The organism is Rhizobium sp. YS-1r, from assembly GCF_000757525.1.
Taxonomy (GTDB): Bacteria; Pseudomonadota; Alphaproteobacteria; order Rhizobiales; family Rhizobiaceae; genus Neorhizobium; species Neorhizobium petrolearium.
Window position 1 is genome coordinate 1 of record NZ_JPYQ01000019.1, and the last position, 52,881, is coordinate 52,881.

A 52,881-nucleotide genomic window follows, 5' to 3' on the forward strand; every position below is an offset into this window, starting at 1 on the left:
CGGGGCGATCCGCATCGCACGGGAGACCGCCCTTGCCGGCAAGCTCGTCACTTTTGGCATCACACCGACGGAACCGGCCACGGGCTACGGCTATATCGAGATCGGTGAAGCGCTGGAAACCGGCGCCTGCAAGGTGAGGCGCTTCGTCGAGAAGCCGGCCCTGGCGGAGGCGGAGCACATGCTCGCGGCCGGCGGGTTCGCCTGGAACTCCGGCATCTTCATGTTTACCGCCGGACAGGTACTGAAGGAGATGGCCGCCTTTGCCCCCGAGGTGGACAGGGCGGCCCGCGTCGCCGTGGCCAAGGCCTCCGGCGACCTCGACTTCACCCGCCTGGACGCGGAGGCGTTTTCGGCCAGCCCGGACATCTCGGTCGACTACGCGATCATGGAGAAGACCGCCAACGCCGCAGTCGTGCCATCCTCCTTCACCTGGTCGGACCTCGGCAGCTGGGATGCGGTCTGGAAGCTCGGCACCCGCGACGCGGCCGGCAATGTCGCCACCGGCAAGGCGACGCTGGTCAATACGAAGAATTCGCTCGTCATGTCGCGCACCAGCCATCTCGCCGTCCAGGGGCTCGATGGGGTCGCCGTCATCGCCAGCGAGGATGCCGTCTATGTCGGCCGGCTGGACGAAAGCCAGAATGTCGGCGCACTCGTCAAGCAGCTCGCCGCCGCACGGGCGACCGCCGCACTTACGGAGACCCATCCCACCTCCTATCGTCCCTGGGGCGGCTATACCTCGGTGCTCAACGGCGACCGTTTCCAGGTCAAGCGGCTGTTCGTCTCCCCCGGCAAGAAGCTTTCGCTGCAGAAGCATCACCACCGGTCCGAACACTGGATCTGCGTCAAGGGCACCGCGGAAGTGACGATCGGCGACGAGGTCAGGATCGTGCGTGAGAACGAATCCGTCTACATCCCCCAGGGCGAAGTCCACCGCCTCGCCAACCCCGGCAAGATCACCCTCGAAATGATCGAGGTCCAGACCGGCTCCTATCTCGGAGAAGACGACATCATACGCATAACCGACGAATTCGGCAGGGGCTGAGACGATCGCGTCCTCGGGCGGTTCCGGATCATCGGCACCGATCAGTCGATCTCGTGCCGATGATCCAGATACCACCGAACGAAAGCTCTGACGCCCTCTTCCAAGTTCGTTTCGGGTTTCCTGCCGGTGAGCGCAACAAGCAGATCCGGGCTTGCGAAGGTCCGCGGCACATCACCTTTCTGCATCGGCAGCATCTTGCGATTTGCCGGCTTTCCCATGATCCGTTCGATCGTCTCGACGAAGTCGAGGAGGCCAGCCGGCTGGCCACCGCCGATATTGACGACACGGAACGGCCCCTGACTTGACAGCGTGTCGACCTCGGGGACGCGGTTATCCTCGCCGGGAAGGATGCGCGACAAATCGACGATCGAATCCACCAGATCATCGATATAGGTGAAATCCCGGCTCATCCTGCCTTCGCCGTAGACCTCGATCTCGCGATCCTCGATCATCGCCTTGACGAACTTGAAGAGCGCCATGTCCGGCCGGCCCCACGGGCCGTATACGGTGAAGAAGCGGAATGCGGTGGTCGGCACCTTATAGAGGTGGGCGTAGCTGTGGGCCATAACCTCCATGGCCTTCTTGCTTGCCGCATAGAAAGTAAGGGGCTCATCGGCCTTGTCGGTCTCCCGGAACGGAACCTCGGGATTGGCACCGTAAACCGAAGACGTCGAGGCGAGCATCAGGTGTCCCACGCCATAGGTGCGGGCGATTTCCAGGATGTTCCAGGACCCGACAAGATTGGAATCGAGATAGGCCTTGGGATTTTCGAGACTGTAACGCACGCCTGCCTGCGCGGCGAGGTGGACCAGGGTATCCGGCTTGAAATCGGCCAAGGATCTTTCCAGCAGCATCTTGTCTTCCAGCATGCCCATGACGGGACGGAATGATGGAAACTGCGCCAATCCCGCGTTGCGTGCCTCCTTGAGGCGCAGGCTGTAATAGGGAGTCATGCCATCGAAGCCGAGCACCTCATGCCCTTGTTCAAGCAGGCGCCGCGCCAGATGGAAACCGATGAAGCCTGCCGTTCCGGTGATGAAATAACGCATTGTGAGCCCGCTGCTGCCTGGATGTATCCCAATCCGTTGACTGCCATAGCCTGTCATCAACGGATTGAACAACCTGTTTTGGTCGGGCAGGCAGAATTTAATGGAAAAGCCGCAATCTTGCCGGCGGGGTTCCCGGCCGGCCGTTCTTTCGATCGACCGCGAACTGGATCAGGTCCATGGAGGCCTGGTCGGAGAGTGGCTTCGCCATGACGCCGACCGCACCCGAGACCCCGGACGCGACCAGGCCGGGATTGCCCGTAATCATGATCACGACGATGTCGTATTCGGCAAGCGCCCTTGCGATCTCGGGACCGGTTTCACCATCGGCAAGGTGTACATCCACGAAGGCGATATCCGTCTCACGCGTATAGTTCAGCGCCCCCGTCATGTCGGGCGCGATGCCGACGACCTCATGCCCACTTCGCTGAATCGCATCCTCGATGTCCATGGCCACCAGCGGGCTGTCCTCGACAATCAGGAAACGGTATTCCATGGCCAGATCCTCCCCGGCTTCAAGGAGGCAAATAGATTCCGATCGACCATTGGCAATGGGGCCGGCGGACCGGACGTGTTTTTTTGATCGCAGCTCTCAAGATGAAGAGGCGGCACGCGGTGTCTGCCGGGTACGTCTCACGAGCACGGTATCGACGAAGCGCTCCAGGATCGCGTTGAAAGGCTCCGGCCTCTCCCGAAACAAGGCATGTCCGGCGCCTTCGATCACTTCAACATGATGACCGCGAGCGCGATCCTCGAAGCCGGCGACATAGCTTTGGCGGATGAACGGATCGTCCTCGCCATTGACGAGGAACACCGGCACATCGGCATCCAGCACGGCACGGCGCTGATTGTGGCCGTCGCCACGCAGCATGCTTCGCGAGAAGACCGCCCGCAACCGGCCATCCGTGCGGATGAGCCCATTGCGGATGTCGGGTGTCGCGCTCCGGCCGAAACAGATGCTTTCGAAGCGATCGATATCCCGTTCGGACCAGTTCGGCTTCGAGGCCAGCATGAGGTCGAATGACGGGTGGAACCCTCGCAGCATCCCGATCAGGCCCGGCGCGACCGGCGGAGTGCCGGCGATGAGTATCCCCTCCACCGCATGGTTGCGGGCCAGCAATTCGATCGCGAGGTGACCGCCGAGCGACCAGCCGAATACCGCGAGCCGATGAATGCCAAGCTTGCCGAGAACGTCCTCTACCGTCTCGACAAGGCCGGTCATCGTATAGGCGATGTCAGGGTCAGCCGCATCATCGGATTCGCCGTGTCCGGGCAGGTCGAGGGCCAGGATGCGCGTCTTCTCCAGGAGCCTCGGATCATATTGCCGCTCGAAAACCTTCCGTGAGGAGGAAGAGCCATGCAGGAAGAGCAACGGAAGGCCAGCGCCCTGCGTATCGCTTATTCGGATGCGCCCATGCCGGGTCGTGATCGTTCGTTCCGCGGCCTTCACGCCGTCATTCCTGACTTCAGATATAACATCGATAAAGTCTGGGGCTTTTTCACAAAGAAAGCTTTAAACTTTGAAAGCGAGCACCAAACTGCCTTGTAACAGGATGAACGGATCGTTAGTTTCTGCATCGCTCGCGGGGGACAGAGTTATGCAAGGCGTTTTGGATACCCTCATTACCATCACCAGTCTTACGGTCATCGGCTTTTATACGTGGTCGCTGAAGAATCACTTCACGTCGGCTGCCATGACCTGGAGAGCGCGCCTCATATCCGCGGCGGTGATACTGACGACTTTGCTTTTCCTTTACCTGCAATGGACGGGGACGCAGTTGCTCTGGGTGCAGGCCGTTGGCCTGATCATCGAGATCGCCGCCGCCGCCCTCTTCTGGTGGGCGATCTGGGCCTCGCGCCAGGCCCGCCTGCGGTTCGCTTTCGATCCCGCCCTGCCCCACGGCATCGTTTCCGATGGCCCCTACCGCTATCTCCGCCATCCCTTCTACAGTTCCTACCTGATGTTCTGGTCCGGATGGGCGCTGGCTTCCTGGTCGTCGATCTGGTCGCCGGTTCCCGTGATCTTCTTCGCGATCGTCTACATCGCCGCGGCGAAGATGGAGGAGCGCAATTTCGAGACCTCGCAGCTTGCCGACGAATACCGGGAATACAAGCGCAGGACGGGATTTTTCATCCCGCGCATCGGCCGGGACTGATTTTCTCCCGACCTGTTTGGTTTTGACGAATCCTCAAACCAGGACGGCCTGGTCGTGCCGGCCCTCCTGGCCGAAGAACTTCAGGTAGCGTTCCACCTCGGCCGGATCGCCGGTCGCCTTGCGGGGGTTGTCCGAAAGCTTAACCGCCGGGCGGCCGTTCGCCTCGCTGACCTTGCATACCACGGAGATCGGCATCAGACCGGCGATCTCGCGAGGAGCACAGCCGGCGAAGTCGTTCGTGAGATTGGTGCCCCAGCCGAAGCTCATGCGGGCCCGACCCTCGAAATGCTTGTAGGTGTCGATGATCGCATCGACATCGAGTCCGTCGGAAAAGATCAGCAGCTTGTTTTTCGGATCGCGGCCCATCTTCTTCCACCAGGCGATGATCATCTCGCCGCCTTCGATCGGTGGAGCACTGTCCGGCCGGAAGCCGGTCCAATCGGCCACCCAATCCGGTGCATCGCGCAGGAAGGCGGCCGTACCAAAAGCATCCGGCAGGACGATGAGCAGGTTACCGTGATAAAGCCGGTTCCAGTCCTTCAAAACCTGATAGGGCGCATTGCGCAATTCCTCATCGCTCCTGGCGAGTGCCGCGGCGACCATCGGCAGTTCGTGGGCGTTGGTGCCGACCGCTTCGAGGTCGGAATCCATGGCGAGCAGCACATTGCTCGTACCGGTAAAAGCCGGGCCGATACCCTCCTTCAATGCCTCGACACACCAGCGCTGCCAGAGGAAGCTGTGGCGCCGGCGGGTGCCGAAATCGGAGATGCGCAAGCCAGGAAGTTTCCTTAGCCGCTCGACCTTCTCCCACATCTTGGCCTTCGCCCGTGCGTAGAGCACGTCGAGTGTGAAATAGCCGAACGAGCGCATGGCGGCACGTGAACGCAGTTCGTTGATGATGGCCAGCGCGGGAATTTCCCAAAGCGTCGTCTCCATCCATTTCCCGTAAAAATTCAGCTCATACTGACCGTCCCGCTTGGAGAGTTCGTATTCGGGCAGCTTATAGGTGGAGAGCCAGTTCAGGAATTCCGGTTCGAAAATCTGCTTGCGGCCATAGAAGGTGTTACCTGCGAGCCAGATCATCTCCTTCTTGGAAAGGCTCACCGTGCGGGCGTGATCGAGCTGTTCGCGCAGTGCTCCTTCGTCGATCTCCTCGGCCAGTTTGACGCTGGTCGTGCGGTTGATTACGGAAAAGGTCGCGTCGATCTGCGGATAGAGCTTCCAGATCATCTGCAGCATCAGGAGTTTGTAGAAATCCGTATCGATCAAGCTGCGGATGATCGGGTCGAGCTTCCAGGTGTGGTTGTAAACCCTGGTCGCGATATCGGTCTTGGTTGTCATGCCTGCCCTTGCCCCGATCTGTGAGAAGACCGGCTCCACCGCCTGAGATGCATTCGGAGGCAACGGCTGATCAACCTCCGGCAGTTTTATCGAAAAAAATGCCGAGGAAGTCCAGAACACAATTCGGCCGCGAAGATCGCGGCCGAGAGACCCTATCCTGGCTGTCAGTTGTTGGCCGGCGCGTTGCCTGCGGGCGGCGTGGGTGCCGGCGGATTGGCCGGATCGGCAGAGGGTGCTGCGTCCGGATTCTGCGGCGCCGTGCTTCCCGCAGGTGGCGTTGCCGTCTGTTCTGGCGGAGGCGCAGTGGTTTCCCCCCACCATTCGGCACCGCCCCAGGCGAGCATTGCCAGGATGAGACCCGCAATCAGCACCATCAGGACGGGAAAACCCCTTCGCCCCTGGCGGGCTTCGGTCGGGCTCATCGGTTCCTCTACCGGCGAGCCGATGGGGTTCGGATGACGCTTCTCGGGGCCTTTTGGATCGGGACGGGTATCCATGAATTCGCTCCTTGTCCGAGCCGGACTACCCCGGCCCATGGACAAGAAACGGCTGGCGGATGCGAATGTTCCGGCGCGCCTAGTAGCCGGTCCTGCGGTCCACCACGTGCTGAAGAGGTTGAGCCGCTTCATGCCGCTCCATCTGGGCCTCGGCATTGCGGAACAGGGCCCTGACATCGGAAGCCGAAGCTGCATGCGGCGTGACGATGACATTTTCCATCGCCCAATAGGGGCTGTCGGTCGGTAAAGGCTCCTGCTCGAAAACGTCAAGCGAAGCGCCGCCGAGGATGCCTTTCCCGAGCGCTGCAGCAAGATCGGCATCCACCTGGCTGCCACCGCGGCCGGCATTGATGAAGACGGGCCTGCCAAGCGCGCCGCCTTGCCGAAGCTTTGCGAAAAGCGACGCATCGAAGATGCCGCGGGTATCCGGCGTCAACGGCAGGAGGCCGACGAGGATGTCCGTCCTCGCCAGAAAGGCGTCCAGCTCGCCGCTGTCGAATGTTTCGACACCTTCGATCGTCTTCCTGCTGCGCGACCAGCCGATCACGTCGAAGCCCATGACCTTCAGCTTTTTCACGGAATCCTTGCCAAGCACCCCGAGCCCCATGACCCCCACGGTGAGATCCTTCGCCTCCGGCTGCGAAAGCTCGCGCCAGTGGTGTTCGCGCTGCTGTTTCAGATAGGCCGGCGCCTGCCGCAGATGGCTCAGGCATTGCAGCACGACCCACTCGCTCATCCGGGTGGTCAGGCTCTCGTCGACGAAACGAACGATCGGGATGTCCGGCAGGTTCGGCATGGACAGGATGTGATCGACACCCGCACCGCCCGAAAAGAGAACTTCCAGCTTCGGCGCGCGCTCAAAGAGGTTCGGTTCCGGTTTCCAGATGACTGCGTAACGTGCTTCCGAAAGATCGAGATCTGGATCCGAGGCATGCAGCACCGTCCGGCCGGGAAAGGCACTGGCGAGTGCGGCATCCACCTCGCGGCGTTCGAACTTGAGATCGATGACGACCGGTTTTTTCGCAGACATGAGCTTACCCTTGACGATTATTGGCTGACGGCGCCGGTCTCGACGGCTTCGAGATTGAAGGCGGCCGCCATCAGCGCACGGGTATAATCCTCCTTCGGCGCACGGAAAATCCGCTCCGACGGCCCTGCCTCCACCACCTTGCCGAGTCGCATGACGATGACATGGTTGGCGAGCGCCTTCACGACCTTGAGGTCGTGACTGATGAAGAGATAGGCGAGATCGTGTTTCTTCTGCAGGTCGCGAAGCAGGTCGACCACCTGCGCCTGCACGGTCATATCCAGCGCCGAAGTGGGTTCATCGAGCATCACGAAACGCGGCTTCAGAACCATGGCGCGGGCAATCGCTATGCGCTGCCGCTGGCCGCCGGAAAACTCGTGCGGATACCGCCAGCGCGTGGCGGGGTCGAGACCCACTTCCGTCAGCGCCCAGGCGACACGCTCGTCGCGTTCGTCGGCAGAAAGAGCTCGCTCGTGCACCTTCAACCCCTCCGCGACGATATCGCCCACCGACATGCGGGGGCTGAGCGATCCATAGGGGTCCTGGAAGACCACCTGCAGCCGGTCGCGGAACGGCCGCATTTCCTTGAACGAGAACTGATCGATCTGGTTGCCGATGAAGACAATGCGCCCTTGCGAGGAGATAAGGCGGGCAAGCGCCAATCCAAGCGTCGTCTTGCCGGAGCCGGATTCGCCTACGACACCCAGCGTTTCGCCGGCGCGCAGTGTCAGATCGACACCATCCACAGCCTTCACGTGATCGACGACCTTGCGCAACAGCCCTGCCTTGATGGGGAACCAGACACGGATGTCCTTGCCTTCCATGACCACCGGTTTCGAAGGATCCGCCTGCGGCGGCTCGCCCCTCGGCTCGGAAGCGAGCAGATGGCGCGTATAGGTATGCTGCGGATTAGTGAAAACGTCTTCGACCGCCCCGGCTTCGACGATCTTGCCCTTGGTCATGACGCAGACACGGTCCGCGAACTTGCGAACGATGCCGAGGTCATGGGTGATGAACAGCATGGACATGCCATGCTCACCCTTGAGACCCCGCAGAAGATCGAGGATCTGCGCCTGTACCGTGACGTCGAGCGCCGTCGTCGGTTCATCCGCGATCAGGAGCTTCGGACGGTTGGCGAGCGCCATGGCGATCATCATGCGCTGGCGCTGTCCGCCGGAAAGCTCGTGCGGATAAGCCCTCAGCCGCTTTTCCGGCTCACGGATACCGACCTGGTTCAGAAGTTCCAGAATGCGGATGCGGGCCGCTTGCCCGGTGATGCCCTGATGCAGTTCGAGGATTTCGCCGATCTGCTTCTCGATCGCGTGGAGCGGATTGAGCGAGGTCATCGGCTCCTGGAAGATCATGGTAACATCGTTGCCGCGCACGCGGCGCAATTCAGGCTCGGGAGCCTTGAGCAGATCCCTGCCCTCGAACAGGATTTCCCCCGAAGGATGGCTGGCGGACGGATAGGGCAGCAGTTTCAGGATGGAGTTTGCCGTCACCGACTTGCCGGAACCGGATTCGCCGACCAGTGCCAGGACTTCCCCCGGCCGGATATCGAAGGAAACCCCGTCGACGGCAAGGGTGGTGTCTGTGCCCTGATGAAAGGCGACGGAGAGATTGCGGACGGAGAGCAAAGGATCAGTCATCGGCTCACCCGAACGTCTTTCTGGGATCGAAGGCATCGCGCACCGCTTCCCCGATGAAGATCAGCAGCGACAGCATGATCGACATGGTGAAGAAGGCCGTGAAACCCAGCCATGGCGCCTGGAGATTGTTCTTGCCCTGCGAGATCATTTCCCCAAGCGAGGGCGAACCGGGCGGCAGGCCAAACCCGAGGAAATCCAGCGAGGTCAGCGTCGCGATCGAACCGGACAGGATAAACGGCAGGAAGGTCAGGGTCGCCACCATGGCATTCGGCAAGAGATGCCGGTACATAATCGTCCAGTTGCCGACGCCGAGCGCCCGCGCAGCCCTGACATATTCGAAATTGCGCGCCCTGAGGAATTCGGCACGCACCACGCCGACGAGGCTGACCCACGAGAAGAGCAGCAGGATGCCAAGCAGGATGAAGAAGCCGGGCGGCAGGATCGAAGCGATGATCAGCAGGATGTAGAGAACCGGCATGGCGGACCATATTTCGATGAAACGCTGCATCAAAAGGTCGGTCCAGCCGCCGAAATAGCCCTGCACCGCGCCAGCGGCGACCCCGACGATCGCCGAACAGATGGTGAGCGCCAGCCCGAATAGAACAGAGATGCGGAAGCCGTAGATCATGCGGGCGGTGACATCGCGCGCCTGATCGTCGGTACCGAGCCAGTTGAGGTTGCCGAGAGTGCAATTCGGGTCCTGATCGCCCTGCGGATAGGCCTTGCAGCGATCACCCTTCTCCATCAGCCAGAAGGGCTTGGTCGGAGCCGAATGCGGGATGTTGGAATTGACCGTCTGGTAGGAATAGCGGATGGGGGGCCAGATCATCCAGCCGTTCGCCTCGATTTCCTGCTGGATATAGTCGGAGCGGTAGTCGGTCGTCGCCAGGAAACCGCCGAACTTTTCCTCCGGATAATCGACAAAGACCGGATAGAGGATTTCGCCCTTGTAGGAGGCGATGATCGGCCGGTCGTTCGCAATGAATTCGGCCAGCAAGCTGAGCACGAAAAGGACCATGAATAGCCAGAAGGACCAGAAGCCGCGCTTGTTGGCACGGAAGTTGGCAAGCCGGCGCTTGTTGGTCGGCGACAGGAACGGCCGCTTGCGCGGAGGTGCCAGAGGTGTCGTCGTAACGGCGGACGCTTCCATCACACGTCCCTCCGTTCGAAATCGATACGTGGATCTATCCAGGTATAGATGAGATCGGAAATGAGGTTCACCACCAGACCGATCAGCGAGAAGATGTAGAGCGTGCCGAAGACAATCGGATAGTCGCGATTGATGATCGAGAGGTAGCCGAGCCGCCCGAGTCCATCCAGCGAGAAGATGTTCTCGATCAGCAGCGAACCGGTGAAGAAAGCGGAGATGAAAGCCCCGGGAAAGCCGGCAATGACGATCAGCATGGCGTTGCGGAATACGTGACCATAAAGCACCTGCCGTTCGTTGAGGCCCTTGGCGCGCGCAGTCGTCACATATTGTTTCTTGATCTCGTCGATGAAGGAATTCTTGGTCAGAAGCGTCGTGGTGGCGAAGGCCGAGAGCGACAGCGCGATCAGCGGCAGGGTCAGGTGCCAGAAATAGTCGACGATCTTCTGCCACCAGGAAAGCTCGGCAAAGTTATCGGACACAAGGCCGCGTAGCGGGAACCAATCCAGGAACGAGCCGCCGGCAAAAAGCACGATCAGCAGGATGCCGAACAGAAAGCTCGGAATAGCGTAGCCGATGATGATGATACCGGAAGTCCAGACGTCGAAGGTCGACCCGTCCTTCACCGCCTTGCGGATGCCGAGCGGAATCGAGATCGCGTAGGAAATGATCAGAATCCAGAAACCGAGCGAGATCGACACCGGCAACTTGTCGATGATGAGGTCGAGAACGGACGTGTTTCGGAAGAAGCTCTCGCCGAAATCGAAGCGGATATAATTCCACAACATGTCGACGAAGCGCGTCAGCGGCGGCTTGTCGAAACCGAATTGTTGCTCCAGCTTCTTGATGAATTCCGGATCGAGGCCCTGGGCGCCGCGATAGCGGCTTTCTTCACCACCGCCCTGGACCGCGAGATCGTTGCTGCTGCCGGAAAGCCGGTCGCCGGTATCCTGGCCCTGGATCTGGGCAATGATCTGCTCGACAGGGCCGCCGGGCGCGAACTGCACGACGAGGAAGGAAATCGCCATGATGCCGACAATGGTCGGGATCATCAGCAGGAGACGGCGGAGGATATAGGCGCCCATCAGAATTCCCTGCCAGACGCTACGAGCTTTGCCTCACCGCGTATCTCAGCGCAAATCAAATGGCTTTTCCCTCGTTCTCTCTTGCGAATCATCGGGCTCATTTGGAACAGGTGCCGGTGGCCGGCGCAAGCCCGCGCTCCATACCTTCACTTCGCGGCGGCTTTGGACGACCAAATATCGGGAAAGCCGATGCCGTATTCCGGCAGCTTTTCCGGATGCGTTATGCGGTTCCAATAGGCAATTTTCGCCTCGCCGGAATAGAAGAGCGGAATGACATAGTGGTTGGCCAGGAGTACGCGGTCCATCGCCCTGACGGCAGCAACCTGTTCTTCCCGGTCGGTCGTGAAGACGATCTTGCGGATCAACGTGTCGACCGCCGGATCGGCAATGCCCGCATAGTTGCGCGAGCCCTGACGATCCACTGATTCAGATCCCCAATATTCCGACTGTTCATTGCCGGGGTTCATGGTCTGCGCCCAAATGCCCCATATCATGTCGTAGTCGAAACTCCTGGCGCGATTGATATATTGCGAGGCATCGACCGTGCGGATGCGGGCCTCGACACCGATCTTCTTCAGGCTGGCTACGTACGGGTTGACGGATCGCTCGAACGACGGGCTGTTGAGCAATATCTCGAAGCTCATCGGTCGGCCTGTCTTCACATTGACCATGCGATTGCCCTTCAGCTCCCAGCCGGCCTCCTTGAACAGGTTGACGGCGGTGCGGAGGTTGTCGCGCACCTTGTTCGGATCGCCACCGACGGGATTGGTATAGGGCGTGGTGAAGACTTCCGGCGGAACCTTGTCTTTCAGCTCCTGCAGGATCGCCAGCTCGCGGCCTTGCGGCAGACCCGAGGAGGCGAGTTCGGTGCCCCAGAAGAAGCTATCGACGCGCTTCAAGCCACCATAAGCGAGGTTTTTGTTCATATCCTCGAAGTCGAAGGCGTAATTCAGCGCTTCGCGCACCCGCGCGTCCTTGAAGATTTCGCGGCGCATGTTCGGCACCATCGCCTGCATGACGCCGGTGGCCTTGAAGGGATTGGTCAGCGCTTCCTTCGTGATCCGGCCGTCCTTCACCGCGTCGAAATCATAACGGGTCGCCCAGCGGCTCGAACTGTTCTCCTGGCGGTAATCGATCGTGCCGGCGCGGAAGGCTTCGAATTCCACGTCGGAGTCGGCGAAATAGGTGTAGCTGACCGTCCGGAAATTGTACTGGCCGATATTGATCGGCAGGTTCTTGCCCCAGTAATCATCCCGCAACTCATAGCGGATGGTCGAACCGGGCTGGATGGATGCAATCTTGTAAGGCCCCGACCCCATCGGCGGTTCGAGCGTGGTGCGGGAAATATCGCGCTGTTTGCCCTGCGCATCCTTGCCCTCCCACCAGTGCTTCGGCAGAACCGGAAAATCGCCGACGATGGACGGCAGTTCGCGGTTGTTCTTTTCGTCGAAACGGAAGGTCACCTCGCGCTCGCCGGTCTTTTCCACGCCGGTGACGTGGCGGTAATAGCCGGAATAAAAGGCGCTATGCTCCTTCAGCTTCTCCATGCTGAAGATCACGTCTTCCGGCGTGACCGGCTGGCCATCCGCCCATTTTGCCTCCTGCCTCAGCCGGAAGGTGACCGAAGACATGTCGTCCGGATAGGACACAGCCTCGGCCAGAAGACCATAGGTACCGAAAACCTCGTCCTCCGACCGCTTCATGAGCGTGTCATAAATTATGCCGGCGCCCGCAGCCACTGCGCCACGGTCGATCACGGGATTGAGGTTGTCGAAAGTGCCTTCGTCGCCAAGGCGCAATTCGCCGGCCTTCGGCGCATTCGCATCGACATAAGGGAGTTGCTTGAAGTCTTCCGGCAGTTCCAGGTCGCCGATGACAGCCATGCCGTGGCGCCATTTCGGTTCCTGGGCCGTCGTTGCCGATGCCGCAAGAACAGTCGTCGCGAGAACGACTGCAAACCCCATCTTCAGCCGGGCGAAGATCATCCATAACCCCTTATTGGTTTGTTTGTTGCGGTGAAGCATAGGGCAAAAGCAGGTAAAAAACAGGAGTTGACCACTCACATCCATTTTATCCGCTTCGGAAATCGCGTGAAATTGCCGCTTCCGGCCTGATCTCCATTTCACCAAAATCTTGTTTCACGGTAGATTCGAAGCCATCGGGTGATTTGCGGCGGACGGGCATGACTTTGATTTCGGGTACAATTCTGCGGCTGACCATGGCCGCTTTCCTTTGCGGTACATTCACCGGGCCCACGACGGCTCAGGAAGCGACACCGGCAAAGCAGCTTTTCGGCGCCGCGAAACTTCCAAGCGCCGCCGACGCCGAGCCGCTCGGTTTCTACGCCAAGGGCTGCATGTCCGGCGCGGTTGCGCTGCCCACCGACGGGCCGACCTGGCAGGCCATGCGCCTTTCGCGCAACCGCCGCTGGGGCAATCCCGAAATGATCGCGCTTCTGGAGCAATTCTCCCGCGACGCCGCTAAGCTCGGCTGGGGATCGGGCATCCTCGTGGGCGACATTTCGCAACCTCGCGGCGGCCCGATGCTTTCCGGCCATTCCTCGCACCAGATCGGCCTCGATGCGGATGTCTGGTTCACCCCGAAGCCGGCGCAGCCGCTTTCGCCGCAGGAGCGCGAAAGCATGCCCTTCACCTCCATGCTCGACAAGAGCAAGTTCCTCACCGTCGATCCGAAGAAATGGACGAACACCCATGCGCGGGTGGTCATGCAGGCGGCAAGCTATCCGCAGGTGGAACGCGTCTTCGTCAATCCGGCGATCAAGAAGAAGCTCTGCGAGACCTGGACCGGCGATCGCAGCCTGCTCGGCAAGGTGCGGCCGATCTACGGCCATGACGAACATTTCCACATCCGCATTTCCTGTCCGCCGGGTTCCGCGAGCTGCCGGAAGCAGGCTGCGGTACCGAAGGACGACGACTGCAGCAGCAAGGCGTTTGCCTGGTGGTTCACCAAGGAGCCATGGGCGCCGCCGAAGCCCGATCCGAACAAGAAGCCGGTCAAACCGCGCCCGGTCACCCTGTCCGACCTTCCGAAAGCCTGTGCGGCCGTGCTTGCCTCCTCCTCGCGTTCCGAAGACGAAGCGACCTTCGGCGGCAGCGCCATGGCCTACACCGATCAGCCGGCCGCACCCTCGCCCGTGAAAAACATCGAGGCGATCATCAACGATCCGCCCGTCGCCGCCGCCAATGTGCCGATTCCTGTGCCGCGCCCGCTACAATAATCATCGAACTGGCCGGCGGTTGAAAGCGCCGGCCCCTCCTCCACCTTCCCAAGGATGAGTTGGCGCGCTAGAACGCGTTGCAAATCGATTGAAAGTCGCTTTCGGGAAGGATCCCTCTCATGTCGGCCACAGCCTGCATCGCACTGATCGCGCACGATCAGAAGAAGGACGACATGGCCGATTTTGCCCGCCATCATCAGGACGCGCTCGCCCGTTTCCGCATCGTCGCGACCGGCACGACGGGCGGGCGGGTCCAGGACGCCTGCCCCGAGCTTGAGGTCACCAGGCTGAAGAGCGGCCCGCTCGGCGGCGATCAGCAGATCGGCGCGATGATCGCCACCGGCGAGGTCGATATGCTGATCTTCTTCATCGACCCCTTGAGCGCGCTGCCCCATGACGTCGACGTGAAAGCGCTGACGCGACTTGCGACCGTCTACGATATACCCATGGCACTCAACCGTGCTACAGCCGAAAAACTCATCGACTTTCAGAAGGACTGAGCTCCCCGATGGCCGATAGCATGAAGACCGACAAACTGCCCTTTCCGATCCTGATCGGCGATATCGGAGGGACGAACGCCCGCTTTTCGATCCTGATCGACGCCTATGCCGAGCCGAAGCCCTTCCCGCATGTCCGCACCGCCGATTATGCCACGATCGATGACGCGATCCAGACGGTCGTGCTGGACAAGACTTCGGTGCAGCCGCGTTCGGCAATCCTTGCCGTTGCCGGGCCGATCGACGGTGACGAGATCGACCTGACCAATTGCGACTGGATCGTCCGCCCGAAGATGATGATCGCCAATCTCGGCTTCGAGGACGTGCTGGTCGTCAACGACTTCGAGGCGCAGGCGCTCGCGATCGCCGCGCTGCCGGAGGAATATCGCGAAGCGCTAGGCCCCAATGACGAGCCGCATCTCGCCTCCCGCGTCGTGCTAGGCCCCGGAACAGGACTCGGCGTCGCAGGCCTCGTCTACGCCCGGCACATGTGGTTTCCGGTTCCCGGCGAAGGAGGGCATGTGGATGTCGGGCCCCGTTCGGAGCGTGATTTCGAGATCTTTCCGCATCTCAGGAGGATCGAAGGCCGCGTTTCCGCCGAAGAGATATTGAGCGGCCGCGGCGTCGTGAACATCTATCAAGCTGTCTGTGCGGCCGATGGGCTGGAGCCGGCGTTTTCCGATCCCGCCGATATCACGGCGCATGGCCTCAACGGCGCGAACCCGCAGGCGGTCGAAACGCTTGCGCTTTTTGCCACCTATCTCGGCCGCGTGGCGGGCGACATGGCGCTCATCTTCATGGCCCGCGGCGGCGTCTATCTCGCCGGCGGCATCTCGCAGAAGATCATCCCGGCGCTGAAAGGCCCGGAATTCCGCACAGCGTTCGAGGACAAGGCACCGCATACCGAGCTGATGCGCACGATCCCCACCTTCGTGGTCACCCATCCGCAGGCGGCTCTCGCCGGGCTTGCAAGCTTTGCCCGCACGCCCTCCGCCTATGGGATCTCCATGGATGGCCGTCGCTGGCTTAAATGACCTCTTGCCTTCCCTCCGATTTTGATGGAGACGGTATCCACTATTTGGGGGCATTATCTTCATGTTTTCTAATATTTTTCGTAATTTGGGCGTTGTCGTCATTTGCATAGGTCTCGCGAGTTGCACGACCGAAAAGGAGTTCAAGGAGCTTGCGGCAGCGCTGAAATCGAATCCGGGATTGCGGGCGAAAGCTGTCGAAAAATGCGTCGGCAAACCGATCGATTGGAATGCCGAAATGCGTGAAGCACTCGGATGGTTCGCCAATAGTGCCGATGCGAAGACCCCTCGGATCGTCTGCCAGCGGTACGTCAATGCCATCGCTTCCGGTCGGCTAAGCTACAAAGACGTGCGGAGCTTCAGCCAAGGCGAACTCACTCCCACCATGGCCCGGGTTCTTCGCGGTTCGTAAGGAACAACGCGGAACCAAACCCGGCGCTGGCCTGCAAGGATCATAATTACACAAGCCGCCGATTTTGGTCTCGGCCCATGCCGGAATGCAACAGCACACTCGAATCTGGGACCTGCCGCTTTCAAAAGCGTTCCTGAGCGTTTAATACGCCCCGCACGGATATCGCATCTTTAAAGCCGGTACGGGAAAACCTTTGAAAGCTGCCAAGGACAAAAGACACCATATCGATTCGGGCACAGCCGCCAGCGTTCTAAAACGCGTCATCGCTGAGAATGGCAAGGATCACGTTCGTGGCTACATCTTTGCGATTCTGTGTCTCGTGGCTATGTCGCTTTCCACCGCTTTCACCGCCTGGATCATGGAGTCGGTCGTCAACGAGGCCTTCGCCAACAAGCGAGCCGATATCGTATGGTGGATCTGCGGCTCGATTTTCCTGGCGTTTCTGCTTCGCGGCTTTGCGACTTATGGTCAGGCCGTTACTCTCTCGAAAATCGGCAACAACATCGTCGCCAGATATCAGCAGCGCATTTATAGACACCTCATGGCGCTCTCGGTCGGCTTTTTCGCCGAAAAGCGCTCGGCCCAGCTTGCAGCTCAGCTCAACCAGAATATCTCCGGCATCCGCGACGTGCTGAACCTGACGGTTACGTCTACGGCGCGCGACCTGCTAACGCTCATTGCCTTGATCGCTGTCATGGTTTCCAAGGATTGGGTTCTGTCGCTGATCGTGTTCGCCGTTGCTCCGCCGCTTCTTTATGCCCTGCGCTATGTTTCACGACGTCTTCGCGCAGCAACGCGGGAGTCGGTGGAAGTCAACAGCCAAGTGCTCGGCGCCATGCAGGAGACAATCCAGGGAATTACCGTCGTCAAGGCGTTTACCATGGAGGATGAGCTCAACCGCAAGGTCAATCGCATCATCGATACGGCGGAACGTCGCAGCAACCGCATAGCCCGGCTTTCGGAGCGCACGTCGCCATTGACCGAGACTTTTGCAGGTCTCGCTATTTCCAGCGTAGTCGCCTATGCGGCCTTCCGCTCGATCTATGACAATATCCCGCCCGGAGCTTTCTTCGCCTTTGTGGCGGCGCTCCTGATGGCCTACGACCCGGCCCGGCGACTTGCCAAAATGCAAGTCCAGATCGAGCGCGCGGTTGTAAACGCCCGGATGATCTATGATTTGCTCGACATGCAACCGCACCAGCGGGAAAAGCCGGGCGCCAGGGATCTCGTCGTTAAGGATGCCCGCGTCGAACTGCAAGGCGTCACCTTCTCCTATGCCAATGGCGGCCCGATTCTTCAGGGTGTCGATATCGTCGCCGAGGGCGGAAAGACGACCGCGCTGGTCGGTCAATCGGGAGCCGGCAAATCGACGATCATCAATCTCATCCCGCGCTTCTACGACCCGACGGAAGGCCGCATCCTGATCGACGGACAGGACATCGCCGACGTCACCAGGCAATCGCTACGCCGCCAGCTCGCCTATGTCTCGCAGCAGCCCTATCTCTTCGAGGGCTCGATCCGCGACAACATCCGCTACGGTCGGCCGGATGCGACCGATCAGGAAGTCGAGGAAGCCGCGCGGCTTGCCTATGCGCATGACTTCATCCTCACGCAGCCCATGGGCTATGAAACGCCGGTCGGCGAAAACGGCATGACGCTTTCCGGCGGCCAGCGGCAGCGCCTTTCGATCGCCCGGGCACTGGTGCGCAACGCGCCGATCCTGCTTCTCGACGAGGCCACGTCCGCGCTCGACAACGAATCCGAAGCGGCCGTCCAGAAAGCGCTCGACACGGCCATGCGCGGCCGCACCGTGATCGTCATCGCCCATCGTCTTTCGACCGTTGTCAAGGCCGACAAGATCATCGTCATGCATGAAGGCCGCGTCGTGGAGGAAGGTACCCACGATGTGCTTGCACAGCGCAAGGACGGTCTTTACGCTCGGCTCAACAATCTGCAATCGCCTGAAAAGCGCATCTGACGAAACTAGGGACTACGTCGCACATGGCCGCAAATGACATGAGACTGGTGGTGGTCGGCGCGGCGGGCCGGATGGGCCAAGCCCTGATTCGGGTTATCCATGAAACCGAGGGCGTGATGCTGCATGCGGCGGTGGGACGCGAGGGGTCGGCATTCATCGGCAAGGACGCGGGCGAGATCGCGGGTGTCGGCCCGCTCGGCGTGCCCGTCAGCACCGATCCGCTGCAGGCCTTTCTCGATGCCGAAGGCGTGCTCGATTTCACCACCCCGGCAACAAGCGCCACATTCGCCGGCCTCGCCGCCCAGGCCCGTATCGTCCATATCATCGGCACGACCGGCTGCTCGGTAGAGGACGAGGAGAAATTCAAGGCCGCCGCCCGTCATGCGCGCGTCGTCAAGTCCGGCAATATGAGCCTCGGGGTCAACCTGCTTGGCGTGCTTACCGAACAGGCGGCGAGAGCCCTTCCCGCAACGGGATGGGATATCGAGGTTATGGAAATGCATCACAAGCACAAGGTCGATGCACCGTCCGGGACGGCGCTGCTGCTCGGCGAAGCGGCGGCCAAGGGGCGCGGGATCGATCTGGCAAGCCAGTCTGTCAGGGTCCGCGATGGCCATACGGGCCCACGCCCTGTCGGCACGATCGGCTTTGCGACGCTTCGCGGTGGTTCGGTCGTCGGCGACCATTCCATCATCCTTGCCGGCGAAGGCGAACTCGTCACGCTGTCGCACAGCGCGCGCGACCGCTCCATCTTCGCGCGCGGCGCGGTTGCGGCGGCGCTCTGGGCGCGCGACAAGAAGCCCGGCTTTTATTCCATGCTCGACGTGCTCGGGCTTTCCCGCTGAACTTTCCGGAGGATTTCTTTTCATGAGCGGCACCCTCGTCCTTGTCCGTCACGGCCAGAGCGACTGGAATCTCAAAAACCTGTTCACCGGCTGGCGTGACGTCGATCTCACCCCGCTCGGCATCCAGGAAGCCGAGACGGGCGGGCAGGCGCTCGCCGACACTGGCATCAAGTTCGATATCGCCTTCACGTCAGCGCTGAAGCGCGCCCAGGAAACCTGCCGCATCGTGCTTGAAAAGGTCGGCCAGCCTGACCTCGAAACGATCCGCGACCAGGCGCTCAACGAACGCGACTACGGCGATCTTTCCGGCCTCAACAAGGATGACGCCCGCGCCAAATGGGGCGAGGAACAGGTGCATGTCTGGCGCCGTTCCTATGACGTGCCGCCGCCGGGCGGCGAGAGCCTGCGGGACACCGGCGCCCGCGTCTGGCCCTACTACATGACGGAGATCCTGCCGCGCGTACTGCGAGGAGAGACGGTTCTCGTCGCCGCACACGGCAATTCCCTGCGTGCGCTGGTAATGGTGCTCGATCGGCTCAGCAAGGAAGAGATCCTGAAGCTCAACCTCGCGACCGGCGTACCGATGGTCTACAAGCTCAACGCGGATTCGACAGTCGCCTCCAAAGAGGTTCTCGGCGACATGTCCGGCGCGCACTGACATCGAGCGCCGCTTCTTCTATTCTGGATGCCGGCCTTTGTTTCGTACAGGGGCCGGCGTTTTCAATTCGCGATCGTGAACTGGACCATATCCGCCGGAAAACGGCTGACGGCATACTGCACGGGCACCCCGTCCGGATCGACGTTCAACGCCCGGGCGACGAGGATGATGGCTCCCGGCGACAGCTGCAGGTCGGCAAGGTCTGCCCCATCCGCATGGGTTGCGGTGATCTCGGTCGAAAAGCGCCAGTAATCGGAAAGGCCGAGTGCCTGAAAGGCCGCAGTGATCGAACCACTGGCCTCATAAGCCTCCTTCATTCCGGCGAAACGGCCGGCCGGGAACCAGTTGGTCGAGCGCGAGACCGGTCGCCGGTCGGCCTTTCTCAGCGTTTCCAGCCGGATGACCGGAGCACCTTCGGCAATGCGCAGGCTTGCGGCAAGAGCGGCCGATGCCGGCTCCTCCGCCGAACTCAGCAGCAAGCCTTCTTTTTTCCGCGCCTGATCGCCGATCCCCTCCGTGAAACGGGTACGCTGGGAGATCGGGAAATTCAAACGCTCCTTGCGCTCGATCAGCGTGCCGCGTCCCTGCATGGCACGGACGATGCCCTCCTGGGCCAGCGCCGCAAGCGCGCTCCTCACCGTATGGCGGTTCACGCCGAACTGGGCGGCCAGCACCATCTCGGGCGGCACCATGCCGGTCGCGTCGTATTCACCGTTGGCGATCGAAGCCCGGATGCGATCGGCGATCTGCCGCCAGAGCGCCACGCCATTCTGCCGTTGGACGTTTATCTGTCCCACATCCATGTCACACGCTTGTTATATCCGAGAGTTATGAATAATATGATTTGTATGGTTGTCTATATTAATAGACATTTGAGGGCTTGGCAATGGACCTAGCAAAACAAATCGAGGCGAGTGAAGAAATGGCCGGACGCCGCCGCGCGGCCAACCTCCTCGCGCGCGCAAAGACGGTCGAACTGAACACCGCCTGGGAGGAGCTTCCGACAAAACCGGATGTGAAGCCCGTGCGAGGGCCGGAGACCGGGCTCGTCATGGTGCGCGGGCGCATCGGCGGCGGCGGCGCCCCCTTCAACCTCGGCGAGGCGACGGTGACCCGCGCAACGGTGCTGCTCGCATCCGGCACGGCGGGCCACGCGCAAGCGCTCGGGACCGATAAGGAAAAGGCGCGGCTTGCCGCCGTGTTCGACGCGCTCTGGCAGGAAGCGGAGACGCGCGCTTTCGTGGAGGCCGCTTTGCTTGCCCCCATAGAGACACGCATTGCCGCGGAGGACCGGCAAAAGGCGGAGGAGACCGCAGCAACCCGGGTCGATTTCTTCACAATGGTACGGGGGGAGGATTGATGAGCATCAAGCCGCAAGCGTTTTCCGGCGGGTTCGGTGAACCGGTATTCGAATCCCAGAGCATGTTCCGCCTGCTGATGGACGGCATGGCGCGGCCGGGGATGATCCGCACCGTGAGCTCCGATGTCGGCCAGCCTGAACCTCTGGGAGGAGCGGCAGGCGCAATCGCGCTGACCCTCTGCGACCACGAGACGCCGGTCTGGCTGAGCGCCGGCCTAGCAAGATCCTCCGTCGGCGAATGGATGGTGTTCCACACTGGCGCGCCGGTTACCCGCGAGAAAGCGGAGGCCCGGTTCGCGTTCGTCGAGGCTGGCGCAACGCTCGCCTCCTTCGGCCTGTTTGCCGCCGGCACTCAGGAATATCCGGACCGTTCCACGACGCTGATGATCGAGGTCGCAGCTCTCGACGAGGGCCAGCAGCTTACACTGACCGGCCCCGGCATCCAGGACGCCACGACCGCCAGGGTCAGAGGACTTCCCGACGTTTTTCCGAGACTGTGGGCCGAGAACCGGGCGCTCTTCCCGCGCGGCATCGACGTCATCCTGACGGCCGGCAAGACCCTGTTGTGCCTGCCGCGAACGACCAAGATCGCAGTCCAGTGAACGGGTGTCTGATTTTTCAGCCCCTGAGGCAGAGTGACCAACCCTTTCCGGCATCTAGCGGGGATGCCGGACGATGGGCAGGAGAGTGAAACCATGTATGTTGCCGTCAAGGGTGGCGAGGCCGCCATCAATAACGCTCACGAGTTGCTGGCCGACCGGCGCCGGGGCGACCGCTCCCTTCCTTCCGTCACCATCGGTCAGATCATCGAGCAACTCGGGCTTGCCGTCGACCGGGTGATGGCAGAAGCTTCGCTCTATGATCGGGCGCTCGCAGCCCTTGCCGTCCGGCAGTCACGCGGTGACCTGATCGAGGCGATCTTCCTCCTGCGTGCCTATCGCACGACACTGCCTCGTTTCGGCGCTTCTGTTCCTCTCGATACCGCAACCATGAAAGTCGAGCGACGCATCTCGGCGACCTACAAGGATCTGCCGGGCGGCCAGGTTCTCGGGCCTACCTTCGATTACACGCACCGCCTGCTCGACCCCTCGCTGCTCGCCGACGAGCCGGTCGATGAGCCGAAGCGGAAGGATGCTTCGGATGAACGCATCATGCGGGTTTCCGACATCCTTGCCCATGAAGGCCTGATCGAGCCGGACGGTGAGTTTCCCGCGGATCATCAGGCCGGTGACCTGACGCGGGAACCGATGGAATTTCCGATGAGCCGGGACCTGCGCCTGCAGGCGCTTGCCCGCGGCGACGAGGGTTTTCTGCTCGCCCTCGGCTATTCCACCCAGCGCGGCTACGGCCGGAACCACCCGTTCGTCGGCGAAATCCGCATCGGCGAAGTGGAGGTGGAAATGGAGGTCGCGGAACTCGGCTTTGCCGTCTCGCTCGGGCGCATCCGCGTCACCGAATGCCAGATGGTCAACCAGTTCAAGGGCTCCTCCAAGGCGCCGCCGCAGTTCACCCGCGGCTACGGCCTGGTCTTCGGCCAGAGCGAACGCAAGGCGATGTCGATGTCGCTGGTCGACCGCGCGTTGCGTGCCGAGGAGCTTGGCGAAGACATAACCGCGCCGGCCCAGGACGAGGAATTCGTCATCTCCCATTCGGACAACGTGCAGGCCACCGGCTTTGTCGAACACCTGAAGCTTCCGCACTACGTCGACTTCCAGGCGGAACTCGCTCTGGTGCGCAAGATGCGCGCCGATATCGAAGCCGCCCGCAACAGCGGCAAGGACCTGCAGGAGGCTGCCGAGTGACCGACCTCGCCACCTATAACTTCGCCTATCTCGACGAGCAGACGAAGCGGATGATCCGCCGCGCGATCCTGAAGGCGATCGCCATCCCCGGGTATCAGGTGCCCTTCGCCTCCCGCGAAATGCCGATGCCGTATGGCTGGGGTACCGGCGGCGTGCAGGTGACCGCCTCGATCATCGGCCCCGACGACGTCTTGAAGGTGATCGACCAGGGCGCCGACGACACGACCAACGCGGTTTCGATCCGCGCCTTCTTCCAGAAGGTCGCGAACGTCGCCGTCACCACGCATACCAAGGATGCGACGATCATCCAGACGCGCCACCGCATTCCCGAGCAGAAGCTCGCCGAAGGCCAGATCCTCGTCTATCAGGTGCCGATCCCGGAGCCGCTGCGCTTCCTCGAACCGCGCGAGACCGAGACGCGCAAGATGCACGCGCTGGAAGAATACGGGCTCATGCATGTGAAGCTCTACGAGGACATCGCGCATAACGGCCGCATCTCGAAGACCTATGCCTATCCGGTGAAGGTCGCCGGGCGCTACGTCATGGACCCGTCGCCAACGCCGAAATTCGACAATCCGAAAATGCATCTGTCGGAAGCGTTGCAGCTTTTCGGCGCCGGCCGCGAGAAGCGCATTTATGCCGTGCCGCCCTATACCGACGTAGTGAGCCTTGATTTCGAAGACTATCCGTTCGAGATCCAGAAATTCGAACAGCCCTGTGCGCTCTGCGGCGCCGAGGGCGTCTATCTCGACGAGGTGGTGCTCGACGACAAGGGCGGCCGCATGTTCGTCTGCTCCGACACCGACCATTGCGAGGAACGCCGCGAACACGGCCATGCCGGCGCGATGCTGGCGCCCAACAAAGAGGCAGCAGAATGACCGGATGGGTGATTTACCCCCCTCTGTCCTGCCGGACATCTCCCCCTCAAGGGGGGAGATCGGATAGGCGCACTCGCTCGACAGCTCTCGAAAACATCGTTTGCCAGAAAGCCCGACCTCATTTGAGACTAAGGCTTCCCCGCTTGTCGATCTCCCCCCCTGAGGGGGAGATGTCCGGCAGGACAGAGGGGGGTGAATTTTGCGCATCGGCATTCAAGGACAATACGCCATGACCGATACCCCCCTCCTCAAAGTCAGCGGCGTTTCGAAATTCTATGGCAGCCGCATCGGCTGCAAGGATGTTTCCTTCGAGCTCTGGCCGGGCGAAGTGCTCGCCATCGTCGGAGAATCCGGCTCGGGCAAGACGACGCTCCTGAATTGCCTTTCGACCCGGCTGATCCCGACGACCGGCAGCGTCGAATACCGCATGCGCGACGGCAATTTCCGCGACCTCTACCACATGGGCGAGGCGGAGCGCCGCTTCCTGATGCGCACGGATTGGGGCTTCGTGCACCAGAACCCGGCCGACGGGCTGCGCATGACGGTCTCCGCCGGTGCCAATGTCGGCGAGCGGCTGATGGCGGTCGGCGACCGGCATTACGGCAAGATCCGCGAGACGGCGAGCGACTGGCTCGCCCGCGTCGAAATTTCGACCGACCGCATCGACGACCAGCCGCGCGCTTTTTCCGGCGGCATGCGCCAGCGCCTGAAGACCGCCCGCAATCTCGTCACCCATCCCCGCCTCGTCTTCATGGACGAGCCGACCGGAGGGCTTGATGTTTCCGTGCAGGCCCGCCTGCTCGACCTGGTGCGCGGCCTCGTGAACGACCTTGGCCTGTCGGCGATCGTTGTCACCCATGACCTTGCGGTCGCGCGCCTGCTGTCGCACCGGATGATGGTGATGAAGGACGGCCACGTGATCGAGCATGGGCTGACCGACCGGGTGCTCGACGACCCGCGCGAGCCCTATACGCAGCTGCTCGTCTCTTCCATTCTTCAGGTCTGAGGAGAAGACCAATGGCAACTCCCCTCGTCGTTTCGGAAGTCTTCAAGAGCTTCACCATGCACCTGCGCGACGGCATCAAGCTGCCGGTCGTCAACGACGTGAGCTTTTCCGTCGCAAGCGGAGAATGCGTCGTGCTCGGAGGTCCCTCGGGCATCGGCAAGAGCTCGATCCTGAAGATGCTCTACGGCAACTATGCCGTCGATTCCGGACAGATCCTCGTGGACCACAAGGACCGGCTCATCGATATCGCCCGTGCCGATCCACGCACAGTTCTCGATGTCCGCCGGCATACGATGGGCTATGTCAGCCAGTTCCTGCGCACCGTGCCGCGCGTGGCGGCGATCGATGTCGTCGCCGAACCGCTCGTCGCGCGCGGCGTTGCGGCAGCCGAAGCCCGGGGGAAAGCCGCGGAACTGCTCGCCAAGCTCAACCTGCCGCAGGAGCTCTGGTCGCTGCCGCCCGCCACGTTCTCCGGTGGCGAACAGCAGCGCGTCAACATCGCGCGCGGTTTCATCACCAGCCACCGCATCCTGCTCCTCGACGAGCCGACCGCCTCGCTCGATGCCGTCAACCGGCAGGTCGTGGTCGAGATGATCGCCGGGAAGAAGCGGGAAGGCGTGGCCCTTCTCGGCATCTTCCACGACGAGGAAGTGCGCGAGGCGGTGGCAGACCGCATTCTCGACGTCACGCAATTCTCTCCCCGAAAGGCAGTCGCAGCATGAGCAAGAAGCTTGGTCTTGAGCCGGCTATCCATCAAAGCGCCCGCATCAGCAATTCCACGCTAGGCCGCTATACGGAGGTCTCCGAGCGCTGCCGCATCGACGAGGCCGAGATCGGCGACTATTCCTACATCATGCAGGACGGGTCGATCTGGTGCGCGACGATCGGCAAATTCGTCAACATGGCCGCTTCCGTGCGCATCAACGCCACCAATCACCCCACCTGGCGGGCGACGCTGCATCACTTCACCTACCGCGCTGCAAATTACTGGGACGACGCGGAAAACGAACAAAGCTTCTTTGAATGGCGGCGCGACCATCGCGTCGTGATCGGGCATGACGTCTGGATCGGCCATGGCGCAACCGTCCTGCCCGGCGTCACCGTCGGCAACGGCGCGGTGATCGGCGCCGGTGCGGTCGTCTCGAAGGATGTCGCGCCCTACACGATCGTCGGCGGCGTGCCGGCTAAACTCATTCGCGAGCGCTTTACAAAAGCGGTCGGCGAGGCAATGGACAGGCTCGCCTGGTGGGATTGGGACCACCTGAAATTGAGAGCCGCCCTTGAGGATTTCCGTGCACTTTCAGCGGAAGAATTCCTGTCCCGCCATGCAGCGTAACACAACCGTTACAAACAGCGGGAGATTGTAACAATACCGACATAAAACCGACATTCAGGCTTCATGAACCGCCGCTAATCGAAACTGTATAACAGGGTTGGACGGGCAAGAGAGCATGAAGTTCGAACTGAGGAAGGTCACCCGCCGTTTTGGCGATCGTATCGCGGTCAATGCCGTGAGCGTGGAAATTCCCCAGGGCCAGATGGTCGGCATCATCGGCCGCTCCGGTGCCGGCAAATCCACCCTCCTGCGCATGATCAACCGCCTTCAGGACCCAAGCTCCGGCTCCATCCATTTTGGCGGGATCGAGGTGTCCTCGCTCAAGGGTGCGGCGCTCCGCAACTGGCAGCGTGACTGCGCGATGATCTTCCAGCAGTTCAATCTGGTGCCGCGCCTGGATGTGCTCACCAATGTGCTGCTCGGCCGGCTGAATCACCGTTCGACGGTGACGAGCCTTCTTAACATCTTCAGCCGGGAAGAGCGGCTCATGGCGATCGCCGCCCTGGAACGTCTCGGCATCGAACAGACGGCGCTGCAACGGGCCGGAACTCTGTCGGGCGGGCAGCAGCAGCGGGTCGCGATCGCCCGTGCACTCATGCAGGATCCCAAAATGGTGCTCGCCGACGAGCCGATCGCATCGCTCGATCCGCTCAACGCCAAGATCGTGATGGATGCGCTTCGCGACATCAACGAGCGCGAAGGCATTACCGTCATCACCAACCTGCATACGCTCGATACGGCGCGAAACTATTGCGAACGCATCATCGGCATGGCAGCGGGCCATGTCGTTTTCGACGGTCCGCCGCAGGAGCTGACGGCGGCGGCAGTGCGCGAAATCTACGGCTCCGACAGGGACGGTGCCGGCATCGATGAAACCATGACATCCACCAGCATCGACATTTCCGGCGCAGCAAGCCCCGCCGGCAAGCCGCTATCTGCCGGCATCGAGGCACTGGCGACCGCCAGGGCCTGAGCCGCACCAGGATCGTCTGCCCGCGTCAAGGGCACCCTTTCTGAACCAAGCTTCCGGTAACCCCGGAAAACCAGGAGATGAACTCATGTTGAAGAAAGCTCTTCTTGCAGCCGTAGCATTGGCTGCGCTGGCCGGTTCCGCTGCGGCCGAAGACCTCAAGGAATTCCGCATCGGCATTCTCGGCGGCGAGAATGAAGCCGACCGCCTGCGCAATTTCCAGTGCATGGTCGACAAGCTGCCGGCCGCTCTGGGCGTCGAAAAGGTCTCGCTCTTCCCGGCCGCAGACTATGACGGCGTCGTTCAGGGCCTGCTCGGCGGCACGCTCGATTATGCCGAGCTTGGCGCCTCCGCCTATGCGAAGGTCTACCTCGCCAATCCGGCCGCCGTCGAGCCGATCCTGACCACGGTCCAGACCGATGGATCGATGGGCTACTACTCCATCATGGTCGCCCGCAAGGATTCGGGCATGACCAAGCTCTCCGACATGAAGGGCAAGAAGCTCGGCTTTGCCGATCCGGACTCCACGTCCGGCTTCCTCATCCCGACCGTTACCCTTCCGGAAGCCATCGGCGCACCGGTCAAGGAATATTTCAGCGAAACCGGCTTTGGCGGCGGTCACGAGAACCTCGTTCTCGAAGTCGTCAAGGGCACGTTTGCTGCCGGCACGACCTGGGGCTCGGGCGTCGGCGAATTCAAGGACGGCTATTCGTCCGGCAACCTGCGCAAGATGGTCGACAAGGGCATCCTCAACATGGACGACCTCGTCGAGCTCTGGAAATCGCCGCTCATCCCGAACGGCCCGGTCGTCGTCCGCACGTCGATGAACACCGACATGAAGGCCAAGTTCAAGCAGTTCATGATGGATTTGCCGAAGGCCGATCCGGCCTGCTTCTCCGCCGTTCAGGGCGGTGACTTTACCGGCTTCGCCGAAGTGAATGCCGACTTCTACAAGCCTATCGTCGACGCCCGCAAGGCAACGATCGGCGGCTGATAAAGCCCGATGAAGCGGCCGTCGAACGGATATCCGCTCGACGGCCTTATCTTGCCTGCCGGGATCAGGGAAAGCATATGCCGACTTCCGTATCGCAGCCGCGATTGACCGACAACGGGCTGATGGTCGAGCGCCACTGGCAGCAGCTTGCGGGCCAGCGCCGCCTCTATACCGTGCTGACCGCAGTCATCCTGCTGATCACGGTTTCAGGCTCGCTGTGGTTCGCCAACGAGACCAATGCCGGCAAGTTCTTCGACCGGCTGCCGCATTTCTTCGACTTCGTCGGCGAGCTCGTACCGCGGGACGGGATGGAAATCTGGCGGGCGCTATTCGACCTTCCATCGCCCTATTACGACGGCAGCATGAAATACGACTATGTGGAGGGCCGCCAATATGTGACCGGCAGCATCTACATACCCGAATATTTCTACAAGATGGCGGAAACGCTCAACATCGCGCTTCTGGCCACGCTGATCGGGCTGGTTTTCGGATTTCTCCTGTCATTTCTCGCCGCCCGCAACATGACCACCAATGTCTGGATACGCGGTACGGCACGCCGGTTCATGGAAATCCTGCGCGCCTTCCCGGAAGTGGTGCTCGCCGGCTTCTTCCTGGCGATCCTGTCTCTCGGGCCGCTGCCGGCGGTGATCGCTGTTGCGATCCACACCATCGGTGCGCTTGGCAAGCTGTTCTTCGAAGTGATCGAAAACGCCGACATGAAGCCGGAGGAAGGCCTGAAGGCCGTGGGCGCGAACTGGGTGGAGCGGGCCTGGTTCGGCATGGTGCCGCAGGTCATGCCGAATTTCATGAGCTACTTCCTGCTGCGCCTGGAGATCAACGTCCGGGCCTCGACCATCATCGGCGCCGTCGGCGGCGGCGGCATCGGCGAACAACTCCGCCTGTCGATCGGACGCGGTCACGAGGCGAAGACGCTCGCGATCATCCTCCTGCTGCTTCTGACGATCATCGCCGTCGACCAGTTTTCCGCCTGGCTCCGCCGCAGACTGGTCGGCGAGCAGGCCTTCCACGTGATCTGACCGGGTGCCACCATGACTCTTCTCAATACCGCCGAGATGGAAATGCTGGCGAAGCGCCACCCCGAGATATTCAGGCGCACCCTGTGGCAACGGTTTCACATTCCCATCATCGTGTTCTCGTTTGCCGTCTATCTGGTTTTCTCCTGGTGGTTCTTCGCGGTCGGCAAGGTCATCAACGATGCCAACTGGGGGATTGCCGGCAGCTATCTGGCCGATTGGATTTCCTACGAAATCCGCCCGGATATCGAGATCGACGCGGACGGCGCCATGCGGATCAGCTATCCCCGTTTCGACCCGATTGGCCCCAATCCGAACCCTGACTGGCTCGAGGCCACGCGCGAAACGGTAACCCGCACGATCGAGGCTCCGGCGGCACCCTCCACCCAGTCCGCGGCCCCCTCATCCAGCTTCAGCTTCATGGCGCAGGCACAGAAGCCGGGGCAGGCCGCCCCGCAAGCAGCGACCGCCAGCCAGACACGCAAGGAAGAGATCGTGACGCATGCGTTCGTCACACTGGGGACATCGCGCACGATCGACGTGAAACCGGACGAGGTCGTTCTCACACGCGGCACGGAAACCGTCACCTTCATTCTCGACCGCACGTCCGGCGAGGTGCGCGCGGACGGCCCCCTGCCCGAATGGGCCGAGCAACGGTCTCCGGGCGCTCGCGTGGTCGCCTATTTCGGCTTCTCCGGCTGGGCGGAAATATCCGCGGAGCGGGTGCGCGTGCGCAAGCGGTTCCTCGGCTGGGAGAACTTCTTCTTCGACACCAATTCCGTCTTCTTCGGGAAATCCGCCGGCGAGGTGGCGGGCCTCGTCATCTCCGGCGAACGGCTCGATCCGTCGCGCAGCAACCTGTCGCTCGCCTGGAACGACATCCTCTACAATCCGTCCTGGCAGCACCTGGACGTGTGGACCAAGCTTTTGCAGACGGTCGTCATGGCTTTCATCGGCACGCTGTTCGCCACGATGCTCGCCTTTCCGCTGTCGTTCATCGCCGCCCGTAACATCCTGCGCAACCGGCCGGTGAACCAGATCACCAAGCGCTTCTTCGACTTCCTGCGCTCGGTGGACATGCTGATCTGGGCGCTGTTCTTTACCCGCGCCTTCGGTCCCGGGCCGCTTGCCGGCATCTCGGCGATCTTCTTCACCGATACCGGCACGTTCGGCAAACTCTATTCGGAAGCGCTGGAGAATATCGACGACAAGCAACGCGAGGGCGTGCGCTCCGTCGGGGCGCCGCCGTCCGCCGTGCAGCGCTTCGGCGTCGTGCCGCAGGTCATGCCGGTCTTCATGTCGCAGGCGCTCTATTTCTGGGAGTCCAATATCCGGTCCGCCACCGTCATCGGCGCGGTCGGAGCCGGCGGCATCGGCCTCAAGCTCTGGGAGGCGATGCGCACCAATTCCGACTGGGAGAACGTCGCCTATATGGTGGTGCTGATCCTGATCGTCGTCTTCCTGTTCGACAATATTTCGAATGCCCTGCGCTCCCGGCTCATCGGTAAAACGAACCATTGAACAGCCGGCATCATCATTCTGTCATGGAAATCTTTTAGCCGGAGGTCCTGTTTTGACGTGAGGCGGCGGGGTAGTCTTCCGCCGGCTTCTTCTGATTCCGGAATCCTGTCTTGCGCTATGCTCTTTACTTTTCGCCCGCCGAAACCCATCCGCTGACGAAAGCGGCGACGCAGTGGCTCGGCCGCGACGCCTTTACCGGCGAGACGTTCCCGACGCCGGAGGCGGGCGGTTTGGCCAGGGACACTATCCATGAGCTGACCGCCGATCCGCGCCGCTACGGCTTCCATGCGACGCTCAAGGCGCCGTTCGAGCTGCATCCGGACCAGACCGAGGCGCAACTGGTCGCCGCCGTCGAGCGCTTCGCCGCAGACACTCCGGCATTCGACATTCCGAACGTCATCGTCGGGCAGCTCGGGCGTTTCTTCGCGCTCGTTCCCGACACGGTCTATCCCGATCTCCAGCATTTCGCCGCCCGTGTCGTCGAGGAATTCGAATCTTTCCGCGCTCCGCTTTCGGATGCGGATATCGCGCGGCGCAAACCGGAGACCATGAGCGCCACGCACCGCGCCAACCTCGACCGCTGGGGTTATCCTTACGTCATGGACGAATTCCGCTTCCATATGACGCTGACCGGTCAGGTGCCATCCGAATATGCACCGGCCATGCGGGAAGAGCTGGACCGCCGCTTTTCCGAGTTTGCAAACGCGCCGCTCACGATCGACGGGCTTGCGCTCTTCATCGAGACCGAGCGGGGCGCGCCCCTCACCGTCCATCGCTGGCTTCCGCTCGCGCCCGTTTCCGAGAATAGAAAGATCGCATCATGACCGCCGAACTCGTCCTCACCAATGCCTGTATCGTGCTGGAGGACGGCACGATGCACGGCACCATCCAGATCCGTGACGGCAGGATCGCAGACATTTCCGAAGGCAGTGTCCGGGTCGGCGAGGATTTCGAGGGCGACTACCTGATCCCCGGCCTTGTCGAGCTGCATACCGACCATCTGGAACAGCACTATTCGCCCCGTCCGGGCGTGCGCTGGAACACGACGGCCGCAATCCAGGCGCATGACGCCCAGGTCGCGACCTCCGGCATCACCACCGTTTTCGACTGCCTGCGCATGGGCGCGGATGAAGACGGCGGCTTTGTCAGGGGCGAGATGCGCGAAATGGCCGATGCCATCCAGGCTGCCGGCCGGCAAGGCCGGCTGCGTTCGGAACACTTCATCCACCTGCGCTGCGAGGTCTCGGCCGACAACTGCATGGAGCATTTTGTCGATTTCGAGAACGATCCGCATGTCCGGCTTGTTTCGCTGATGGATCATGCGCCGGGCCAGCGGCAATTCCAGACGATGGACCAGTATACCCTCTATTACCAGACGAAGCGGGGTCTCAGCGACGAGGCCTTTGCCGCCTTCGTGGCCAAGCGCCAGGGGGAGTCGGCCCGCAATTCGGGGCCGCACCGTAGCGCCATCTCCAAAGTCTGCGCCGAGCGGGGCATCACGGTCGCAAGCCATGACGATGCAACGCTCACCCATGTGGACGAGGCGATCGAAAACGGCGTCAGGCTCGCGGAATTCCCGACCAGCTTCGATGCGGCCAAGGCATCGCACGAGGCCGGCATGAGCGTGCTGATGGGCGCCCCGAACATCGTGCGCGGCAAGTCCCACTCCGGCAATATCGCTGCCCGCGATCTCGCCGAACGGGGCGTGCTCGACGTGCTTTCTTCCGATTACGTGCCGCTCAGCCTGCTGCACGCACCCTTCGTGCTGGCTGACGAAGTGGAAGGCATTGCCCTGCCGAAGGCGCTCGCCATGGTGACCGCGACGCCGGCCCGCACCGTCGGCCTCGATGATCGCGGCCGGATCGCGACCGGGCTGCGCGCCGATGTCGTGCGCGTCCACCGCATGGAGGGTGTTCCGGTCGCCCGAGCGGTCTGGCGGGAAGGACGGCGGGTAGCCTGATGGACGCGAGGCCGACAGGGGCCGAACCGGTCTCACGTGGCTGCATGGTCGCCGTCGTCGGTCCGAGCGGCGCCGGCAAGGACACGTTGATGGCCTATGCCGCCCGGTTCTTCGAGGGGCGCGACGAAGTCATCTTCGTGCGGCGGGTCATCACCCGCGATGCAGCCGCCGGCGGCGAGGACCATGACAGCGTGTCGGAAGCCGAATTCGAAGCGCTTGAAAAGGCCGGCCGTTTTGCCGTGTCCTGGGGTGCGCATGGCTTACGCTACGGCATCCCCGTCGAGACGAAGGAGGCAGTCGACCAGGGATGGCTCGTCGTTGCCAATGGTTCCCGCTCCGCCCTCGGCCGTTTCAAGGCGGCATATTCACGGCTCATCGTGATCAACGTGACAGCGAGCCTCGATGTGCTTGCCGCCCGTCTGGAGGGACGTGGCCGGGAGACGCGGGAAGAAATCCTTCGCCGGCTTGAGCGTAGCTCGCTTTCGGTCGAAGGCGATTATGAGGTCATGACGGTCGATAACAGCGGCTCGATCGAAATGGCAGGCAAGGCCATGGTCGAGGCGCTCCATCGTTGTGTTGCGTTCGGAAGATAATTCGCGAAAACCCTTCCAACAATGCTTTAAAGTCCTCCGCATGGCTCTATTTGCTTTCCCGTGGGCGAAAGGGCAAAGCATGGATCAGACCAAACCGATTGACGGACAGCGACGTGCCGGAGCGGCAACCGACCTTGAGGCGCGTGTCGTCGTTCTCGAAATCCTCTCCATGACCGCGCTGGCATTGGCCATGGACACGTCTGAAGATGCCGATGTCGGGCATGCCCGCGGCATTGCCAGTCTGGTGCTGGAGACCGTGCGCCAGAGGTGCGACGAAATGGGAATGACAGCGGACGCACGGCTTTCCGCCCGTTCCTATGCCGACCAACTGCTTTCGACGGCACTCCTCTCCCTCTACCCGGATTCTCCGCGCGAGCACTGAGCCCAATCGTCTCAGTGAGCCTCGTCCCAGTTGCTCGCCGCACGCGCATCCACCTTCAGCGGCACTTTCATGGCAATCGCCGGCATGGCCGCCTGCTCCATGGTCGAAATGATCACCGGCAGCGTCCGTTCGATCTCCTCGTCCTCGACTTCGAAGATCAATTCGTCGTGCACCTGCAGGAGCATGCGCGCCGACAGGCCCGCTTTCGCGAGCGCGGGCTCCATCTTCACCATGGCGCGGCGGATGATATCCGCTGCCGAACCCTGGATCGGAGCGTTGATCGATGCCCGTTCGTTGAATGCCCGCACGGAGGGATTGGAGGACTTGATCTCCGGATAATGCGCCCGGCGGCCGAAGATCGTCTCCACATAGCCGTTCTCTCGCGCAAAACTCTTGGTGCTCTCCATATAGTCGCGGATGCCCGGGAAGCGCTCGAAATATCTCTTGATGTAGTCGCCCGCTTCCGAACGTTCGATGCCGAGCTGGTTGGCAAGCCCGAAGGCGGAAATGCCATAGATGATGCCGAAATTGATCGCCTTGGCGCGGCGGCGAACCTCGCTCGGCATGCCTTCCACCGGCACGCCGAACATTTCGGACGCGGTCATGGCATGGATGTCGATACCGTCCGAAAAGGCCTGCCGCAATTGTGGAATATCGGCGACATGAGCCAGCACCCGCAGCTCGATCTGGCTGTAGTCGGCCGAGACGAGCTTGTGGCCGGGCGTCGAAATGAACGCCGTGCGGATTTTTCGTCCTTCCGCCGTGCGCACCGGGATGTTCTGCAGGTTCGGCTCGGAGGACGAAAGGCGCCCGGTCGTGGTGGACGCCAGCGAATAACAGGTATGGACCCGTTTCGTCTCGGGATGGACATAGCCCGGCAGCGCATCCGTATAGGTGGACTTCAGCTTGGTGAGCTGCCGCCAGTCGACGATCTTGCGCGGCAGTTCATGGCCTGTAGCCGCAAGGTCTTCCAACACGCTCGCCGACGTCGACCATTGGCCGGTCTTGGTCTTGGCTCCGCCCGGCAGGCCCATCTTGCCGAACAGGATATCACCGAGTTGCTTCGGCGAGCCGATGGTGAACTTCTCGCCCGCGAGCTGATAGATTTCGTCTTCGAAAGCAGCCGCCTTCTGGGCAAGCTCGCCGGAAAGGCGCGAGAGGATCTGCCGGTCGATCGTGATGCCGCGCTCTTCCATGCGCGCCAGGACTTCGACCAGCGGCCGTTCCAGCCGTTCGTAGACGGTGGTCAGACCCATGGCAGCCAGTTGCGGCTTCAAGACCATCCAGAGGCGCAGCGTCACATCGGCATCTTCCGCCGCATAGGCTGTCGCCTTGTCGATGTCGACATAGTCAAAAGTCACGCCCGACTTGCCGCTGCCGGCGACATCCTTGAAGGCAATCGACTTGTGGTTCAGCCAGCGTTCCGAAAGCGCGTCCATGCCGTGGTTGGCCTTGCCGGCCTCCAGGACATAGGACATCAGCATCGTGTCGTCGTAGCTTTCGACCGTGATGCCGTGGCGCTTCATCACCAGATAATCGAACTTCAGGTTCTGGGCAACTTTGAGGACCGATGGATCTTCAAGCAGCGGTTTCAGGCGGGCAAGCGCCTCGGATGTCGGAATCTGGTTCTCCGCAAGTCCTCCGCCGAGCAGGTCACCCACTCCCGTCTTGTGGATCAGCGGCACATAGGCCGCACGAACGGCAAGGCCGGTCGGATTATCGGTATTGTCGGCGATTGCCAGCGAGAAGCCGACGAGTTCCGCCTGCATCGGATCAAGGGAAGTGGTTTCCGTATCGAAGCCGACAAGGCCGGTCTCCTGCGCCGCCCTGATCCAGTCGTCGAGCACCTCGACATCGCGGACCGTCACATAGCAACTCGGGTCGAGCTTGGCCTTGGCAAAAGCCTCGATGCGGGCCTGCGCCAGTTCGGCGGGCGTTGCGCCCCCGACACCCTTTGCGACGGCCGCCTTGGGGAGACTCGCCGGCGCTTCGGCCGCGGCCTCGCCGGTATCGATCGGCGCTTTCGCCGGAACCCCGGCATCGAGATCCGGTCCGTGGGCCCTCTCTCCCCATTCGATCTTCAGGACGGCCGGTTCGATCTCCTCGGCATTGCAATCGCAGGCCGCCGCCACGCGCCGGGTCAGCGTGGTGAACTCCATGGCCTTCAGGAAGGCGATCAGCTTCGGGCCGTTCTGCGGCTCCAGCACCAGCGCATCGAGGGCCAGGTCGAGCGGCACGTCGGTCCTGAGTGACACGAGCTGGCGCGACAAGCGCGCCTGGTCGGCATTGGCAACGATGTTTTCCCGCCGTTTCACCTGCTTGATCTCGCCGGCACGGGCAAGCAGCGTATCGAGATCGCCGAATTCCTCGAGAAGCTGTGCGGCCGTCTTCGGACCGATGCCCGGAATACCCGGCACGTTGTCCACCGAATCGCCGACCAGGGCCTGGAGGTCGATCATCTTTTCCGGCGGCACACCCCATTTCTCGATGACGTCCGGAATGCCGATCTGCTTGTCCTTCATGCTGTCGTACATGTGGACCATCGGCGTCACGAGCTGCATCAGATCCTTGTCTGAGGAGACGACCGTCACGTCGGCTCCGATCGCCTCGGCCTGACGCGCGTAGGTGGCGATGATGTCGTCCGCCTCGAAACCTTCCGTCTCGATGCAAGGCAGGTTGAAGGCGCGGGTGGCCTCGCGAATCAGCCCGAATTGCGGGATGAGCTCTTCGGGCGGCGCCTGCCGGTTGGCTTTGTAGGCGTCATAGATGTCCTTGCGGAAGGTCTTTGCGGAATAATCGAAGATGACCGCGAAGTGCGTCGGCGTCACACCGACGGATGTGTCACGCGCGTCGGTCAGCAGCTTCCAGAGCATGTTGCAGAAGCCGGAGACGGCGCCGACCGGCAGGCCGTCGGATTTACGAGTGAGCGGCGGCAACGCGTGGAACGCACGGAAGATGAAGCCGGAACCGTCGACAAGGAAAAGATGATCGCCTTTTTTCATGGGCCAAAGGAATAGCGTGAGGCATTTCATCCGTCCATGAAAACTTCGCCTGTCGCCCGGCTTCCGATCCTCACCCGAACGTTACTGATTTGTAATAGACGGTTCCCTTGAAAAGCCGCATTCAGCCTCACATCTCATGTGTACCGGCGATTGATCACGCCGCAGTCTGGCAGCCGGCCTGTCCCCCGCCGCACCAGACCGGGCAAAGACCTATCCCCCTCTCCGGGTCTTTGCCCCTCCATCAGAACCGCCATGGCTGTCCCCTCCCGGCCATGGCGGTTTTTCATTTTCCTGAGAACGAAAAACTTGTCATCCTGCATGTCTTCGCACAGGCTTGGCGAAAGCATGGCGTGCGATATATCTGTAGGATTTACATCTCGAAGGGCGCATCAAGGGAGGGGATGGAGACCTAGATTATGACATTCGACCGTCGGCATTCTGCCACCTATCTGGCCAGTCAATTGGCCAAGGGTTTTGCACGCTCCCTGCAGAGCCGGTCGATGGCACTGGGGTTCTCCCCGGGCCAATTCCCCGTCCTGCTCGAACTCTGGCAGGAGGACGGGCTTACCCAGAAGCAACTCCTTGACAGGCTGGACGTGGAGCAGGCGACGCTTGCGAATACGCTTTCGCGGATGGAACGGGATAGGCTCATCCAGCGCGCGCCCCACCCCGGTGATCGCCGGGCGCAGATCATCACACTCACCCAGCTTGGCCGCGATCTCGAGGTCCAGGCCGTGGAAGCTGCAGCCGAAGCGGATGCCGCCCTTTTTTCCGGCTTCAAGCGCTTCGAACGGGAGCTGATGATCGAGTACATGCGAATGATCGTCGAGAACGCGCGGAAACCTTAGCCTCTCCCGGCAGGCTTCCCATCTGTGGCCGCAGTTTTCCTCTTTGCCATTGTGCCGACCCGCGGAGGCTTGCTAACACAGTCGGACGCCGTAACGATTGACACGTTTTCCAAGAGACCCGCTTCCGAGAGGCTTCAGGGTCTCACATTTCAAAGACAGGATCTCTTCATGACTGATCTTTCCTCCGTTCTCGACCGCGCCGACCAGAACCTTACAGCCAGCCTCGAACGCCTGTTCGGCCTTGTCCGCATCCGGTCGATCTCCACCGATCCCGCTTTCAAGGACGATTGTCGCAAGGCGGCCGAATGGCTGGTGGCGGAGCTTGAAAATATCGGTTTCGAAGCCTCTGTGCGCGATACGAGCGGTCATCCCATGGTCGTCGGCCATCATCCGGGCGCGAGGACCGATGCGCCGCACGTGCTCTTCTACGGCCATTACGACGTGCAGCCGGTCGACCCGATCGAGCTCTGGGAAGACGACCCCTTCGACCCTAAGGTCAAGGACCTCGGCAACGGCCGCAAGATCGTCACCGGTCGCGGCGTTTCCGATGACAAAGGCCAGCTCCTGACCTTCGTGGAGGCCTGCCGCGCCTACAAGGACGTGCACGGCAACCTGCCGGTGCGGGTTACCGTGCTTTTCGAAGGGGAAGAAGAATCGGGCTCGCCCTCATTGAAGCCTTTCCTCGAAGCTCATGCCGACGAGCTGAAGGCCGACTACGCGCTCGTCTGTGATACCGGTATGTGGGACGCGGATACACCGGCAATTACAGCCTCGCTGCGCGGCCTGGTCGGCGAGGAAGTCATCATCACCGCCGCCAATCGCGACCTGCATTCCGGTATGTATGGCGGCGCAGCAGCCAACCCCATCCAGATTCTCTCGAAGATCCTCGGCGGCCTGCATGACGAAACCGGTCGCGTGACGCTCGAAGGCTTCTACGACGGCGTCGAAGAAACTCCCTCCAACATCAAGTCGTCATGGGAAGCGCTGGGCAACAGCCGCAGCGATTTCCTCGGCGAAGTCGGTCTTTCCGAACTCGCCGGCGAAAAGGGTCGTTCGCTGCTCGAGCTCCTCTGGGCGCGGCCGACCTGCGAGATCAACGGCATCAGTGGGGGCTACGAGGGTCAGGGGTTCAAGACCGTCATCGCCTCGAAGGCATCGGCAAAGGTCTCCTGCCGCCTCGTCAGTGGACAGGACCCGGAAAAGATCCGCGAGAGCTTCCGCGCTTATGTTCGCTCGAAGATCCCGGCCGATTGCTCGGTGGAATTCCTGAAACATGGCGGTTCGCCGGCAATCCAGCTCGCCTATGATTCTCCTGTGCTGACCAAGGCCAAAACCGCCCTTACGGAAGAATGGGCGAAGCCGGCGCTCGTTGTCGGCGTCGGCGGCTCGATCCCGATCGTCGGGGATTTCCAGAAGATGCTCGGCATGGAGTCACTGCTCGTCGGCTTCGGCCTCAGCGACGACCGAATTCATTCGCCGAACGAGAAATACGACCTGAAGTCCTTCCACAAGGGCATCCGCTCCTGGGCGCGCATCATCGAAGCGCTTGCGAAGTAACTCCGAAGACATGAAAAGACCCTGCCGCGGAAGCGGCAGGGTCTGAAAAACAAAAAGGCCGGGCGAGCCCGACCTTTCCACCCCATTCACCGGTGCCAGTACATCCGTGGTCACTCGAAATGGGGGCAAGCATTTCCGACGCGGCCGCTTGCGATCTTCAGTAAGATCACTCCGGCTCCAGCGGTCATCGTCTCGCCAAATGGAAAACATTCCGTTAACGCGGACATGAAAACCATTTTAGAGACGGCACGGTCGCCCGTATTTGCCGTTACACACATCATCGCCAGGCCTTCTCAAGCCCCGACCATGCGGTGCGTCGGAAATGCTGTTGAGCAACAGATGGGGATGATCATCAGCTTCTGCAAGAGACGAACTGGAAACATCAAAAAAGGCCGGACAAGCCGGCCTTTCGAAAAGCGTCGGTTGTCGCGCTGATCAGGCCGCCTGGAGGCGATCCGCCGAAACCTTGCCCGAACGCTTGTCGCTGACGAGTTCGTAGGAGAGCTTCTGCCCGTCCTTGAGCTGACCGAGGCCAGCGCGCTCCACAGCGGAGATATGAACGAAGACGTCCTGCGAACCGTCGTCCGGCTGAATGAAGCCATAGCCCTTGGTTGCGTTGAACCACTTTACAGTACCGGTCGCCATAACGATGCCTTTCTCTTGCAAATGACCGACTATTCCGCGCCTAGGCGCATGGGAACGTTGAAAGTTTCGTATTTGAAGGAGAGATCGTCGCAGGCGAGGCAAATGAGCCAAGTGCTGGCTATCAAACAAATATCGATAGTCGAGGATTTAGTGCCCGCAGCGGCACGCGTCAAGGCCGGCTGACACTTGCAGATGTCTTGAAATAACAAGCCGTCAGCTTCGCCAAAAGCAGAAAGCCCGGCGCGGGAGGAGGTGCGCCGGGCTTCTGAAACTGACCAACAACCGGGAGGAGGAGGTGTTGCTGGTCCCATCGTGGGCGCTCGGGAGGAGGAGTGCGCCCGTCGATGATTTGGTTATACAGGATTGAAGCTCAAAAAACAGCCAAAATTTTGCACCGCAGCAATGCAAGAATTGCATAGCTTTCTTCCTTGCTTGCGATACGCCTTTTCCTGGGCCATGTTTCGCTCATGAGTCTCGAATCCGTCCGCGCCTTCTTCGCCACCCGCGCTCCCGATATCGAAGTCATCGTCACCGAGGAAAGTTCCGCCACGGTGGCGCTTGCTGCCGAAGCCCATGGCGTGGCACCTGAACAGATCGCCAAGACGATCTGCGTGCGCGCGGGCGAATCGACGGCGCTTGTCGTCATGTCAGGCACAAGCCGGCTCGACAACCGGAAATTCCGGGATCGTTTCGGCGCAAAGCCGCGGATGCTCGGCAGCGAAGAGGTCATGGCGATCACCAGCCATCCGGTCGGCGGCGTCTGCCCGTTCGGACTTGCAACGCCGGTGCCGGTCTATTGCGACGTCTCGCTCCGAAAATTTTCCGAAGTCGTGCCGGCGGCGGGCGCGATCAACGCCGCCGTCTGTATCAGCCCGGACCGAATGGCGGACCTGACCGGAGCAATCTGGGTCGATGTCAGCCAGGACCCGGCATCGAACGGCGAAGCAACCTCCTGAAAGCGCGCCGCGTCACGGGCCACGCTTTCAGTTTCCGGTCTTTCCGCACCTGCCATCCGGAAACGACTTCCTCTTTTGCTAGAAGCGGTCGTTGATATAACGACGGTACCACGCCTGTTTGCTGTCGGCCGCGGCGGTCGCGACGACATAACCGATCGCAAAGCCGATCGCGCCGATCAGAGTAAAGAGGGTGGTCGTGGCGGCAGGATGTTCCCTGATCGTGCCTGCGACCGAAGAGGCCTCGTGCTGGACGTAACTTGCCGCACCGCTGGCACGTTCTGCGATCTTGCCGTAGGCCATGCCGGTCTTTTCAGCGAAAAGCTCGCGCAGGCTGGCGATCTCGGAGCGCAGGGTTGCAATCTCGTTGCCGAAGTCTTCGCTGGGCTCGTGGTCGAAAGACGACCTATTTCTGACTGGCTCTGCCATACCGGCCTCCTTGTGGGTTGATCGAGAGATCGGTCAACTGCGGAAGGCCGGATAGGTTCCTCTTTTCAGGAAAAGAGCCTACCGGCTTTTGGCCAGGGCCTCGGCTAATGCCGCCAGCTTTTCCTTGTCATCCGAGCCTTTTTGCAGGGAGTTCACGAGGATCAGCGCGAGCGCTTCGGCGTCGGGGCTGGTCTTGTCGATCCGGTGCTCGGCGCAGGCCTGGTCAAAAACCTGCTGCAGCAGGTTGAGCTGATCCGGATTGACAGGCTTGCGGATCATTTGTGTAGACATCGAATGTGCAGACATAGGACCTCGCTACATCTCGTCCGATCGGCAAACATATCCCTTCGGCCTGTTTCGCAACGAAAACCGGAGACGATCATCGGCGGCTTTTTGCGACAGACTTGCGTCGAACTTGCCGTCACCCGAGGAGCGACAAGGTCTCGGACCGAAGGCCACCTAACGTGAGACTTTCCTAATAAATTGGCAACAACAATTAAAGAGGGGTAGATTATTAGGGTAGACGCGTAGGGATTTCTACCTAGAGCACGCCGCGATCTTCCAGATTCGCTTGACCCGCTTCAGCTCCCTGTTTTCCGCCTATCGTTATCGCAAACCGCTGCACACTTTTGCGCGCGGCATGCTCTGCGGCCCTGCTTGCGTCAAGCCGGCATCGCGAGGATTTTCTGCCCATGGCCATCTCCTTTTGGAGACGGCACCCGGGCGGGACGGCCGGTTTCTCCCGCAAGCACGATGAACCCGCGCCGTGCGGGGGGCCGGCGCGGGCGGCGACTATTCGGTGGCTTCGGTCTTCTGTCCTTCGGCCTGCCGGCGCTTCAGCACCGCAGCCTGCTCATTGTGCGCGCCCGTTGCCGGAATTGCGATGCTCGCCGTGGTAACCTCCCTGTCCACCTTCGCGGAGGCCGTCACATTATGGTTGGGGCATTCCGCAAGGGCTGCGGATGACGACAGACCAAGCACTGCGGCGATTACGAGAAATGTCTTCATGTCACTCTCCTTTCGCTGTGATTGCGAGAGCAGGTTACCCCGCAATGCAATGAACCCGAAATCACGAATTTTCGTCTTCGAGTGCCATTATCCTGCCGTTTTCCCTGCTCCGTCGCTCGCGCCGAGCCAATTACATCAATTTCGAAAGGGTTTCGCGGTTCACGAATATATTCGTCTTTCCGGCTTCATAAGCCGGATGGCTGAATTCAAACGGTGGCTTTTCGGGCATCTCAAGGGCCTGCTTGATACTGACAAGCCCAACGGGAACAAACTCGTCCCCTTTGCGGACGACCGCCTCGACGATCTTGTACATTTCCTCCCCTCCTCCAGGGCGGAGTCCATCACAACACGGACCCTGCCCGCATTTTCCATACAGAAGCGGCTTTTTTAAGGTGAGGGAAGTAAAACTCCGAACTTCCACCCGGAAACAACTCCCGGATGCCTCAATGCAGGTCCAGTGGAAGCTGGATACCTTTCGGAATATTCGGTTTACGCTGGCTGGCGACCTGAATCTTCTGGAATATCTCGCGCCGACGCTCCGCCTCCGTCTCGCGGATTGCCCGGGATGCCGCAACGGCGGCCATGGCGCGCTCAATCACCTGTTCGGCTCTGGTCATCCTTAATTTCCTTTGCGGTAACTCCTTTGTTCTCTTTTTGTTCTCATGAATCGGAACCGATGTCAAGCTTCTCATGGCTGGAGTGGTGAAAGAACCTTCCTTTACCCCTCCTTAAATCGCCGCATTTAGAGTCCAGCGAAGGCCCGGGCGATCGGACAATCGAGTAACGGCCTGTTTTGACAGGCGAGTAACGGGGGTACGCCGGCTCATCATGGCAGCCAGAGGCAGATCAGACAGGCGCGTTGAACCGTCCTTCGAGGGCCCGCGGGCGCGTGACGATATCCGTCTCGACGCGGACGAGCGTATCCTGGGCACGGGACGGCCTGTCAGACGTCCGCCGAAAGCGGAAAGAGAAGACGACCGCGCCGAGCGCCCGGAACGTCCTCGCCCCTCCCGCAGGAAGGCGTCTCAACGCCGGGGAGGCGGCGGCTTCTTCGGCCCACTGCGTTCCCTCGTCTACTGGTGCATCGTACTTGCGATCTGGGGCGGCATAGGCGTCGGCGGCCTTGTCCTTTATTATGGGGCGCAGATGCCGGCCGCCAGCACATGGTCAATCCCGGACCGTCCACCGAACATGAAGATCACGGCGATCGACGGCTCCGTCATCGCCAACCGCGGTTCGACCGGCGGCGAGGCGCTGGCGCTCGAGGAAATGTCGCCCTACCTGCCGCAGGCGGTAATCGCCATCGAGGACAGGCGCTTTTATTCCCATTTCGGCGTCGATCCGTTCGGCCTTGCGCGCGCGCTTGTCAACAATCTGACAGGCCAGCCGATCCAGGGCGGTTCGACCATCACCCAGCAGCTCGCCAAAAACCTTTTCCTGTCGCCGGAGCGCACTTTCGAGCGCAAGATACAGGAAGTGCTGCTCTCGTTCTGGCTGGAGCACAAGTTCAGCAAGGACCAGATTCTTGCCATGTATCTGAACCGCGTCTTCTTCGGTTCGAATGCCTACGGCGTGGAAGCAGCCTCCCGGCGCTATTTCAACAAATCCGCCCGCGACGTGAATCTCGGCGAAGCCGCAACGCTCGCCGGCCTTCTCAAAGCGCCTTCCCGCCTGTCGCCTGCCCGCGATCCGCAGGCAGCGGAAGCCCGTGCCCAGGTCGTGCTCGGCGCCATGCGCGAAGAAGGGTATATCACCGACAGCGACCTCAAAACCGCCATGTCGCAACCGCCGGCCAAGGCGAAAAGCTACTGGTCCGGTGCGCAGCACTATGCAGCCGACATGGTCGTCGACGAAGTGAAGGGCCTGATCGGTGAACCGAAGGTCGACATTGTCGTGGAGACCACGGTCGACCTCAGGCTTGAAGAAGCCGCCGAGAAGGCATTGAACGATGTCCTGAAGAAGGAAGGCGGCAAGCTCAATGCATCGCAGGCGGCCCTCGTTTCTGTCGACGCGACGGGCGCGATCCGCGCGCTGGTCGGCGGCCGGGATTATGCGGAAAGCCAGTTCAACCGTGCGGTCAAGGCGAAGCGCCAGCCGGGCTCGGCCTTCAAGCCCTTTGTCTATGCCGCAGCATTGGAGGCAGGCGCCCGGCCGGATTCCATCCGTAACGACGCGCCGGTGAAGATCGGCAAATGGACGCCTGAGAACTTCGACGAGAAATATCGCGGCGATGTCACGCTGGCGTCGGCGCTTGCGCAGTCGCTCAATACGATTGCCGCGCAGCTCGTCATGGAAGTCGGACCGGAGAACGTGGTGAGCCTCGCACATCGGCTGGGGATCGATTCCGACCTGCAGGCCAATGCCTCGATCGCGCTCGGCACATCGGAAGTGTCGCTGGTCGAGCTCACCTCGGCTTACGCCTCCTTCATGAACGGCGGCTACAAGGCGACCCCGCATATCGTCAAACGCATTCTCGATACCGACGGAAAGGTTTTGTACGAGGCCGATTACACCAATCCGCCGCGCGTCTTGAGCGAACCCGTGGCGGCAACGATGAACAGCATGATGAATCGCGTCATCAACGAGGGCACCGGCAGAGCAGCGCGGCTGGACGGATGGCAGGCCGCCGCCAAGACCGGCACGACCCAATCGTTCCGTGACGCGCTTTTCGTCGGCTATACCAGCATCATGACGACGGGCGTGTGGTTCGGCAACGATGACGGCGCCTACATGAAGAAGGTGACGGGCGGCGGATTGCCGGCCAGGGCCTGGAAGGAATACATGACGGCGGCGATGAAGGGTTATACGCCGACGCCGCTCTTCGCCACCGGCCGCGGGCTTGTCCTGCCGCCTCCCGCAGCCCAGCCGGCGTCCGAGCCGACGACGATCGGAGACATTATTTCCGGCATCCTTCCCGGATCCGCCCGCCGTGCGCAGGAGGAACTTCCTCCCGATTATCCGCCGGCGCCAAGGCCTCCCGCCCAGGACTCCGCCTCCGTCGAGCGCACCCCCTACAAGGACCCCACCTATGGCAATCTCGTGCCGCCTGCCGATGTGCCGGGGCGCGACTACCGTCAGTATCGCGGCCCCTATGACGCGCCCGCTCCCGTTCCACCCGGGGAAGTCGGCGGCGGCCCCGTTCCACCCGGTGAGGTCGGCGCCACAGGCTCCACCGGCCAGCCGCGACAGACGACGCTCTTCGACATCCTCATGGGCCAGTGAAGCGCGCTCGCAAAAGGATGGAGCAAAGTCTTATATTTGCTGAGATACAGGCGATTTCTCGCCTTGCAGTCGGAAAAACCCGTCCTTATATACGCGGCATGACCGCAGCTGGTGCTGCGAAATCTGAAAGACCATCCCAGTCGAGGAACTGTCAAGGGAATGCCTGAACGGGGTTCCGACGGTTCGCTTAAAGGAGAGAGAAGAAATGGCAAAAGTAATTGGCATCGACCTCGGCACCACCAATTCCTGCGTCGCCATCATGGACGGCAAGGATGCGAAGGTGATCGAAAACGCTGAAGGCGCACGCACCACGCCCTCCATGGTCGCATTCACCGATGATGGCGAGCGCCTCGTCGGCCAGCCGGCAAAGCGCCAGGCAGTCACCAACCCGACGAACACGCTTTTTGCTGTCAAGCGCCTGATCGGCCGCCGCTACGAAGACCCGACCGTCGAAAAGGACAAGGGCCTGGTTCCTTATCATATCGTCAAGGGCGACAATGGCGACGCCTGGGTCGAAGCCCAGGGCAAAAAGTATTCTCCGTCGCAGATTTCCGCGATGGTTCTTCAGAAGATGAAGGAAACCGCCGAATCCTATCTCGGCGAGAAGGTCGAAAAGGCCGTCATCACCGTTCCGGCCTACTTCAACGACGCCCAGCGCCAGGCCACCAAGGATGCCGGCAAGATCGCCGGTCTCGACGTTCTGCGCATCATCAACGAGCCGACCGCGGCGGCCCTCGCCTATGGCCTCGACAAGAAGGACGGCAAGACGATCGCCGTCTACGACCTTGGCGGCGGCACCTTCGATATCTCCGTGCTGGAAATCGGCGATGGCGTCTTCGAAGTGAAGTCTACCAACGGCGACACCTTCCTCGGTGGTGAAGACTTCGACATGCGCCTCGTCGAATATCTCGCAGCCGAGTTCAAGAAGGACAACGGCATCGATCTCAAGAACGACAAGCTTGCCCTGCAGCGACTCAAGGAAGCTGCCGAAAAGGCCAAGATCGAGCTCTCGTCCTCGCAGCAGACCGAAATCAACCTGCCGTTCATCACGGCCGACGCTTCCGGTCCGAAGCACCTGACGATGAAGCTCACCCGCGCCAAGTTCGAAAGCCTGGTCGACGACCTCATCCAGCGGACCGTTGCTCCGTGCAAGGCAGCGCTCAAGGATGCCGGCGTCACCGCCGCCGAAATCGACGAAGTGGTTCTCGTCGGCGGCATGAGCCGCATGCCGAAGGTGCAGGAAGTCGTCAAGCAGCTGTTCGGCAAGGAGCCGCACAAGGGCGTCAACCCGGATGAAGTGGTCGCCATGGGCGCCGCGATCCAGGCCGGCGTTTTGCAGGGCGACGTCAAGGACGTTCTGCTCCTCGACGTGACCCCGCTGTCTCTCGGAATTGAAACGCTTGGAGGCGTCTTCACCCGCCTGATCGACCGCAATACGACGATCCCGACCAAGAAGTCCCAGGTCTTCTCGACCGCCGAGGACAACCAGCAGGCCGTGACGATCCGCGTGTCGCAGGGCGAGCGTGAAATGGCCGCCGACAACAAGCTGCTCGGCCAGTTCGACCTCGTCGGTCTTCCGCCGGCTCCGCGCGGCATGCCGCAGATCGAAGTCACCTTCGACATCGACGCCAACGGCATCGTGCAGGTTTCCGCCAAGGACAAGGGCACCGGGAAGGAGCAGCAGATCCGCATCCAGGCCTCTGGCGGTCTCTCCGACGCCGAGATCGAGAAGATGGTCAAGGACGCCGAAGCGAACGCCGAAGCCGACAAGAAGCGCCGCGCCGCGGTCGAAGCCAAGAATCAGGCCGAGAGCCTGATCCATTCGACCGAAAAGTCGCTTTCGGAATACGGCGACAAGGTCTCCGAGACCGACCGCAAGGCCATTGAGGACGCCATCGCTGCCCTGAAGACTGCCGTCGAGGCTTCCGAGCCGGATGCAGACGACATCCAGGCGAAGACGCAGACCCTGATGGAAGTGTCCATGAAACTTGGTCAGGCCATCTATGAGGCTCAGCAGGCGGAAGACGCTTCCTCCGAAGGCGGCAAGGACGACGACGTCGTCGATGCCGACTACGAGGAAGTGAAGGACGACAAGAAGTCCGCCTGATAGCCGGTTGCCTGATGGCAAGACCTCGACCATAGTTGACAGTGTATCCGGCTGCCTTCGTGCAGCCGGAATCCTTTCCGGAGCCGGTTACCTCCATGGCAAAAGCAGACTTTTATGAAACGCTGGGTGTCGGCAGAACGGCTGACGAGAAGGAACTGAAGAGTGCCTTCCGTAAGCTTGCCATGAAATATCACCCGGACAAGAACCCGGATGATGCCGAGGCCGAAAAGAAGTTCAAGGAGATCAACGAGGCCTACGAGACCTTGAAGGATCCCCAGAAGCGCGCGGCCTACGACCGATTCGGCCATGCCGCCTTCGAGCAGGGCGGAATGGGCGGCGGCTTCGGCGGCGGCGGGGCCGGCTTCTCCTCGGCCGGCGGCTTCTCCGATATCTTCGAAGACATCTTCGGCGAGATGATGGGCGGCGGGCGTGCCCGGCGCTCGGCCGGCGGTCGCGAGCGCGGCGCCGACCTTCGCTACAATATGGAAATTTCGCTGGAAGAAGCCTTTACCGGCAAGACGGCGCAGATCAGGGTTCCGACCTCGATCACCTGCGATGTCTGCTCCGGTTCGGGCGCCAAACCCGGCACGCAGCCGAAGACCTGCCCCACCTGCCAGGGCTCGGGCCGCGTGCGTGCAAGCCAGGGCTTCTTCTCGGTCGAACGCACCTGCCCGACCTGCCACGGCCGCGGCCAGACGATTACCGATCCCTGCACCAAGTGCCACGGCCAGGGCCGCGTGACCGAAGAGCGTTCTCTGTCGGTCAACATCCCGGCCGGCATCGAAGACGGCACCCGCATCCGCCTGCAGGGTGAAGGGGAAGCCGGCACGCGCGGCGGTCCCGCGGGGGACCTCTACATCTTCCTGTCGGTGAAGCCGCACCAGTTCTTCCAAAGGGACGGGGCGGACCTTTATTGCGCCGTGCCGATCTCCATGACGACGGCAGCCCTTGGCGGCACGTTCGACGTGGCGACGCTCGACGGAACGAAATCCCGCGTCACGGTGCCGGAAGGCACGCAGCCCGGCAAGCAGTTCCGCCTGAAGGGCAAGGGGATGCCGGTGTTGAGATCCAGCCAGACGGGCGATCTCTATATCCAGATCCAGATCGAGACGCCGCAAAAGCTCACCAAGCGGCAGCGCGAACTCCTGCAGGAATTCGAATCCCTCTCGTCGAAGGAGAACAATCCGGAATCCACCGGCTTCTTTGCCAGGATGAAGGAATTCTTCGACAACTGAGTTCGAAACCAGAACTGAAGAAAATACGCCGGTCCCCAAAGGGCCGGCGTTTTCCGTTCATGCCGGCGACTGGATGGACGAACTCGCGAGTACCATCGCGAAGAGAAAGAGGCAGGCGGCCGCGCCTTGCCCAGCTGCAGGCATAACCACCGAGCGCCATCAGCGTGCTGGTGGCCCGTTCCAACGCGTTTTCGATCTCCAGATATCCAGGCGCTTCCTCGTTGGCATTGGTCAATCGTTTCGACTTTCACGGTTGCCCCTCCTGCGTCCGGACCAGCGCCCTATCTACCTCGGTTATCCAGCGCAGGGAGCTCGCATGACCGAGAGCGGACAACAATGGCTTCGGCAGGACGACCAGGAAGCCACCAGGGCGAGCTTTCCGGAGCTCTTCTTCGATCTGGTTTTCGTGTTCGCGCTGATCCAGCTCTCCGAGACGCTTGCCGCCGATTTCACGTTCGGCATCGCCGCCGAGACGTTTCTCTTCATCTTCGCGCTATGGTGGGTCTGGATTCACACGACATGGATCACCAACCTCCTGAACACGGAGATCACGCCGGTCCGGCTGCTGCTCTTTGCCATGATGTTCCTCGGCATCGTGCTGGCGATCACGCTTCCCCGCGCCTTTACCGATATGGGCCTTGCCTTCGCGCTCGCCTATTCGGCGATGCAGATCGGCCGCTCGCTGTTCGCGCTCTATGCCTTCCGGCAGGCGGGCGATACCGCCTCGTTCATGACCCTCCTCAGGATCACCGTCTGGCTCTTTCTGTCGAGCGTCCTTTGGATCGCCGGCGGTCTTTCGGAACCGCGCCTGCGCGTCATCCTGTGGATTGCAGCACTTGCCATCGAATATATCGGTCCGGTGCTGCGCTACTGGTTGCCGAGGCTCGGTCCCTCGCCTCAGGAAACGCTTGATATCAGCGGAGAACACCTCGCCGAACGTTGCGCGTTGTTCGTCATCATCGCGCTTGGCGAGACCATCATCACCACCGGCAAGAATGCCTCCGGCCATCTGGAGATCGAAGCCACGTCGCTGGTCCTGCTCTGCGCATTTTTGTCCACAGTGCTCATGTGGTGGATCTATTTCCACGACGGACAGGAGCGTGCCGCCGACAAGGCGGAAGAGACGGCCGAACCGCAGATCATCGCCCAGCAGCTCTTCACCTACGGCCATCTGCCAATCGTCGCAGGGATCATCCTGACGGCGGTCGGCGAGGATTTCAGCCTGTCGCATCCCGAAGAAACGGGATCGTATAGTCATGCTCTCGCGCTGCTCGGCGGCCCTATCCTGTTTCTCGGCGGCACGACCTTGATGAAGACCATGGCCTCACGCTACGTCCCCTATTCGCACGTCACCGGCATCATCCTGCTTGCCGCCTGCTTCCTGCTCGTTCCCTTCATCGCGAATTTCCTCACGCAGGTACTCGCGAGCACGATCCTGCTTGTCGTCGCCCTATGGGAATATGTGGCGCTGAAACGGTTTCGCCGCGCCGCCGCCTGAGCGCCTCAGTAATGTGGCGGCCTGGTGACCGGCGCCGCTTCCCTCGAGGCTTCCTCCAGCTCCAGGAACCGCTCCGTCAACCGGTCGAGCTTGATGCGGGCCTGCTCGAGCGCCTTCCATTGGCCGGCGACCTGGTCGGACAGTTCCTCGATCACCTTGGCCTGATGGGCGGCAAGCTCCTCGAGCTTCACCAGCCTTTCCTCGTCACTCATCGCTGGCTTCCTTCGCCGCCTTCCAGGCGCGCACCGCATCGGGCATGCCGTCATGCCTCCCAAGCGGGCGTACCGGTGCATCATCCCACCAGTCGGAGCGGATCGGCTTCATGTCCAGGTTCTTCGGATAGAAAATACGATTCTCCGGCTTGCTGGCTTCCCCGACCACCAGCAGCCGCACTTCGGCTTCGGTGTTGTTGATGAAAGTATGAGCAACCCCCGTGCCCGCTGGAAAGCCGACGGAGTCGCCGGGTTTCAGCCGATGGATCTCGCCGTCCAGCCAGGCATCCGGCGTGCCCTCGATGACGTAGACGAATTCCTCCTCCAGGCTCTCTGCGTGCGGGAAGGAGGAACGGCGGCCGGGCGGTAGGCGCTCGTGATGGATGCCGAGCCGGGTCAGGCCGAAATGCCGGGCAAGTGCCGCACCAAAGCCCATCAGTTCGTCATCGCCCCGATAATGCCCCTCGGTCGGCTTTTCGACTTCGGCCCAATGGGCGATGCAGGAAGGTCGGTCCTTGTCGGTCATGGCGCAATCTCCCCTTGGAAATTGGCCGACACTAACCGACCGGGACCGGCCGGTCCATGTGGATTTCGAAGATCAGGCTCGAAGGCGCGGCCGCTCCATGCGCATGTCCCGGGCGCCCTTCGTCTTGAATCGGGCGACAAGCGAAGCGAGGCGGTTGCTGATGCCGACCAGGCTCTGGGCCGTCGCATTGGTCTCTTCCATCAGTGTTGCATTCTGCTGGGTGATCTGATCCATGCTGCGGATTGCGGAATTGATCTCGTTGATGCCCGACGCCTGCTCCTGCGCCGATTGCGCAATGGAGTTGATATGTTCGTCGATGGACTTTACTCGCCCTCCAAGGCCTACAAGGGCCTGGCCCGTCTGGTTGACGAGATCGACGCCCCGGTGCACGTCGGCCGAGGACTGGTCGATGAGTTCCTTGATCTCCTTGGCAGCAGCTGCTGAGCGCTGGGCAAGCTCGCGCACTTCCTGGGCGACGACCGCAAAACCCTTGCCCTGTTCGCCTGCGCGGGCGGCCTCGACACCCGCATTCAAGGCGAGCAGATTGGTCTGGAAGGCGATTTCGTCGATCACGCCGATGATCTGGGTCATTTTCTGGGAAGATTGTTCGATGTCGCCCATGGCGGCAACGGCCTCTTCCACCACCTCGCCCGAGCGAACGGTCTCCGTTGCCGACTCCCGAACGATCGTCTGGACCTCCCGCGTGCGTTTGGCCGACTGAGTCGCAATAGTAGTGATCTCTTCGAGCGCCGCCGCGGTCTGTTCCAGGGCCGATGCCTGCTGTTCGGTGCGTTTGGCCATGTTATCGGCAGCCGATGAAATGCCGCCCACTTCGGCACGCACCTGCTCGACCGAGGTATTGACCTCCCGCATGGCGGTATCCAGTTCGGCGACGGAAGAGTTGAAGTTCTGCCGCAGGGCGGAAAAATGCGGCGCCAGTTCCTGCCAGAGTTCCGCCGTGAGATCGCCGTCGGCAAGGCTCTTCAGCGCCCCGTCCAGCGCGGCCAGCGCTGTGTCCTGTTCGGCCTTCGCCTTTTCGCGCTCTGCCTCCGCCTTTTCACGTTCTTCATTCAGCGCCTGCAGGTAGACGGAGATGCTGTAATCCATGTCGATCAGCGCGGCCTTGATGATGGCCGTGAGGTTTTCGGAAAGGGCCTTTGCCTTCCTGTCCTGGAAAAATCCCTTCATTTCTTCCTTGATCACCGCGCGGACAAGGCCGTCCAGAACCATCGCATAGCCGCCGATATACCAGCGTGGTTCGAGGCCGAGGCGCGCGTGAACGCGGCCGATGGCAGAGACGGCGTTTACGTACTCGCCGTCGTACTTGCCGGACGCGATGACTGCCCAATGATTGGCCTGCCGGCTTTTCGCATGGGCGATGTGGCCATCGTTGGAGAAGAACTTCGCTGTATGAGGATTGGCTTTGACCTTTTGGTAAAAGGCATCAAGCGAACCTCCCACGGCCTGCTTGATGATCGGCTGGAGATTGGCAAGGTGACGTCGCTCTTCCTCACCAAGACCTGCAAATTCCAGGCGGTCTTTCAAGTCGGCGCTAAAGTTTGGATCGGTCATGGGGGCTCCGAGACGGCGAGATACGGGGTGTTCCAAACAGGGTTGGCTGATTGCTACTTTTCGTCATCGAGTTTTAACGCGCTGTTAGCCATGCCCCCTGAATTTTCAGCATGCATAAATTAGCATTGCTTTTGAAAAGCACTGATTCTCCGGAAAACAGAACCTCTGATCACCGCGCAGGCATGCAGCCAGTCGGCGTACCTGAAATGTGCAAAGCAGGCGCGAAACGCTCCCCTCCTCCAATGACATCAATGTCTTGAGCCCCTTCGCTTTCACGCTCTTCCAACCCGTGTCTACAATCTCCTCGCTTCCGTCGCCGGAGTGTTTCGCGAGACGTTCGCGGGCAGGCGGGAGCCGGCGCTTCCATTTGAACCGTAACGTGCGGGGAAGGTGGAAGAGGTGAAAACCATGGAGCGCAGGCCGAAAGGCAGGCGCTCCTATCAAGCCTCCCCCTGGCCGCCGGGTCAGGTTCGGTTGAGCCGTGCAAGTGGTGAGCCTGTCCCGAAAAGACGGGCGTGAACAAGACCACGCAGCGAGGCGAGATGATCACCTGTAGGGGCTGGACACCCCGAGAGAACG

General features: G+C 61.4%; 52 protein-coding genes. 31 read left to right on the top strand and 21 right to left on the bottom strand.

The features are described from left to right. A partial coding sequence (locus JL39_RS14030) for a mannose-1-phosphate guanylyltransferase/mannose-6-phosphate isomerase (RefSeq protein ID WP_037151467.1) occupies positions 1-1,045 on the top strand: 1,045 nt, incomplete at its 5' end. Between the two features lie 41 nt (positions 1,046-1,086). Here JL39_RS14030 and JL39_RS14035 read toward each other — a convergent pair. The 3 genes from JL39_RS14035 to JL39_RS14045 all read right to left on the bottom strand — a co-directional run bounded on the left by JL39_RS14035 (position 1,087) and on the right by JL39_RS14045 (position 3,541). Continuing rightward, positions 1,087-2,094 carry an NAD-dependent epimerase/dehydratase family protein gene (locus tag JL39_RS14035; protein ID WP_037151469.1) on the bottom strand — a complete coding sequence of 336 codons (1,008 nt, stop codon included), beginning with the start codon at positions 2,092-2,094 and terminating at the stop codon, positions 1,087-1,089. Positions 2,095-2,191: 97 nt separating this feature from the next. After that, positions 2,192-2,587 (bottom strand): response regulator, encoded by a 396-nt coding sequence (locus JL39_RS14040; RefSeq protein ID WP_052182867.1) that lies wholly within the window; start codon positions 2,585-2,587, stop codon positions 2,192-2,194. Positions 2,588-2,683: 96 nt separating this feature from the next. Beyond that, the gene (locus JL39_RS14045; RefSeq protein WP_037151475.1) at positions 2,684-3,541 is read right to left on the bottom strand and encodes an alpha/beta hydrolase; all 858 of its coding nucleotides are present in this window, start codon (positions 3,539-3,541) and stop codon (positions 2,684-2,686) included. A gap of 148 nt (positions 3,542-3,689) precedes the next feature. Between JL39_RS14045 and JL39_RS14050 the strand changes: the two genes are divergently transcribed. Further along, positions 3,690-4,247 (top strand): isoprenylcysteine carboxylmethyltransferase family protein, encoded by a 558-nt coding sequence (locus JL39_RS14050; RefSeq protein WP_037151478.1) that lies wholly within the window; start codon positions 3,690-3,692, stop codon positions 4,245-4,247. A gap of 33 nt (positions 4,248-4,280) precedes the next feature. On the opposite strand, the gene pncB is transcribed toward JL39_RS14050, so the two are convergent. The 7 genes from pncB to JL39_RS14085 form a co-directional block, all read right to left on the bottom strand. Then, on the bottom strand, positions 4,281-5,588 hold the full coding sequence (gene pncB, locus JL39_RS14055; RefSeq protein WP_037151859.1) for a nicotinate phosphoribosyltransferase: 1,308 nt from the start codon (positions 5,586-5,588) through the stop codon (positions 4,281-4,283). Between the two features lie 164 nt (positions 5,589-5,752). Next, positions 5,753-6,010, bottom strand: coding sequence for a hypothetical protein (locus JL39_RS32150; RefSeq protein WP_320443058.1), 258 nt, complete (start codon positions 6,008-6,010; stop codon positions 5,753-5,755). A gap of 154 nt (positions 6,011-6,164) precedes the next feature. Further along, positions 6,165-7,115, bottom strand: coding sequence for a glyoxylate/hydroxypyruvate reductase A (locus JL39_RS14065; protein WP_037151480.1), 951 nt, complete (start codon positions 7,113-7,115; stop codon positions 6,165-6,167). Positions 7,116-7,132: 17 nt separating this feature from the next. After that, on the bottom strand, positions 7,133-8,761 hold the full coding sequence (locus JL39_RS14070) for an ABC transporter ATP-binding protein (RefSeq protein WP_037151864.1): 1,629 nt from the start codon (positions 8,759-8,761) through the stop codon (positions 7,133-7,135). 4 nt (positions 8,762-8,765) lie between these two features. Continuing rightward, complete coding sequence (locus tag JL39_RS14075) at positions 8,766-9,911, bottom strand: ABC transporter permease (protein ID WP_037151483.1); 1,146 nt, start codon at positions 9,909-9,911, stop codon at positions 8,766-8,768. Next, entirely contained in the window at positions 9,911-10,993 is a 1,083-nt protein-coding gene (locus JL39_RS14080; RefSeq protein WP_037151488.1) for a microcin C ABC transporter permease YejB, read from the bottom strand. Before JL39_RS14080 ends, JL39_RS14075 begins: the two co-directional genes overlap by 1 nt. 146 nt (positions 10,994-11,139) lie before the next feature. Then, positions 11,140-12,957 (bottom strand): extracellular solute-binding protein, encoded by a 1,818-nt coding sequence (locus JL39_RS14085; RefSeq protein WP_244446892.1) that lies wholly within the window; start codon positions 12,955-12,957, stop codon positions 11,140-11,142. A gap of 254 nt (positions 12,958-13,211) precedes the next feature. On the opposite strand from JL39_RS14085, the gene mepA reads away from it, so the two are divergent. The 7 genes from mepA to JL39_RS14120 all read left to right on the top strand — a co-directional run bounded on the left by mepA (position 13,212) and on the right by JL39_RS14120 (position 19,652). Further along, on the top strand, positions 13,212-14,231 hold the full coding sequence (gene mepA / locus JL39_RS14090) for a penicillin-insensitive murein endopeptidase (RefSeq protein WP_244446893.1): 1,020 nt from the start codon (positions 13,212-13,214) through the stop codon (positions 14,229-14,231). A 119-nt stretch (positions 14,232-14,350) separates the two neighbouring features. After that, on the top strand, positions 14,351-14,731 hold the full coding sequence (locus JL39_RS14095) for a methylglyoxal synthase (protein ID WP_037151501.1): 381 nt from the start codon (positions 14,351-14,353) through the stop codon (positions 14,729-14,731). An 8-nt stretch (positions 14,732-14,739) separates the two neighbouring features. After that, on the top strand, positions 14,740-15,762 hold the full coding sequence (locus JL39_RS14100) for a glucokinase (protein ID WP_037151505.1): 1,023 nt from the start codon (positions 14,740-14,742) through the stop codon (positions 15,760-15,762). Positions 15,763-15,823: 61 nt separating this feature from the next. Further along, positions 15,824-16,171 (top strand): hypothetical protein, encoded by a 348-nt coding sequence (locus JL39_RS14105; protein WP_037151508.1) that lies wholly within the window; start codon positions 15,824-15,826, stop codon positions 16,169-16,171. Positions 16,172-16,364: 193 nt separating this feature from the next. Next, complete coding sequence (locus JL39_RS14110; protein ID WP_037151511.1) at positions 16,365-18,149, top strand: ABC transporter ATP-binding protein; 1,785 nt, start codon at positions 16,365-16,367, stop codon at positions 18,147-18,149. Between the two features lie 23 nt (positions 18,150-18,172). Beyond that, positions 18,173-18,994 carry a 4-hydroxy-tetrahydrodipicolinate reductase gene (gene dapB / locus JL39_RS14115; protein ID WP_037151514.1) on the top strand — a complete coding sequence of 274 codons (822 nt, stop codon included), beginning with the start codon at positions 18,173-18,175 and terminating at the stop codon, positions 18,992-18,994. A gap of 22 nt (positions 18,995-19,016) precedes the next feature. Then, positions 19,017-19,652: a 2,3-bisphosphoglycerate-dependent phosphoglycerate mutase gene (locus tag JL39_RS14120; protein WP_037151516.1), complete on the top strand. Its 636-nt coding sequence runs from the start codon at positions 19,017-19,019 to the stop codon at positions 19,650-19,652. Positions 19,653-19,714: 62 nt separating this feature from the next. On the opposite strand, the gene phnF is transcribed toward JL39_RS14120, so the two are convergent. Next, positions 19,715-20,455: a phosphonate metabolism transcriptional regulator PhnF gene (gene phnF / locus JL39_RS14125; RefSeq protein ID WP_037151518.1), complete on the bottom strand. Its 741-nt coding sequence runs from the start codon at positions 20,453-20,455 to the stop codon at positions 19,715-19,717. 83 nt (positions 20,456-20,538) lie between these two features. On the opposite strand from phnF, the gene phnG reads away from it, so the two are divergent. The 15 genes from phnG (at position 20,539) to JL39_RS14200 (ending at position 33,488) form a co-directional block, all read left to right on the top strand. Next, on the top strand, positions 20,539-21,012 hold the full coding sequence (gene phnG / locus JL39_RS14130) for a phosphonate C-P lyase system protein PhnG (protein WP_037151521.1): 474 nt from the start codon (positions 20,539-20,541) through the stop codon (positions 21,010-21,012). Next, complete coding sequence (gene phnH / locus JL39_RS14135; protein ID WP_037151524.1) at positions 21,012-21,614, top strand: phosphonate C-P lyase system protein PhnH; 603 nt, start codon at positions 21,012-21,014, stop codon at positions 21,612-21,614. The genes phnG and phnH overlap by 1 nt, the downstream gene beginning before the upstream one ends. 93 nt (positions 21,615-21,707) lie before the next feature. Beyond that, positions 21,708-22,814 carry a carbon-phosphorus lyase complex subunit PhnI gene (locus JL39_RS14140; protein ID WP_037151527.1) on the top strand — a complete coding sequence of 369 codons (1,107 nt, stop codon included), beginning with the start codon at positions 21,708-21,710 and terminating at the stop codon, positions 22,812-22,814. Further along, positions 22,811-23,692 carry an alpha-D-ribose 1-methylphosphonate 5-phosphate C-P-lyase PhnJ gene (locus JL39_RS14145; RefSeq protein WP_037151530.1) on the top strand — a complete coding sequence of 294 codons (882 nt, stop codon included), beginning with the start codon at positions 22,811-22,813 and terminating at the stop codon, positions 23,690-23,692. Before JL39_RS14140 ends, JL39_RS14145 begins: the two co-directional genes overlap by 4 nt. Positions 23,693-23,921: 229 nt before the next feature. Beyond that, the gene (gene phnK / locus JL39_RS14150) at positions 23,922-24,698 is read left to right on the top strand and encodes a phosphonate C-P lyase system protein PhnK (RefSeq protein WP_037151533.1); all 777 of its coding nucleotides are present in this window, start codon (positions 23,922-23,924) and stop codon (positions 24,696-24,698) included. Positions 24,699-24,709: 11 nt separating this feature from the next. Beyond that, positions 24,710-25,420, top strand: coding sequence for a phosphonate C-P lyase system protein PhnL (gene phnL / locus JL39_RS14155; protein ID WP_037151535.1), 711 nt, complete (start codon positions 24,710-24,712; stop codon positions 25,418-25,420). Next, positions 25,417-26,034, top strand: coding sequence for a DapH/DapD/GlmU-related protein (locus tag JL39_RS14160; protein ID WP_037151538.1), 618 nt, complete (start codon positions 25,417-25,419; stop codon positions 26,032-26,034). The genes phnL and JL39_RS14160 overlap by 4 nt, the downstream gene beginning before the upstream one ends. Before the next feature lie 115 nt (positions 26,035-26,149). Beyond that, positions 26,150-27,007, top strand: coding sequence for a phosphonate ABC transporter ATP-binding protein (phnC, locus tag JL39_RS14165; RefSeq protein WP_037151541.1), 858 nt, complete (start codon positions 26,150-26,152; stop codon positions 27,005-27,007). Positions 27,008-27,092: 85 nt separating this feature from the next. Continuing rightward, positions 27,093-27,998 (top strand): phosphonate ABC transporter substrate-binding protein, encoded by a 906-nt coding sequence (gene phnD / locus JL39_RS14170; RefSeq protein WP_037151543.1) that lies wholly within the window; start codon positions 27,093-27,095, stop codon positions 27,996-27,998. A 77-nt stretch (positions 27,999-28,075) separates the two neighbouring features. Further along, positions 28,076-29,035: a phosphonate ABC transporter, permease protein PhnE gene (gene phnE, locus JL39_RS14175; protein ID WP_037151546.1), complete on the top strand. Its 960-nt coding sequence runs from the start codon at positions 28,076-28,078 to the stop codon at positions 29,033-29,035. Between the two features lie 12 nt (positions 29,036-29,047). Next, complete coding sequence (phnE, locus tag JL39_RS14180) at positions 29,048-30,553, top strand: phosphonate ABC transporter, permease protein PhnE (RefSeq protein WP_037151549.1); 1,506 nt, start codon at positions 29,048-29,050, stop codon at positions 30,551-30,553. A gap of 110 nt (positions 30,554-30,663) precedes the next feature. Then, positions 30,664-31,377, top strand: a complete 714-nt coding sequence (locus tag JL39_RS14185; RefSeq protein WP_037151552.1) for a DUF1045 domain-containing protein — start codon at positions 30,664-30,666, stop codon at positions 31,375-31,377. After that, a complete protein-coding gene (locus tag JL39_RS14190) occupies positions 31,374-32,513 on the top strand; it encodes an alpha-D-ribose 1-methylphosphonate 5-triphosphate diphosphatase (RefSeq protein WP_037151554.1) in 1,140 nt (379 codons plus the stop codon). The genes JL39_RS14185 and JL39_RS14190 overlap by 4 nt, the downstream gene beginning before the upstream one ends. Further along, complete coding sequence (phnN, locus tag JL39_RS14195; RefSeq protein WP_037151557.1) at positions 32,513-33,106, top strand: phosphonate metabolism protein/1,5-bisphosphokinase (PRPP-forming) PhnN; 594 nt, start codon at positions 32,513-32,515, stop codon at positions 33,104-33,106. The genes JL39_RS14190 and phnN overlap by 1 nt, the downstream gene beginning before the upstream one ends. 79 nt (positions 33,107-33,185) lie before the next feature. Further along, the gene (locus JL39_RS14200; RefSeq protein ID WP_037151559.1) at positions 33,186-33,488 is read left to right on the top strand and encodes a hypothetical protein; all 303 of its coding nucleotides are present in this window, start codon (positions 33,186-33,188) and stop codon (positions 33,486-33,488) included. Positions 33,489-33,499: 11 nt separating this feature from the next. Here JL39_RS14200 and polA read toward each other — a convergent pair whose 3' ends face one another. Further along, complete coding sequence (polA, locus tag JL39_RS14205) at positions 33,500-36,490, bottom strand: DNA polymerase I (protein ID WP_037151562.1); 2,991 nt, start codon at positions 36,488-36,490, stop codon at positions 33,500-33,502. 416 nt (positions 36,491-36,906) lie between these two features. Here polA and JL39_RS14215 point away from each other — a divergent pair, with 416 nt between their 5' ends. Next, positions 36,907-37,338, top strand: coding sequence for a MarR family transcriptional regulator (locus tag JL39_RS14215; RefSeq protein ID WP_037151567.1), 432 nt, complete (start codon positions 36,907-36,909; stop codon positions 37,336-37,338). Between the two features lie 168 nt (positions 37,339-37,506). After that, positions 37,507-38,895, top strand: a complete 1,389-nt coding sequence (locus tag JL39_RS14220; protein ID WP_037151870.1) for a dipeptidase — start codon at positions 37,507-37,509, stop codon at positions 38,893-38,895. Between the two features lie 435 nt (positions 38,896-39,330). Here the strand turns inward: JL39_RS14220 and JL39_RS14230 are convergent, their stop codons facing one another. Next, the gene (locus tag JL39_RS14230) at positions 39,331-39,540 is read right to left on the bottom strand and encodes a cold-shock protein (protein ID WP_037151572.1); all 210 of its coding nucleotides are present in this window, start codon (positions 39,538-39,540) and stop codon (positions 39,331-39,333) included. Between the two features lie 467 nt (positions 39,541-40,007). Here JL39_RS14230 and JL39_RS14235 point away from each other — a divergent pair, with 467 nt between their 5' ends. Then, complete coding sequence (locus JL39_RS14235) at positions 40,008-40,496, top strand: YbaK/EbsC family protein (RefSeq protein ID WP_037151873.1); 489 nt, start codon at positions 40,008-40,010, stop codon at positions 40,494-40,496. Positions 40,497-40,574: 78 nt separating this feature from the next. Here the strand turns inward: JL39_RS14235 and JL39_RS14240 are convergent, their stop codons facing one another. The 5 genes from JL39_RS14240 to JL39_RS32155 all read right to left on the bottom strand — a co-directional run bounded on the left by JL39_RS14240 (position 40,575) and on the right by JL39_RS32155 (position 42,547). Beyond that, positions 40,575-40,922, bottom strand: a complete 348-nt coding sequence (locus tag JL39_RS14240; protein ID WP_037151575.1) for a hypothetical protein — start codon at positions 40,920-40,922, stop codon at positions 40,575-40,577. Between the two features lie 78 nt (positions 40,923-41,000). Beyond that, positions 41,001-41,201 (bottom strand): hypothetical protein, encoded by a 201-nt coding sequence (locus JL39_RS14245; RefSeq protein ID WP_037151578.1) that lies wholly within the window; start codon positions 41,199-41,201, stop codon positions 41,001-41,003. A 513-nt stretch (positions 41,202-41,714) separates the two neighbouring features. Continuing rightward, positions 41,715-41,930 (bottom strand): hypothetical protein, encoded by a 216-nt coding sequence (locus JL39_RS14250; protein ID WP_037151582.1) that lies wholly within the window; start codon positions 41,928-41,930, stop codon positions 41,715-41,717. Between the two features lie 130 nt (positions 41,931-42,060). Next, positions 42,061-42,243, bottom strand: coding sequence for a hypothetical protein (locus JL39_RS14255; RefSeq protein ID WP_037151584.1), 183 nt, complete (start codon positions 42,241-42,243; stop codon positions 42,061-42,063). 130 nt (positions 42,244-42,373) lie between these two features. After that, positions 42,374-42,547, bottom strand: coding sequence for a hypothetical protein (locus JL39_RS32155; protein ID WP_200883955.1), 174 nt, complete (start codon positions 42,545-42,547; stop codon positions 42,374-42,376). A 211-nt stretch (positions 42,548-42,758) separates the two neighbouring features. On the opposite strand from JL39_RS32155, the gene JL39_RS14260 reads away from it, so the two are divergent. The 4 genes from JL39_RS14260 to JL39_RS14275 all read left to right on the top strand — a co-directional run bounded on the left by JL39_RS14260 (position 42,759) and on the right by JL39_RS14275 (position 49,992). Further along, a complete protein-coding gene (locus tag JL39_RS14260) occupies positions 42,759-45,152 on the top strand; it encodes a transglycosylase domain-containing protein (RefSeq protein ID WP_037151587.1) in 2,394 nt (797 codons plus the stop codon). A gap of 205 nt (positions 45,153-45,357) precedes the next feature. Then, positions 45,358-47,259 carry a molecular chaperone DnaK gene (gene dnaK / locus JL39_RS14265; protein WP_037151589.1) on the top strand — a complete coding sequence of 634 codons (1,902 nt, stop codon included), beginning with the start codon at positions 45,358-45,360 and terminating at the stop codon, positions 47,257-47,259. A 95-nt stretch (positions 47,260-47,354) separates the two neighbouring features. After that, positions 47,355-48,494 carry a molecular chaperone DnaJ gene (gene dnaJ / locus JL39_RS14270; protein ID WP_037151876.1) on the top strand — a complete coding sequence of 380 codons (1,140 nt, stop codon included), beginning with the start codon at positions 47,355-47,357 and terminating at the stop codon, positions 48,492-48,494. A gap of 316 nt (positions 48,495-48,810) precedes the next feature. Further along, positions 48,811-49,992 (top strand): low temperature requirement protein A, encoded by a 1,182-nt coding sequence (locus tag JL39_RS14275; protein WP_037151591.1) that lies wholly within the window; start codon positions 48,811-48,813, stop codon positions 49,990-49,992. A gap of 5 nt (positions 49,993-49,997) precedes the next feature. On the opposite strand, the gene JL39_RS14280 is transcribed toward JL39_RS14275, so the two are convergent. The 3 genes from JL39_RS14280 to JL39_RS14290 form a co-directional block, all read right to left on the bottom strand. Next, a complete protein-coding gene (locus JL39_RS14280) occupies positions 49,998-50,204 on the bottom strand; it encodes a SlyX family protein (RefSeq protein WP_037151594.1) in 207 nt (68 codons plus the stop codon). Continuing rightward, positions 50,197-50,730: a cupin domain-containing protein gene (locus JL39_RS14285; protein WP_037151596.1), complete on the bottom strand. Its 534-nt coding sequence runs from the start codon at positions 50,728-50,730 to the stop codon at positions 50,197-50,199. Before JL39_RS14285 ends, JL39_RS14280 begins: the two co-directional genes overlap by 8 nt. A 72-nt stretch (positions 50,731-50,802) precedes the next feature. After that, entirely contained in the window at positions 50,803-52,302 is a 1,500-nt protein-coding gene (locus JL39_RS14290) for a globin-coupled sensor protein (protein WP_037151599.1), read from the bottom strand. Positions 52,303-52,881 lie beyond the last annotated feature (579 nt).

What these genes read in the sequence shown, in the direction of transcription:
- JL39_RS14200 (WP_037151559.1), top strand. Translation starts at nt 33,186, where the DNA reads ATGGATCAGACCAAACCGATTGACGGACAGCGACGTGCCGGAGCGGCA.
- phnE (WP_037151546.1), top strand. Translation starts at nt 28,076, where the DNA reads ATGCCGACTTCCGTATCGCAGCCGCGATTGACCGACAACGGGCTGATG.
- JL39_RS14035 (WP_037151469.1), bottom strand. Translation starts at nt 2,094, where the DNA reads ATGCGTTATTTCATCACCGGAACGGCAGGCTTCATCGGTTTCCATCTG.
- phnK (WP_037151533.1), top strand. Translation starts at nt 23,922, where the DNA reads ATGACCGATACCCCCCTCCTCAAAGTCAGCGGCGTTTCGAAATTCTAT.
- JL39_RS14070 (WP_037151864.1), bottom strand. Translation starts at nt 8,761, where the DNA reads ATGACTGATCCTTTGCTCTCCGTCCGCAATCTCTCCGTCGCCTTTCAT.
- JL39_RS14260 (WP_037151587.1), top strand. Translation starts at nt 42,759, where the DNA reads ATGGCAGCCAGAGGCAGATCAGACAGGCGCGTTGAACCGTCCTTCGAG.
- phnL (WP_037151535.1), top strand. Translation starts at nt 24,710, where the DNA reads ATGGCAACTCCCCTCGTCGTTTCGGAAGTCTTCAAGAGCTTCACCATG.
- JL39_RS14050 (WP_037151478.1), top strand. Translation starts at nt 3,690, where the DNA reads ATGCAAGGCGTTTTGGATACCCTCATTACCATCACCAGTCTTACGGTC.
- JL39_RS14065 (WP_037151480.1), bottom strand. Translation starts at nt 7,115, where the DNA reads ATGTCTGCGAAAAAACCGGTCGTCATCGATCTCAAGTTCGAACGCCGC.
- JL39_RS14100 (WP_037151505.1), top strand. Translation starts at nt 14,740, where the DNA reads ATGGCCGATAGCATGAAGACCGACAAACTGCCCTTTCCGATCCTGATC.
- JL39_RS14160 (WP_037151538.1), top strand. Translation starts at nt 25,417, where the DNA reads ATGAGCAAGAAGCTTGGTCTTGAGCCGGCTATCCATCAAAGCGCCCGC.
- mepA (WP_244446893.1), top strand. Translation starts at nt 13,212, where the DNA reads ATGGCCGCTTTCCTTTGCGGTACATTCACCGGGCCCACGACGGCTCAG.
- JL39_RS14245 (WP_037151578.1), bottom strand. Translation starts at nt 41,201, where the DNA reads ATGATCCGCAAGCCTGTCAATCCGGATCAGCTCAACCTGCTGCAGCAG.
- phnG (WP_037151521.1), top strand. Translation starts at nt 20,539, where the DNA reads ATGGACCTAGCAAAACAAATCGAGGCGAGTGAAGAAATGGCCGGACGC.
- JL39_RS14220 (WP_037151870.1), top strand. Translation starts at nt 37,507, where the DNA reads ATGACTGATCTTTCCTCCGTTCTCGACCGCGCCGACCAGAACCTTACA.
- phnN (WP_037151557.1), top strand. Translation starts at nt 32,513, where the DNA reads ATGGACGCGAGGCCGACAGGGGCCGAACCGGTCTCACGTGGCTGCATG.
- JL39_RS14080 (WP_037151488.1), bottom strand. Translation starts at nt 10,993, where the DNA reads ATGGGCGCCTATATCCTCCGCCGTCTCCTGCTGATGATCCCGACCATT.
- JL39_RS14230 (WP_037151572.1), bottom strand. Translation starts at nt 39,540, where the DNA reads ATGGCGACCGGTACTGTAAAGTGGTTCAACGCAACCAAGGGCTATGGC.
- dapB (WP_037151514.1), top strand. Translation starts at nt 18,173, where the DNA reads ATGGCCGCAAATGACATGAGACTGGTGGTGGTCGGCGCGGCGGGCCGG.
- JL39_RS14235 (WP_037151873.1), top strand. Translation starts at nt 40,008, where the DNA reads ATGAGTCTCGAATCCGTCCGCGCCTTCTTCGCCACCCGCGCTCCCGAT.
- dnaJ (WP_037151876.1), top strand. Translation starts at nt 47,355, where the DNA reads ATGGCAAAAGCAGACTTTTATGAAACGCTGGGTGTCGGCAGAACGGCT.
- phnD (WP_037151543.1), top strand. Translation starts at nt 27,093, where the DNA reads ATGTTGAAGAAAGCTCTTCTTGCAGCCGTAGCATTGGCTGCGCTGGCC.
- JL39_RS14190 (WP_037151554.1), top strand. Translation starts at nt 31,374, where the DNA reads ATGACCGCCGAACTCGTCCTCACCAATGCCTGTATCGTGCTGGAGGAC.
- pncB (WP_037151859.1), bottom strand. Translation starts at nt 5,588, where the DNA reads ATGACAACCAAGACCGATATCGCGACCAGGGTTTACAACCACACCTGG.
- JL39_RS32155 (WP_200883955.1), bottom strand. Translation starts at nt 42,547, where the DNA reads ATGACCAGAGCCGAACAGGTGATTGAGCGCGCCATGGCCGCCGTTGCG.
- JL39_RS14095 (WP_037151501.1), top strand. Translation starts at nt 14,351, where the DNA reads ATGTCGGCCACAGCCTGCATCGCACTGATCGCGCACGATCAGAAGAAG.
- JL39_RS14285 (WP_037151596.1), bottom strand. Translation starts at nt 50,730, where the DNA reads ATGACCGACAAGGACCGACCTTCCTGCATCGCCCATTGGGCCGAAGTC.
- JL39_RS14120 (WP_037151516.1), top strand. Translation starts at nt 19,017, where the DNA reads ATGAGCGGCACCCTCGTCCTTGTCCGTCACGGCCAGAGCGACTGGAAT.
- polA (WP_037151562.1), bottom strand. Translation starts at nt 36,490, where the DNA reads ATGAAAAAAGGCGATCATCTTTTCCTTGTCGACGGTTCCGGCTTCATC.
- JL39_RS14040 (WP_052182867.1), bottom strand. Translation starts at nt 2,587, where the DNA reads ATGGAATACCGTTTCCTGATTGTCGAGGACAGCCCGCTGGTGGCCATG.
- phnE (WP_037151549.1), top strand. Translation starts at nt 29,048, where the DNA reads ATGACTCTTCTCAATACCGCCGAGATGGAAATGCTGGCGAAGCGCCAC.
- JL39_RS14140 (WP_037151527.1), top strand. Translation starts at nt 21,708, where the DNA reads ATGTATGTTGCCGTCAAGGGTGGCGAGGCCGCCATCAATAACGCTCAC.
- JL39_RS32150 (WP_320443058.1), bottom strand. Translation starts at nt 6,010, where the DNA reads ATGAGCCCGACCGAAGCCCGCCAGGGGCGAAGGGGTTTTCCCGTCCTG.
- JL39_RS14290 (WP_037151599.1), bottom strand. Translation starts at nt 52,302, where the DNA reads ATGACCGATCCAAACTTTAGCGCCGACTTGAAAGACCGCCTGGAATTT.
- JL39_RS14105 (WP_037151508.1), top strand. Translation starts at nt 15,824, where the DNA reads ATGTTTTCTAATATTTTTCGTAATTTGGGCGTTGTCGTCATTTGCATA.
- phnC (WP_037151541.1), top strand. Translation starts at nt 26,150, where the DNA reads ATGAAGTTCGAACTGAGGAAGGTCACCCGCCGTTTTGGCGATCGTATC.
- phnF (WP_037151518.1), bottom strand. Translation starts at nt 20,455, where the DNA reads ATGGATGTGGGACAGATAAACGTCCAACGGCAGAATGGCGTGGCGCTC.
- JL39_RS14275 (WP_037151591.1), top strand. Translation starts at nt 48,811, where the DNA reads ATGACCGAGAGCGGACAACAATGGCTTCGGCAGGACGACCAGGAAGCC.
- JL39_RS14255 (WP_037151584.1), bottom strand. Translation starts at nt 42,243, where the DNA reads ATGTACAAGATCGTCGAGGCGGTCGTCCGCAAAGGGGACGAGTTTGTT.
- JL39_RS14240 (WP_037151575.1), bottom strand. Translation starts at nt 40,922, where the DNA reads ATGGCAGAGCCAGTCAGAAATAGGTCGTCTTTCGACCACGAGCCCAGC.
- JL39_RS14215 (WP_037151567.1), top strand. Translation starts at nt 36,907, where the DNA reads ATGACATTCGACCGTCGGCATTCTGCCACCTATCTGGCCAGTCAATTG.
- JL39_RS14250 (WP_037151582.1), bottom strand. Translation starts at nt 41,930, where the DNA reads ATGAAGACATTTCTCGTAATCGCCGCAGTGCTTGGTCTGTCGTCATCC.
- dnaK (WP_037151589.1), top strand. Translation starts at nt 45,358, where the DNA reads ATGGCAAAAGTAATTGGCATCGACCTCGGCACCACCAATTCCTGCGTC.
- phnH (WP_037151524.1), top strand. Translation starts at nt 21,012, where the DNA reads ATGAGCATCAAGCCGCAAGCGTTTTCCGGCGGGTTCGGTGAACCGGTA.
- JL39_RS14280 (WP_037151594.1), bottom strand. Translation starts at nt 50,204, where the DNA reads ATGAGTGACGAGGAAAGGCTGGTGAAGCTCGAGGAGCTTGCCGCCCAT.
- JL39_RS14085 (WP_244446892.1), bottom strand. Translation starts at nt 12,957, where the DNA reads ATGGGGTTTGCAGTCGTTCTCGCGACGACTGTTCTTGCGGCATCGGCA.
- JL39_RS14075 (WP_037151483.1), bottom strand. Translation starts at nt 9,911, where the DNA reads ATGGAAGCGTCCGCCGTTACGACGACACCTCTGGCACCTCCGCGCAAG.